Origin of the sequence: Acidovorax sp. Root219, from assembly GCF_001428665.1 — a bacterium.
In the GTDB taxonomy this organism is placed as follows: domain Bacteria; phylum Pseudomonadota; class Gammaproteobacteria; order Burkholderiales; family Burkholderiaceae_C; genus Acidovorax.
In genome coordinates, this window is the sequence record NZ_LMIJ01000001.1 from 401,935 (window position 1) to 456,467 (window position 54,533).

54 protein-coding genes (1 of these 54 running past the window's edge) are annotated in these 54,533 nt (G+C 67.9%); 15 read left to right on the forward strand and 39 right to left on the reverse strand.

The features are described 5' to 3' along the window. Nucleotides 1-62: 62 nt before the first annotated feature. Nucleotides 63-1,508 carry a sensor histidine kinase gene (locus tag ASE28_RS01935; RefSeq protein ID WP_057264169.1) on the forward strand — a complete coding sequence of 482 codons (1,446 nt, stop codon included), beginning with the start codon at nucleotides 63-65 and terminating at the stop codon, nucleotides 1,506-1,508. After that, a complete protein-coding gene (locus tag ASE28_RS01940) occupies nucleotides 1,505-2,545 on the forward strand; it encodes a tripartite tricarboxylate transporter substrate-binding protein (RefSeq protein ID WP_082607842.1) in 1,041 nt (346 codons plus the stop codon). Before ASE28_RS01935 ends, ASE28_RS01940 begins: the two co-directional genes overlap by 4 nt. 93 nt (nucleotides 2,546-2,638) lie before the next feature. On the opposite strand, the gene ASE28_RS01945 is transcribed toward ASE28_RS01940, so the two are convergent. The 3 genes from ASE28_RS01945 to ASE28_RS01955 form a co-directional block, all read right to left on the reverse strand. After that, nucleotides 2,639-3,619 carry an FHA domain-containing protein gene (locus ASE28_RS01945; RefSeq protein ID WP_057264171.1) on the reverse strand — a complete coding sequence of 327 codons (981 nt, stop codon included), beginning with the start codon at nucleotides 3,617-3,619 and terminating at the stop codon, nucleotides 2,639-2,641. Further along, a complete protein-coding gene (locus tag ASE28_RS01950) occupies nucleotides 3,616-5,121 on the reverse strand; it encodes a serine protease (RefSeq protein ID WP_057264173.1) in 1,506 nt (501 codons plus the stop codon). The genes ASE28_RS01945 and ASE28_RS01950 overlap by 4 nt, the downstream gene beginning before the upstream one ends. A 267-nt stretch (nucleotides 5,122-5,388) precedes the next feature. Beyond that, nucleotides 5,389-5,703, reverse strand: a complete 315-nt coding sequence (locus ASE28_RS01955; RefSeq protein WP_057264175.1) for a hypothetical protein — start codon at nucleotides 5,701-5,703, stop codon at nucleotides 5,389-5,391. A gap of 328 nt (nucleotides 5,704-6,031) precedes the next feature. On the opposite strand from ASE28_RS01955, the gene ASE28_RS01960 reads away from it, so the two are divergent. Together ASE28_RS01960 and ASE28_RS01965 are read left to right on the forward strand one after the other, a co-directional pair. Further along, entirely contained in the window at nucleotides 6,032-6,565 is a 534-nt protein-coding gene (locus ASE28_RS01960) for a hypothetical protein (RefSeq protein WP_157421815.1), read from the forward strand. A gap of 116 nt (nucleotides 6,566-6,681) precedes the next feature. After that, entirely contained in the window at nucleotides 6,682-7,401 is a 720-nt protein-coding gene (locus ASE28_RS01965) for a DUF899 family protein (RefSeq protein WP_057264179.1), read from the forward strand. Nucleotides 7,402-7,423: 22 nt separating this feature from the next. Here the strand turns inward: ASE28_RS01965 and ASE28_RS01970 are convergent, their stop codons facing one another. From ASE28_RS01970 to ASE28_RS02030, 13 genes are all read right to left on the reverse strand, one after another. After that, a complete protein-coding gene (locus tag ASE28_RS01970; protein ID WP_057264181.1) occupies nucleotides 7,424-8,596 on the reverse strand; it encodes an AAA family ATPase in 1,173 nt (390 codons plus the stop codon). Between the two features lie 83 nt (nucleotides 8,597-8,679). Continuing rightward, nucleotides 8,680-10,191 (reverse strand): M14 family metallopeptidase, encoded by a 1,512-nt coding sequence (locus tag ASE28_RS01975; protein ID WP_057264183.1) that lies wholly within the window; start codon nucleotides 10,189-10,191, stop codon nucleotides 8,680-8,682. Nucleotides 10,192-10,251: 60 nt separating this feature from the next. After that, entirely contained in the window at nucleotides 10,252-10,464 is a 213-nt protein-coding gene (locus ASE28_RS01980; RefSeq protein WP_057200989.1) for a DUF2788 domain-containing protein, read from the reverse strand. Then, the gene (locus tag ASE28_RS01985; RefSeq protein WP_057264364.1) at nucleotides 10,461-11,300 is read right to left on the reverse strand and encodes a DUF2189 domain-containing protein; all 840 of its coding nucleotides are present in this window, start codon (nucleotides 11,298-11,300) and stop codon (nucleotides 10,461-10,463) included. The genes ASE28_RS01980 and ASE28_RS01985 overlap by 4 nt, the downstream gene beginning before the upstream one ends. Nucleotides 11,301-11,384: 84 nt before the next feature. Continuing rightward, entirely contained in the window at nucleotides 11,385-12,134 is a 750-nt protein-coding gene (locus tag ASE28_RS01990) for an HAD family hydrolase (RefSeq protein WP_057264185.1), read from the reverse strand. A gap of 110 nt (nucleotides 12,135-12,244) precedes the next feature. Continuing rightward, complete coding sequence (locus ASE28_RS01995; RefSeq protein WP_057264187.1) at nucleotides 12,245-13,348, reverse strand: LacI family DNA-binding transcriptional regulator; 1,104 nt, start codon at nucleotides 13,346-13,348, stop codon at nucleotides 12,245-12,247. After that, entirely contained in the window at nucleotides 13,345-14,331 is a 987-nt protein-coding gene (locus tag ASE28_RS02000; RefSeq protein WP_057264189.1) for a D-glycerate dehydrogenase, read from the reverse strand. The genes ASE28_RS01995 and ASE28_RS02000 overlap by 4 nt, the downstream gene beginning before the upstream one ends. Then, nucleotides 14,328-15,287 (reverse strand): sugar kinase, encoded by a 960-nt coding sequence (locus ASE28_RS02005; protein ID WP_057264191.1) that lies wholly within the window; start codon nucleotides 15,285-15,287, stop codon nucleotides 14,328-14,330. The genes ASE28_RS02000 and ASE28_RS02005 overlap by 4 nt, the downstream gene beginning before the upstream one ends. After that, nucleotides 15,284-16,027 (reverse strand): sugar phosphate isomerase/epimerase, encoded by a 744-nt coding sequence (locus tag ASE28_RS02010; RefSeq protein ID WP_057264193.1) that lies wholly within the window; start codon nucleotides 16,025-16,027, stop codon nucleotides 15,284-15,286. The genes ASE28_RS02005 and ASE28_RS02010 overlap by 4 nt, the downstream gene beginning before the upstream one ends. Nucleotides 16,028-16,096: 69 nt before the next feature. Beyond that, nucleotides 16,097-16,876, reverse strand: a complete 780-nt coding sequence (locus tag ASE28_RS02015; protein ID WP_057200995.1) for an amino acid ABC transporter ATP-binding protein — start codon at nucleotides 16,874-16,876, stop codon at nucleotides 16,097-16,099. A gap of 25 nt (nucleotides 16,877-16,901) precedes the next feature. Beyond that, nucleotides 16,902-17,708, reverse strand: a complete 807-nt coding sequence (locus ASE28_RS02020) for a transporter substrate-binding domain-containing protein (RefSeq protein ID WP_057264195.1) — start codon at nucleotides 17,706-17,708, stop codon at nucleotides 16,902-16,904. Nucleotides 17,709-17,760: 52 nt separating this feature from the next. Next, nucleotides 17,761-18,414 (reverse strand): amino acid ABC transporter permease, encoded by a 654-nt coding sequence (locus tag ASE28_RS02025; RefSeq protein ID WP_057264197.1) that lies wholly within the window; start codon nucleotides 18,412-18,414, stop codon nucleotides 17,761-17,763. Nucleotides 18,415-18,423: 9 nt separating this feature from the next. After that, the gene (locus tag ASE28_RS02030; RefSeq protein ID WP_057201000.1) at nucleotides 18,424-19,095 is read right to left on the reverse strand and encodes an amino acid ABC transporter permease; all 672 of its coding nucleotides are present in this window, start codon (nucleotides 19,093-19,095) and stop codon (nucleotides 18,424-18,426) included. A 126-nt stretch (nucleotides 19,096-19,221) separates the two neighbouring features. On the opposite strand from ASE28_RS02030, the gene hemH reads away from it, so the two are divergent. From hemH to ASE28_RS02045, 3 genes are all read left to right on the forward strand, one after another. After that, nucleotides 19,222-20,331, forward strand: coding sequence for a ferrochelatase (hemH, locus tag ASE28_RS02035; protein WP_157421816.1), 1,110 nt, complete (start codon nucleotides 19,222-19,224; stop codon nucleotides 20,329-20,331). A gap of 74 nt (nucleotides 20,332-20,405) precedes the next feature. Then, nucleotides 20,406-22,916 carry an ATP-binding protein gene (locus tag ASE28_RS02040; protein ID WP_057264201.1) on the forward strand — a complete coding sequence of 837 codons (2,511 nt, stop codon included), beginning with the start codon at nucleotides 20,406-20,408 and terminating at the stop codon, nucleotides 22,914-22,916. Nucleotides 22,917-23,123: 207 nt separating this feature from the next. Continuing rightward, nucleotides 23,124-24,278: an ABC transporter substrate-binding protein gene (locus tag ASE28_RS02045; RefSeq protein ID WP_057264202.1), complete on the forward strand. Its 1,155-nt coding sequence runs from the start codon at nucleotides 23,124-23,126 to the stop codon at nucleotides 24,276-24,278. 16 nt (nucleotides 24,279-24,294) lie between these two features. Here the strand turns inward: ASE28_RS02045 and ASE28_RS02050 are convergent, their stop codons facing one another. Then, complete coding sequence (locus tag ASE28_RS02050; protein ID WP_057264205.1) at nucleotides 24,295-24,954, reverse strand: glutathione S-transferase family protein; 660 nt, start codon at nucleotides 24,952-24,954, stop codon at nucleotides 24,295-24,297. A 164-nt stretch (nucleotides 24,955-25,118) separates the two neighbouring features. Between ASE28_RS02050 and ASE28_RS02055 the strand changes: the two genes are divergently transcribed. Continuing rightward, complete coding sequence (locus ASE28_RS02055) at nucleotides 25,119-25,364, forward strand: hypothetical protein (protein WP_057201007.1); 246 nt, start codon at nucleotides 25,119-25,121, stop codon at nucleotides 25,362-25,364. An 87-nt stretch (nucleotides 25,365-25,451) separates the two neighbouring features. Here the strand turns inward: ASE28_RS02055 and ASE28_RS02060 are convergent, their stop codons facing one another. The 13 genes from ASE28_RS02060 to ASE28_RS02120 form a co-directional block, all read right to left on the reverse strand. Then, the gene (locus ASE28_RS02060) at nucleotides 25,452-25,805 is read right to left on the reverse strand and encodes a hypothetical protein (RefSeq protein ID WP_157421817.1); all 354 of its coding nucleotides are present in this window, start codon (nucleotides 25,803-25,805) and stop codon (nucleotides 25,452-25,454) included. Between the two features lie 25 nt (nucleotides 25,806-25,830). Then, on the reverse strand, nucleotides 25,831-26,541 hold the full coding sequence (locus tag ASE28_RS02065; protein ID WP_057264208.1) for an SDR family NAD(P)-dependent oxidoreductase: 711 nt from the start codon (nucleotides 26,539-26,541) through the stop codon (nucleotides 25,831-25,833). A 51-nt stretch (nucleotides 26,542-26,592) separates the two neighbouring features. Further along, nucleotides 26,593-27,567, reverse strand: coding sequence for an alpha/beta fold hydrolase (locus ASE28_RS02070; protein WP_057201012.1), 975 nt, complete (start codon nucleotides 27,565-27,567; stop codon nucleotides 26,593-26,595). A 175-nt stretch (nucleotides 27,568-27,742) separates the two neighbouring features. After that, nucleotides 27,743-28,906 carry an ABC transporter substrate-binding protein gene (locus ASE28_RS02075; RefSeq protein WP_057264210.1) on the reverse strand — a complete coding sequence of 388 codons (1,164 nt, stop codon included), beginning with the start codon at nucleotides 28,904-28,906 and terminating at the stop codon, nucleotides 27,743-27,745. A 69-nt stretch (nucleotides 28,907-28,975) separates the two neighbouring features. Further along, the gene (locus ASE28_RS02080; protein WP_057264212.1) at nucleotides 28,976-31,126 is read right to left on the reverse strand and encodes a D-(-)-3-hydroxybutyrate oligomer hydrolase; all 2,151 of its coding nucleotides are present in this window, start codon (nucleotides 31,124-31,126) and stop codon (nucleotides 28,976-28,978) included. Between the two features lie 76 nt (nucleotides 31,127-31,202). Beyond that, the gene (locus ASE28_RS02085; protein WP_057264214.1) at nucleotides 31,203-32,276 is read right to left on the reverse strand and encodes a branched-chain amino acid ABC transporter permease; all 1,074 of its coding nucleotides are present in this window, start codon (nucleotides 32,274-32,276) and stop codon (nucleotides 31,203-31,205) included. A gap of 16 nt (nucleotides 32,277-32,292) precedes the next feature. Continuing rightward, nucleotides 32,293-33,273, reverse strand: a complete 981-nt coding sequence (locus ASE28_RS02090; RefSeq protein ID WP_057201018.1) for a branched-chain amino acid ABC transporter permease — start codon at nucleotides 33,271-33,273, stop codon at nucleotides 32,293-32,295. Nucleotides 33,274-33,320: 47 nt separating this feature from the next. Then, entirely contained in the window at nucleotides 33,321-34,052 is a 732-nt protein-coding gene (locus ASE28_RS02095; RefSeq protein ID WP_057264217.1) for an ABC transporter ATP-binding protein, read from the reverse strand. After that, entirely contained in the window at nucleotides 34,049-34,822 is a 774-nt protein-coding gene (locus ASE28_RS02100; protein ID WP_057264220.1) for an ABC transporter ATP-binding protein, read from the reverse strand. Before ASE28_RS02100 ends, ASE28_RS02095 begins: the two co-directional genes overlap by 4 nt. A gap of 92 nt (nucleotides 34,823-34,914) precedes the next feature. Further along, nucleotides 34,915-36,408 (reverse strand): PHB depolymerase family esterase, encoded by a 1,494-nt coding sequence (locus tag ASE28_RS02105; protein WP_057264223.1) that lies wholly within the window; start codon nucleotides 36,406-36,408, stop codon nucleotides 34,915-34,917. Nucleotides 36,409-36,567: 159 nt separating this feature from the next. Continuing rightward, nucleotides 36,568-37,764: a substrate-binding domain-containing protein gene (locus ASE28_RS02110; RefSeq protein WP_057201079.1), complete on the reverse strand. Its 1,197-nt coding sequence runs from the start codon at nucleotides 37,762-37,764 to the stop codon at nucleotides 36,568-36,570. A gap of 153 nt (nucleotides 37,765-37,917) precedes the next feature. After that, nucleotides 37,918-39,429 carry a sigma-54-dependent Fis family transcriptional regulator gene (locus tag ASE28_RS02115; protein ID WP_057264366.1) on the reverse strand — a complete coding sequence of 504 codons (1,512 nt, stop codon included), beginning with the start codon at nucleotides 39,427-39,429 and terminating at the stop codon, nucleotides 37,918-37,920. Nucleotides 39,430-39,490: 61 nt separating this feature from the next. Beyond that, nucleotides 39,491-40,114 (reverse strand): DUF2325 domain-containing protein, encoded by a 624-nt coding sequence (locus ASE28_RS02120; RefSeq protein ID WP_057264225.1) that lies wholly within the window; start codon nucleotides 40,112-40,114, stop codon nucleotides 39,491-39,493. 581 nt (nucleotides 40,115-40,695) lie between these two features. Here ASE28_RS02120 and ASE28_RS02125 point away from each other — a divergent pair. Beyond that, complete coding sequence (locus ASE28_RS02125) at nucleotides 40,696-41,001, forward strand: hypothetical protein (RefSeq protein WP_157421818.1); 306 nt, start codon at nucleotides 40,696-40,698, stop codon at nucleotides 40,999-41,001. A gap of 104 nt (nucleotides 41,002-41,105) precedes the next feature. On the opposite strand, the gene ASE28_RS02130 is transcribed toward ASE28_RS02125, so the two are convergent. Beyond that, complete coding sequence (locus tag ASE28_RS02130; protein ID WP_057264229.1) at nucleotides 41,106-41,885, reverse strand: class I SAM-dependent methyltransferase; 780 nt, start codon at nucleotides 41,883-41,885, stop codon at nucleotides 41,106-41,108. Nucleotides 41,886-41,985: 100 nt separating this feature from the next. Here ASE28_RS02130 and ASE28_RS02135 point away from each other — a divergent pair, with 100 nt between their 5' ends. Next, the gene (locus ASE28_RS02135; RefSeq protein ID WP_057264231.1) at nucleotides 41,986-42,873 is read left to right on the forward strand and encodes a LysR family transcriptional regulator; all 888 of its coding nucleotides are present in this window, start codon (nucleotides 41,986-41,988) and stop codon (nucleotides 42,871-42,873) included. Nucleotides 42,874-42,961: 88 nt separating this feature from the next. Here ASE28_RS02135 and ASE28_RS02140 read toward each other — a convergent pair whose 3' ends face one another. From ASE28_RS02140 to ASE28_RS02150, 3 genes are all read right to left on the reverse strand, one after another. Continuing rightward, the gene (locus tag ASE28_RS02140) at nucleotides 42,962-44,479 is read right to left on the reverse strand and encodes a tripartite tricarboxylate transporter permease (RefSeq protein WP_057201033.1); all 1,518 of its coding nucleotides are present in this window, start codon (nucleotides 44,477-44,479) and stop codon (nucleotides 42,962-42,964) included. Nucleotides 44,480-44,491: 12 nt separating this feature from the next. Further along, nucleotides 44,492-45,007 carry a tripartite tricarboxylate transporter TctB family protein gene (locus tag ASE28_RS02145; RefSeq protein ID WP_057201035.1) on the reverse strand — a complete coding sequence of 172 codons (516 nt, stop codon included), beginning with the start codon at nucleotides 45,005-45,007 and terminating at the stop codon, nucleotides 44,492-44,494. A gap of 128 nt (nucleotides 45,008-45,135) precedes the next feature. Beyond that, nucleotides 45,136-46,095 (reverse strand): tripartite tricarboxylate transporter substrate binding protein, encoded by a 960-nt coding sequence (locus ASE28_RS02150; protein WP_057201037.1) that lies wholly within the window; start codon nucleotides 46,093-46,095, stop codon nucleotides 45,136-45,138. Between the two features lie 169 nt (nucleotides 46,096-46,264). Between ASE28_RS02150 and ASE28_RS02155 the strand changes: the two genes are divergently transcribed. Genes ASE28_RS02155 through ASE28_RS02165 form a run of 3 tightly spaced genes read left to right on the forward strand, consistent with a single transcriptional unit; the run spans nucleotide 46,265 to nucleotide 48,857 of the window. Beyond that, a complete protein-coding gene (locus ASE28_RS02155) occupies nucleotides 46,265-46,963 on the forward strand; it encodes a response regulator transcription factor (protein ID WP_179679136.1) in 699 nt (232 codons plus the stop codon). Next, nucleotides 46,960-48,435, forward strand: a complete 1,476-nt coding sequence (locus tag ASE28_RS02160) for a sensor histidine kinase (RefSeq protein WP_057264234.1) — start codon at nucleotides 46,960-46,962, stop codon at nucleotides 48,433-48,435. The genes ASE28_RS02155 and ASE28_RS02160 overlap by 4 nt, the downstream gene beginning before the upstream one ends. Next, complete coding sequence (locus ASE28_RS02165) at nucleotides 48,432-48,857, forward strand: RNA-binding S4 domain-containing protein (RefSeq protein ID WP_057201040.1); 426 nt, start codon at nucleotides 48,432-48,434, stop codon at nucleotides 48,855-48,857. Before ASE28_RS02160 ends, ASE28_RS02165 begins: the two co-directional genes overlap by 4 nt. 20 nt (nucleotides 48,858-48,877) lie before the next feature. On the opposite strand, the gene ASE28_RS02170 is transcribed toward ASE28_RS02165, so the two are convergent. Further along, nucleotides 48,878-49,687: a hypothetical protein gene (locus ASE28_RS02170; protein WP_157412401.1), complete on the reverse strand. Its 810-nt coding sequence runs from the start codon at nucleotides 49,685-49,687 to the stop codon at nucleotides 48,878-48,880. Nucleotides 49,688-49,817: 130 nt separating this feature from the next. Here ASE28_RS02170 and ASE28_RS02175 point away from each other — a divergent pair, with 130 nt between their 5' ends. Beyond that, nucleotides 49,818-50,642, forward strand: coding sequence for a hypothetical protein (locus ASE28_RS02175; protein ID WP_057264238.1), 825 nt, complete (start codon nucleotides 49,818-49,820; stop codon nucleotides 50,640-50,642). Between the two features lie 8 nt (nucleotides 50,643-50,650). Here the strand turns inward: ASE28_RS02175 and ASE28_RS02180 are convergent, their stop codons facing one another. Further along, nucleotides 50,651-52,030 carry a heavy metal sensor histidine kinase gene (locus ASE28_RS02180; RefSeq protein ID WP_057264240.1) on the reverse strand — a complete coding sequence of 460 codons (1,380 nt, stop codon included), beginning with the start codon at nucleotides 52,028-52,030 and terminating at the stop codon, nucleotides 50,651-50,653. Further along, nucleotides 52,027-52,716, reverse strand: a complete 690-nt coding sequence (locus tag ASE28_RS02185; RefSeq protein ID WP_057264242.1) for a heavy metal response regulator transcription factor — start codon at nucleotides 52,714-52,716, stop codon at nucleotides 52,027-52,029. The genes ASE28_RS02180 and ASE28_RS02185 overlap by 4 nt, the downstream gene beginning before the upstream one ends. A gap of 127 nt (nucleotides 52,717-52,843) precedes the next feature. Here ASE28_RS02185 and ASE28_RS02190 point away from each other — a divergent pair, with 127 nt between their 5' ends. Next, nucleotides 52,844-53,182 carry a hypothetical protein gene (locus tag ASE28_RS02190; RefSeq protein WP_057264243.1) on the forward strand — a complete coding sequence of 113 codons (339 nt, stop codon included), beginning with the start codon at nucleotides 52,844-52,846 and terminating at the stop codon, nucleotides 53,180-53,182. 28 nt (nucleotides 53,183-53,210) lie between these two features. Here the strand turns inward: ASE28_RS02190 and ASE28_RS02195 are convergent, their stop codons facing one another. Continuing rightward, nucleotides 53,211-53,831: an SGNH/GDSL hydrolase family protein gene (locus tag ASE28_RS02195; RefSeq protein ID WP_235516018.1), complete on the reverse strand. Its 621-nt coding sequence runs from the start codon at nucleotides 53,829-53,831 to the stop codon at nucleotides 53,211-53,213. A gap of 195 nt (nucleotides 53,832-54,026) precedes the next feature. Continuing rightward, nucleotides 54,027-54,533: the end of a methyl-accepting chemotaxis protein gene (locus ASE28_RS33410; RefSeq protein WP_057264247.1), read on the reverse strand. Its footprint extends 1,089 nt past the window's final position; 507 of the gene's 1,596 nt are visible here — the last part of the coding sequence; its start codon lies off the right edge, out of view; it ends in the stop codon at nucleotides 54,027-54,029.

Below are 54,533 nucleotides of genomic sequence, written 5' to 3' on the forward strand. Positions count from 1 at the left end.
AAAAAGAAGCACAGAGCGACCACTCGCAGAGCCATCCTTCCATCCGTCAGCAGACAACTGAGATGGCTCAAACAACACCGTCCAGCACAGCCCCCAGCAGTCCCTGGGCCAGGCTGCGCCGCACCAGCCTCTGGCGCCTCCTGGCCCTCCTCCTCCTCCCCGTCCTGACCCTCGTCACCTGCGTGGAACTGTGGATGACAAGACACGACGCCCTCGAAGCCGCCAACGCCGCCTACGACCGCTCCCTGCTAGGCGCGCTCAAATCAATAGACGCCAACATCTCCACCGCCTCCGGCGGCCTGTCCGCCGAACTCCCCTACACCATGCTCGAATTCTTCGAGCTCACCGCCAGCGGCCACGTGTACTTCCGCGTGGCATCCTCCGACGGCCTGGTGGAGCTGGGCAACGCCGACCTGCCCCTGCCCCCCGGCACGCTGGAGCCCGGCGTGCCCCGCTTCTACGACGCCACCTACTTCGGCGAATCCGTGCGCCTGGCGGCCTACCGGCGCATGGTGGACGCCACAGATGGCGCCATACCGGCCACCGCAGACGGCCCGGGCAGCGTGCTCGTGCAGGTGGCCGAGAGCACGCAGTCGCGCCAGGAATTCACGCGCCGCTTCGTGCAGCGCGCGGCCCTGCGCGATGGCCTGGTACTGGCCCTCATGCTGCTGGGCGCCGCAGCCACGCTGGCGGTTGCGCTGCGCCCGCTGTCGCGCCTGGCGCGTGGCGTGCAGGAGCGCAGCCCCGACGACATGACCCCGATTGCCGACACCGACCTGCCCGCCGACATCCGCCCCCTGGTCGCGGCGGTGAACGAACAGATGGCGCGCACCCAGGCGCTGGTGGCGCAGCAGCGGCAGTTCCTCGACGATGCCTCGCACCAGTTGCGCACGCACCTGACCACGCTGCAGATGCAGATCGACTACGCGCGCCGCGAGCCCGACCCCGCGCAGGTGCAGGACGCGCTGGCCGCCATCGGCGGCGAGATCGCGCGCGCCACGCGCAGCACGCAGCAGCTGCTGGCCCTGGGCCGCAGCGACACAGCGGCAGTCGAGTTTGCGCCCTTCGACCTGGCCGCACTGCTGCGAACCGTGGCGCTGGAGCTGCTGCCCCAGGCGCGCGCCAAGCAGATCGACTTCGGCATCCACACACACACCCCGGAGTTCATGGCCGTGGCCGACAGCGGCCTGCTGCGCGAGGCCCTCACCAACCTGGCCGCGAATGCCATCGCCTACACACCCGCGCACGGCACCATCACCCTGTCGGCTGCGGGCGACGCCCTGGGTTGGAGCGTGAACGTGGAGGACAACGGCCCCGGCATGGCGCCCGAGGAGCGTGCTGCGCTGGGCCAGCGCTACCGGCGCGGGTCGCAGGCGGCGGCCGGGGGCTCTGGCCTGGGCCTGGCGATTGCGCGCTCCATCGCCGAGCGGCACCGCGGCGCGCTGCGGCTGGAGGCACGGGTGGACAGCCCCGGCCTGCTGGCCATACTCTGGTGGCCCAAGCCATGAACAACACGCCCCACTACAACGCCCTCGCTGCACGCCGCCGGATGCTGCGCACACTGGCCACGCTGCTGGGTGGCGGCCTCGCAGCCTCTGCTGCATGCGCAGCACCACCGGCCGATGCCAGCACCGAGCCCGGCGAATGCGTGGCCCCCTCCAAGCCCGGTGGTGGCTTCGGGCTGACCTGCGGGCTGGCGGCCGATGCGATCCAGGCCGTGCGGCCGGGCCGCACACCGCTGCCGACGCGCTTCCTGCCGGGCGGCATCGGCGCCGTGGCCTTCGACCAGGTGGCCACGGGGCGCCTGGGCGGGCCGGGCACGCTGGTGGCCTTCTCCAGCGGTTCGCTGCTCAACATCGCGCAGGGCCGCTTCGGCCCACACCCCGTCAGCGCGCTGCGCTTCATCGCCACGCTGGGCACCGACTACGGTGTGATCGCCGTGCACCGCGATGCGCCCTACCAGGGTCTGGCGCAGGTGGTGGCGGCCTTGAAGCGCGACTCGGCCCGCGTGGTTTTCGGTGCCGGGGGCACCATCGGCAGCCAGGACTGGATCAAGGCCGCGCAGCTGGTGCGCGCTGCGGGGCAGGACCACAAGAAGATGCGCTTCGTCGCCTTCGAAGGCGGTGGCGAGGCGCTCAAGGCCCTGAAGGGCGGACACCTCGACATCTTCACCGGCGACGCGGCCGAAGCCATGCAGGCCGTTGCCCAGGGCCTGCCGCTGCGCTTTCTGGCCGTGCTGGCACCCGAGCGACTGCAAGGCACCCTGGCCGGCCTGCCCACCGCACGCGAGCAGGGCGTGGACCTGGTCTGGCCCACCGTGCGCGGCCTGTACATGGCCGCCACCGCCCCCGAGGCCGCCGTGCACGCCTGGACCAGCGCCTTCGAGGCCGCCATGGCCGCACCCGGCTACGCCGCGCTGTGCAGCCGCTACGGCCTGTACCCCTTTGCCCTCACCGGCGCAGCGCTCGACGGCTTCGTGCAGCGCAGCCTGCAGGACTACCGGCGCATGGCGCAGGACCTGGGGCTGCGCACCTGGCCGCGCTGATCCGTTGTTCCGTTGACAGGGCGGGCGGCGTCTTGTCGTACTGCCTGCGACGCCGCCTGGCCAGAACCGCTTCGCTGAATTCTTTCCCCGCTCCTATTCGTCTTCCGCCTGACCGTCATCACGCAGCCGGCGATCCAGCTTGCCACGCAGCGACTCGGTGTCTTTCAGAAGCTGGTCTACGGGCACGGCCGGCGCCACGCGCAGGCCTGGTGGGAACAGGCTGCTCATGTACAGCCGATTCGACAGGCGCATGTTGTTCAGCCACTGCGCACCCAGCCACGACGGCAATCCCAATGCCACCAGCGCAGCCAGCGTCCAGGCCAAACCGACGCGGCGGCGCGGCAGCACTGTGGACAGGTGGGCATACAACGCCCCCGCCACCACCAGCGCCACCAGCACATTGGCAAACCGCGAAAAGGATTCCAACGAGAAAGTGAACGCCACAAAGTTCGCCACCAGGTGCACCGCATCCACCGCCAAGGCGGCAGTGCAGGCGATGCGCACATGGCGCCAGAACCGAAGCTGGCCGCCGAACACTTTGCTGGCCACCGCCCATGCGCCCGACCATACGCCCAGGCTGGCCAGCAGGCCAAGCACCATGCCAGGAACAGACTTCAGATACTGCGACGCGTCGCGGGCCTCCAGCCACGCGGACCCCAATGCCGCCGCCAGCACCAGCACCATGAGCGCTGCCGTGGTGGCCACCGTGCTCCACGGAAACTGGGGCAGCGCCTGTTCGTCGGCGATGGGGGCATCGGCCAGGCGCAGCGCGACGTGGGTGTGGCCCAGGTCGATGGGCGTGCCGCCCGGCCAGTCGAAGCGCTCGCCCTGGGCGTAGTGCTTGCGCTGCAGGCGCGCGCCATTGCGGGTGTGCAGGACCTCCACCTGTATCGCGCGCGAGGCATCTTCCAGGCGGTCGATGCGCAGGTGCGCGGGCGCGACGAACGGATCGTCCAGCACCAGGTCACAGTCCAGGCCCCTGCCCACCGTCACGGGCCAGCGGGTGATGGGGGCGCGTGCCAGCAGCGCGCCGTGGCGGTCAAAGGCTTCGATGAGGCCAAGGGTGGGCGTCATGGTGCGGCCTCCCAGCGAAACGCCTTGAGGTAGTGGCTGGCCAGCTTCATGCCGTTGTCAAAAGCGATGCCTTGCACATCCAGGCGGCCCAGGATGCCTTGCGTGGGCTGGTTGACCGAGGCTGTCAGCACGGTCATGTTGTACAGGCCGGGCAGCTTGCGGTAGGCCGACATGCAGACCACCGCCCGCAGCGGCAGGCTGCCGGAGTCCACAAAACGTTCGCTGCATTCAACGGCGGTCTGGTGGCGGTTGCCACGCGTCTGGAACCGCTCGTTGGCAAAGCTTTGCGAGAACACCCGGGCAAACCGCGCCGCGCTCAAGGTGGGGGCGTTGTAGGCCTCATAGGCCAGGCGCACGGTGCCGGTGCTGTAGTCGCCGGCCACGACATCGCTGTCAGCCTGGCACTGCGTGCGTTCCAGGTTCAAACCCGGAAAGTTCGGGTCGCGCCCCGATCCCCAGCACCGTGCCAGCGCGTCATCGGGCACCGGCACCCGGTAGTTGCCGTGGCGTTGCTCACGAAACGGCGCTTTCAGAAACCGCTCGGTCAGCACCTGCTGGTGCCCTGTCAGTTGCCTTGTCATCTCCGCGTACGCGGGCTGCGTGATGGGCACTGCGCCGGCCGCGCGCTGCACCAGCACCTGCGCAAACTCGGCGGGGATCAAGAAGCTGACCTGCTCGCCATCGAGCCGCTTGGCCACGTTGACGCCCAGCACCCGCCCCGAATCGTCCACCGAGGGGCCACCGCTCATGCCGGGGTTGAGCGTGCCGCCAAAGAAAATCCGCGGATAGAAGCTGCGCCGCACCAGCCCGTTGTAGGTGCCCTCCGTGACTGCAAAGCCGATATCCAGCGGGTTGCCCAGCGAGTAGATGCGCTCGCCCTGTGCCAAGGCCTCTGCGGCGGGCCGAAAGCTCAGCACCGGCGCCGCTGCGGTGCGGGCCTTGGCGCGCAGCACCGCCAGGTCGCGCTGCACGTCGAACGCCAGCAGCTCGACCTCGCCCTCCAGCCCCTCCATCGTGACGTACACGCCGCGGTAACGCTCGGGCTCCAGCGCCAGCTGGCTGGCCACATGGAAGTTGGTGACGATCAGGCCGTCCGCCGAGACAAAGAACCCCGAGCCGATCGACGCCTGGGTGTCGGCATTACGCAGCAGCGTGCGGATCTGCACCAGTTTGTCGCGCGACAGCTCATAGATGCGCCGGGCATCGCGAGACAGGGGTGCAGCGGGCACAGCTGCGGCACCGGCAGCCGCCGCTGCCCCCGATGCACCCACGCTGCTGTCCACCGGCTCGACGCCCGCTGCAGCGGGCGGCATCGCTTTGGATGCCGGCGCCGCAGGCAATGCCGCGCCTGTGGCGCGAATGGCGGGCGCGCCGGCGGTCGCAGTCACGGCCGTGGGGGCAGTCGCGGGGTGGGGTGCATTCTGGGCGTGGGCCACAGTACAGGCCAGCACAAGAAGGGGTGCTGCGGCACGCCGCAGCGAGCAGGTCAAAAGGAAAGGCATCGTGGCATTCTATTGACGCTCTGCACCGCACCCACGCTGTACGGGCAGTTCAGGGTTGCGGCCCATCCAGGCGGACCATCGCTGGGGCTTTTTTGACCGCCCCTATTAGTGTTCTGCCCCGCAAATAGATGCCATACATAAAACCGATGGATTTCGCGCCAGGGCAAGGCGCAAACCGCAGCGATAGCCGTAGCTATCGCGAGGATTTCAACGCGGCCCTGGCGTGAAAGACGCGGTTTTATTGGCATTTATTTGCGGGACAGGACACTAAGTGCTCCCCAGCGCGCCCAGCAACCTGGCGCTCACCTCGGCGGCATCGGGCGTGCCGAACTGCATGTTGTGCTGGTCCGTCAGCGGGCCATGGCCCGGCTCCATGCGTCCGTCACCGTCGTAGCCCATGGCCTTGAACTTCCAGGTCCCACCCACCTTTTTGAGCGAGCCCACATGTGCGCCAGTGGCCGTGTGCACGGCCACCACGGCGGCGTTGATGGGCAACAACTGCAAGGGGCCCGCCACGGGGCCGGGCGGCACGTGGAAGAAGGTGGGTTTGAAGGCAGGCGGCTGGGGTGGACTCAAGGGCATGGGGGTGTTTGTATCTCAAAACGCATACCTCCCACCTGCAACCCGGGATGCCTGCAGGACTACCGGCGCGTGGCGCAGGGCCTGGGGCTGCGCGCCTGACCGCGATAGCCGATTGCCAGTTCTGGCTGTTGGTTGACAGAACGGTCGCTGCAATCCCCCATTTGTGTGAACTACTGCGCACTTACCAAATAGTAAAAGTCTGCAACCGCGCGCCAAAGCGCCGATGGGTGTGGATACTGGCGTCTCCACAAAAACCGGCTCAACGACGAAGGGAGGCCAGGGCCCACAACAGGCCCCGGCTGGATCGCTCGTGATGTGCCCGACCACCATGACATCCTGGATCGCCACCCTGTGCCTGGCTGCGGCTTCGGCACTCACCGCCACGGCTGCCAGCGCAGCCACGTTCACCATTCCCGATGCGGGCGTGTCCTTCAACGCGCCGGACGGCTTTACACAGCTGACGGCGGAAGAGATAGGCAACAAGTACCCTTCCAACCGCGGCCCGGCCTTCGTGGTGGGCAACGCGCGGCGCACCACCACGATTGCCTTCGACCTCAAGCCCCAGGGCCTGCCCAAGGACAAGCTGCCGCACGTCAAGGCCACATTCGAAACCCTCTTCGACCGCATCATCCCCGGCATCGACTGGAAGGAAAAGAAGCTCCTGGACATGCAGGGCCAGCAGTGGATCTACTTCGAGATGACCTCGCGCGCCATCGACACCGACATCTACAACATCATGATGGTCACCCCCCACCGGGGCAAGATGCTGGTCTTCAACTTCAACTCCACCAAGAGCGAGTTCCCTTTGGTGGAGAAGGAGCTGAGGAAGAGCGTGCAGACGATTGCGGTGGCGGGGGAATAGCCAACGTCCGATCCTGAAGGCGTGCCGAGCAGGCGGGCGTTTCTCCTACCCACGGCGACGAGATATCCCGGCATAGTCGATCCTCCATCGGTCCACCGCTACCCAGGAGAGCGACAATGACGACGACGAGCAATGCGGAAAAGGCCTTGAAGCCAGCAGCGCAGCTGGCTGAAAAAGCAAGGACCCCCTTCCCTGGCGCATCCGCCGAATACGAAACCGCCCGCCAGGCCCTGCTGGCCGAAGAAATCGAATTTCGCCGCCACATGACGCGCCTCGTCGCGCAACGCCAGGCACTGCCGCCGGGGCCGGTGATCGCCAAGGACTACCGCTTCAAGGACGAGCAGGGCTTCGATGCCAGCCTGATCGACCTGTTCGGCGACAAGGACACGCTTGTGACGTATTTCTGGATGTACGGCCCCCAGCGCGAGCGCCCCTGCCCCATGTGCACCAACTGGCTCGGTTCGGTCGAAGGCAACGCGGCCGACATCAAGCAGCGCGTGGCCCTGAAGATCCTGGGCCGCTCGCCCGTGGAACGACAGTACGCCTTTGCCCAGGAGCGCGGCTGGCGCGACCTGAACTTCGTGCAGACAGTAGGAGACGACTATGCGAAGGACCTGGGCATCCTGATGGACGATGGCAGCGAGTACCCGGCGCTCGTGGTCTTCCAACGCGACGGCGACCAGGTACGCCTGTTCTGGGCCAGCGAAATGACCAAGGAAATGGCCGACCCGGGCCAGGACCCGCGCGATGCGCCGGACATTGCGGCGCTGTGGTCGGTGCTGGATTTGACGCCTGGGGGGCGGCCCAAGGACTGGTATCCGAAGCTGAAATATTGAGCAGGGTGTTCTGCTCAGGCGCTCAGTTTTTCGCGATCCCGGCAGGCGACGCAGTCAGCGCCCTGCGCTCGCGCCACGCCTGCTGCACGAACGGATCCGTCACCGCATAGGTGCCATGGCCCTTGCGCACGATGAGGTTGGCGTCGCGCAGTTCTTCCGACACGCGCTGCACCTGGTCGGCCGTGACCTCACGGCCCACGGTGGACGCATAGTCGGCCAGGGCGTCGGCAGTGAAGAGGCCGGTCGCGTCCCCCTCCACGCGCGCCACGCGGTCGAAGATCGCGCCGGCGAGCACACCCAGGTCTTCGAGCTTGCGCAGCTCCACATCGGCGGCCGCGCCCTTGAGGGTGGAGGCGATCACTGGCAGCAGGCGGTCGGCCTCGGCAGGGTCTTCGCGCTGCAGCTGGCGCAGGGCGCGGATCAGTTCTTCGGGCCGGCGGCCCAGCAGGTTGAAGGCTGCCGTGGCCACGGGCAGGCTGGGCAGCACGGGGGCGCCCTCCTCGGCAATGCCCTGCAGCACATAAGCCACGTAGTCGCCATCGAGCGTGGGGTATTCCACCGAGGTGGCACCGGCAAAGGCGTGCTTGCCCTGCAGCGTCATGCCCACCACCTGGGCGCGGTGCGAGCCCGTGCCGATGAAGAGGAAATGCCCGGGTGTATCAGGCCGTGGGTTGATCGCATCGCGTGCGGCCTTGATGGCCAGCAGCATCTGCGCGCCATCGTCGCCGGCCAGCGCCTGCTGCACTTCGTCGACGATCAGGACCAGGTCGGTGCGGGCCAGCTCGATCACCTCCGTGAGCGCCTGCGCCAGCGTGACCCCGCCCTTGGCCCCCACCTCGTTGAGCTGAAAGCCGAACTTGAAGCCCGCCGCCCCCACGTCCACCCCCTTGAGGCGCGCCAGGCGGCCCAGCACGCCCGAAGCCGGTGTCTGCAGGTCGGCCAGCGCACGCCGTATGGCCGCGTGCACCAGGGTGGCCGGGTCGGCCTTGGTGTCGGCCCACAGGTCGACATAGATCACGATGGCGCCTTTGGCCTCCAGCGCGGGGATCAGGTCCTGGCGCAGAAAGGTCGTCTTGCCGGTGCGCCGCAGGCCCGACAGGAACAGGCCCGAGCGCAGCCCCTGGTCGAGGAGGCCGGGCTCCAGCAACTGCTTGGCCATCTGTTCGGCCAGTGCGGGGCGGTGAAAAAGGTCCATTTAGTTTATTTTAGTCAAAACCAATAATTAGTACAAATCGCTAAAATCAACAAAATCGGCCGATTGCTTCTCCGCAGTGCGCCTCAGACCGCCGTGAGCACCCGCCACACGGTCATTTCTTCGCCCGCCACCGGCTCGGCCACGATGCCATTGGCCACCACGCCATCGTCGCTCTCGGCCTCGCAGGCCACCACCGCGATGGCGCCGTAGCGCTGGCCGGTGGGCACCACGCACCAGCCTTCGGGCAGGGCACGTTGGGTGCGCTGGTGGCTGGCCTGCCAATGGGTGCTGGCCTGGGCTTCGAGGATGGCGGGGCCGGGCTCGGCCACTGGGTGCTGCATCACGGGCACCTCCACTTCCAGCACGGTGCCGGCCGCCACGGGCGTGGTCCGCAGGCCATGGCCCTGCAGCCAGTCGGCTACGGCCTGGGGCATGGCGTAGGCCCAGGGGCGCTGCACGGTGGCCGTGGGCACGAAGTGGGCGTAGTGCGGCACCTGCACGCTGATGGGGGCGCCCGTCAGTGTGTAGGGCTCGCGCGTGAGCACTTCCACGGTGGTATCCGGCACGGCTTCGAGCGCGTAACGGATGGCGATCTGCTCGGGTGGCTCCGCGCAGGCAGCGAGCAGGTCGACGATCTCCTGGCCGTGGGCGGCGGCATAGACCAGGGCCTCGCGCAGCACTGCATAGGTCACCTCCACGCGCTCCTGGTAGCTGATGTACGAGTACGCCTCCAGCAGCACATCGAGCCGGTTGGTCAGGCCGCGGTAGTTGCAGCCAAAGCGCGGGTGGTGGGTGTAGGTGATCCAGCCCTGGCCCTGGCCGCCCTCGTCGCGCACGAAGTTGCCGTACCAGAAGGTGTCCAGGCCCTCAGTGCGCTTCACTGCGGCCTGCACGGCGGGCATCATGCGATCGCGCATGTAGGCCACGGGTTCGGCGCGGCCCGTGTGTTCGGTGTGCGGGATGTCGTAGGTCAGCGCAAAGCGGTGGATGGAGCCATTGGTGGCATGGCAGTCCAGCGTGAGGTGCGGGTTCCAGGGCTGGCACACGCGCTGCTGCAAGAGGCGCATCTCGGGCGCCTGCTGGCGCATGTAGTCGCGGTTGAGGTTCACGCCTGCGGCGTTGGTGCGCGTGCCCACCAGGGCCGGGCCGTCCTGCCCGCGCAGGTGGGCGATGTCCAGCGGCCGGTGGTCGGCGCTCATGCGGTCGTTGCCATCGGGGTTGAACAGCGGCACCACCACCAGGACGCAGCGCGCGAGAAGTTCGTCGCCATGGTCGCCGCGCAGCAGGTTGCGCACCAGCATGAGCACGCCCTCCTTGCCCTCCACCTCGCCGGCATGGATGCCGCAGATGATCAGCACCACGGGCAGGCCGCTGGCCTGCGCGGCCTCGGGCGTGTGGTGGCCCTGGGCCGACAGCACCAGCAGCGGCAGTTGCCGCCCTTCGGGCGAGGCACCGAAATCGCTGACGTGCAGGCGCGGATCGCCCAGCGCCGCCAGGCCCTGCACATAGGCCATCACGTCGGCGTGGGTGGATGTCTCGGTATAGGCGCTGGTTTCGGCGCGGGTGAGCAGTGGGGTGGTCGTGGATGAAGACATGGCCCGGATGTTAGAGCCAGTTGTGCCAAGCGCACCATCACCACTTTGTCGCAAACGGTCTCACCGCTCCAGCCACCACTGGATCAAGACCTTGGCGATGAAACCGATGAAGCCCACGCCCAGCCCCAGGAACAGCACGAAGGTGCCGAAGCGCCCCGCCTTGGACTCCCATGCCAGCTGACCGATGATGAACAGCATGTAGGCGATGAAGGCGCCTATGCCATAGGTGAGGAAGAAGCCCGAGATCTGCGCCTCGGTGAAGCCGAAGATCATGGCCGCTCCATCGTGTCGGCAGCATCGCGCTCCGGGAGGCCCGAGGCATCGACCAGGTCGCGGTAGGCATGCCAGCTCGCATGGCCCAGCATGGGCATCACCGCGATCAGCCCGAGCAACAGCGATGCCAGGCCCAGCAGGGTGAAGCCCAGGATCAGCGCCGCCCACAGGGCCATGGGCAAGGGGTTGGCCAGCACCGCCTGCCAACTGGTCAGCACGGCCTGGCGCAGCGTGGCACGGCGGTCGAGCAGCAGCGGCATGGCCACCACGCTGGAGGCGAAGATGGGCGCCGCCAGCAGGCTGCCCAGCGCCAGCCACAGCGCGAACAGGCGGCTGTCGGGCGCGAGCACCACGTGGTGCATGAAATCGAGCGGCGTGAGTATGGGCACGGGTGCCAGCAGCGTGATCAGCGCCGCCGAGGTGATGACCCAGCCGGTGGCCGCCAGCGCCAGCAGCAGGCCGAACTGCACCAGGCACCAGTAGCCGTGGCCACCCCATCTGGCGGGGTGGCTGCGCTGCCAGTCGCGCCAGGTGCGGCGCACCAGGGCCAGGTTGGCGGGCTCGCCACGCTCCAGCGCCCGGCTCAGCGCATACAGGCTGGTGGCCAGCACCGGCGCCACCACCAGAAAGCCCGACAGCGCACCGGCCAGCAGCCAGAAGCGGTGGTGCGCAACCGCCAGCAGCACGCCACCGAACAGCGCCACCGCCAGGCCGTGCGCAAAGCTGAGCCAGCCGGTGCGTACCATGTCGCGCCAGGCCAGTGCCAGCCAGGCCAGCGGCTGCATCAGGCCGATGGAGCGCACGGGCGGCAGGAACGGACGGGGCTTTGGGCGCATGGTGGCCCGAGTCTCGCGCGCAGCCGCAAGCCGCGTCTTGATCTGCGACAAGAAAATGCCGCACCGAGCGACGGCAGGCGCGCTTCAGCGCTGGGGTGGCTCCGCCGGAACTACGGGGATTGCAGCCAACAGCTCGCGGATGGCCGTGAGATTACCCACCGTGGCATGCGGCGGCTCGCCATGCTTGTCATGGGCCCAGGGGTTATTCGGCGTGTTGAGCCAGATGGCCTGCATGCCGACAGCAAGAGCCCCCTGCACGTCCAGCGCGGCATCGTCGCCCACGTGCAGCACCTCGTGCGGCTGCACCTGCGCGGCACTGGCGGCGGCGTGAAAGATGCGCGCATCGGGCTTGGCGATGCCGAAGGCGGTGGCGCTGATGCTGGCCTTGAAATAGTGGCCGATGCCGATGCGGTGCACGTCGGCATTGCCGTTGGACAAAGCCACCACCGGGTAGCGCGCGGCCAGAAAGGCCAGCGTGTCGTGCGCGTCGGCGAACAGCTCCACGCGCTGGCGCTCGGCAAAGAACAGGTCGAACGCGGGCTCGGCCAGGGTGGGCTCATCGCCCGCCTGGGTGAGCGCCAGGCGGATGGACTCGCGGCGCAGCGCGCTCAGGTCGTGCAGCAGGTCGGGCCTGAGCGTGACCATCTGGTTGCGGATGGCACGCAGCGCCTGCGTGTCAGAAAACAGCGCGGCCGTGGCGGGTGCGTGGTCGGCGAGCCACTGCAGCAGCACGGCTTCTGCGCGCTCGATGGTGGGCCAGATGGGCCACAGCGTGTCGTCCAGATCGATGCTGATGGCGCGGATGCGGGAAATATCCAAGGAGAGAGCAGGCATGGCAAACCACCCAAAAGATTCACGGCCCGGAAGCCCGGGCTGCGGCCAATCGGCCGCCGCGAAGGATAACGCAGCATCCGGCAGGCCGGGCCGCGCAGCACGCCAAACCCTTACCGATCGCCAGCCCCGCGCACTGCGGCCACGGACGATCCCCGCACCACCAGCTTGCCAGGCAGCAGGCGCTCCCGCGCAGGCGCCTGCAGGCCCTGCATGCGCTCGATGAGGCACTGCGCCGCACACCGGCCGATGGCATGGGTGGGCTGCGCCACCGTGGTCAATCCCGGCCCGATCAAGGGTGCCCATTCGGGGTCGTCGAAGCCGGCAAAGCCGATATCGCGGCCAAAGGCCCAGCCCAGCCGCACCATGGCGGCCGCCACCCGCAAGGTGACCACGGAATTGCCCGCCACGACAGCGCCACGCGCCCTGCCCCCAGCTCTTTGCCGAAGCGCCCGCAGGGCGGCATCCAGCACCTCGTCCGACGCATCGACCAGCTCCAGCACCGCACCCTGCACACCAGCCCCGCGCGCGCTGACGCATTGCGAAAACGCGGCCGCCCGCTCCAGGCGCGAACTCACGCCCGCCAGGGGCTGGGTGACGTACAGCAGCTCGCTCCAGCCCCCATCGATCAGGTGCGTGCAGGCGGCGCGCATGGCGCCGGGGTTGTCCAGCGACACGAAGTCGGCCTCCAGGCCGGTATGCCGGCGGTCCACCAGCACGGCGGGTCGGCCATGCAAAGAGCTGAGCTCGGCATGGCCCTCGTCCTGCCCCTGGGTGTTGAGGATGAAGCCGTCCACCTGGTAGCTGGCCAATGCATCGATGGCGCTGCGCTCGCGCTGGCGGTCATTGCCCAGGTTGAACAGCATCACCAGGTAGCCGGCCTCCTGGCAGGCCTCCTCGGCCCCGCGCAGCACCGCCACCGAGAAGGGGTTGGTGATGTCGGCCACCACCAGACCGATCAGCCGCGAGCGCCCATGGCTCAGGGCCTGGGCCATGGGGCTGGGCACATAGCCGAGCTGGGCGATAGCGGCCTCGACCCGGGCGGCGATATCGGGGCTGAGCAGGCGCTCGCGGTGGTTGAAGAAACGCGACACGGTGGCCTTGGACACGCCGGCCGCAGCCGCCACGTCGGCAATGGTGGGCCGGTCACGGCCAGCCGTATCGACAGGGGCGGCGGCAGGTGCCTTGGCGGAGGGTGCGCGCGGCTTGCTGTTCATGCGCCGATTGTCCCGTACAGCGCGGTGGGCTTTTCGCCGGCCAGCGCCTGCAGCAGGTTCGTCGTCGCCAGCCGGGCCATCGCATGGCGCGTGCCATGCGTGGCCGACCCGATGTGCGGCAGCGGCGTCACGCGCGGGTGCGTGCGCAGCGGCGAGGCCAGCGGCAAGGGTTCGGTGGCAAACACATCGAGCCCCGCGGCGCGCAGCGTGCCATGGTCGAGCGCGGCCAGCAGGTCGTCTTCGACCACCGTGGCGCCGCGCCCGCCGTTGATGAAGATGGCGCCCGGCTTCATGGCCGCAAAGGCCCGCGCATCGACCAGGCCGCGCGTGCTGTCCGACAGCGGCAGCAGGGCCACCACGATGTCCGCGCGCGCCAGCAGGCCATCGAGCGGCACATGCTCGGCCCGGCCCAGCAGCGCGGGCGCCTGCCCCGCCAGGTCCACAGCGCGGCGCGCGTGGTACAGCACCGGCATGCCAAACCCCAGTGCGGCCCGGCGCGCCACGGCCTGGCCGATGCGGCCAAAGCCCAGCAGGCCCAGCGTCTTGCCATGCACGTCGTCGCCGAACAGGTCTTCGCCGATGTTGCGGTCCCAGCGGCCCTCGCGCACCATCTGCGACAGCTCCACCACCCGGCGGCAGGTGGCCATGAGCAACGCAAACACCGCGTCGGCCACAGTCTCGTCGAGCACACCCGGCGTGTGGCACAGCACGATGCCGCGCGATTGCAGGGCCTGCAGCGGGTAGTTGTCTACCCCCACCGAGATGCTGGAGATGGCCTGCAGCTGCGGCGCACGCGCCAGCAGCTCGGCGCTGATGGGAAAGCTGGCGCCGATGAGGCCATGGGCCTCGGCCAGCGCGGCATCGAACGCGGCGCGCTGCTCCGGCTGGCGCGGGTCGGCCACGGTCACCTCATGCACCGCCTGCAGGCGGGCCAGTTGGTCCGGCGGCAGGTCACGAAACACCAGCACCTGTTTGCGGCTCATAGGCCGGCCTGCTCCAGCTGCGCCCGCGTGGGCAGCCCCTCGGTATCGCCCAGCACCTGTACGGCCCGGGCGCCAATCCAGGCACCGCGGCGCACCGCATCGGGCACGCTGCGGCCTTGCAGCAGCGCGCTGATGACGCCCACGGCAAAGCCGTCGCCCGCACCCACGGTGTCCACCACCTCGGCCACGGGGAAGCCCGCGACATGTCCAATGCCAGCCACATCGCTATCGAAATAGGCACCCTGCGCGCCCAGCTTGACGACCACCAGCCTGGCGCCCCGCGCGCGGTAAAAGCGCGCCACGCCCTCGGGGGTGGTCTCGCCCGTGAGGAACACGCCCTCCTCCATGCCCGGCAGCACCCAGTCGGCAAAGCGCGAGAGCTCGTTGATCTGGTGCCGCATCACCTCGGGCGAGGACCACAGTGTGGGCCGCAGGTTGGGGTCGAACGAGATCGTGCGGCCCGCAGCGCGCATCACCTGCAGCGTGCGCTGTGCCGCCTGCAGGCTGGATTCAGAGATCGCCGCGAACACGCCCGTGGCATGCAGGTGGCGCGCACTGCGCAGCCAGGGTTCGTCCACATCGGCCGGGCCCATCTGGCTGGCGGCCGAGCCTTTGCGGTGGTATTCGACCTTCGGGTCGCGGCCATCGGTCACGCGCTCCTTGAACTGGAAACCCGTGCGCTGCGTGGCGTCGGAGGTCACGTGCGAGCAGTCGATGCCCTCGGCCTGCATGGTGGCCAGCAGCGAGCGGCCCATGGAGTCGGTGCCCAGGCGGCTGGCCCAGCCCACCTTCAGGCCCAGGCGCGCCAGGCCGATGGCCACATTCGTCTCGGCACCCGCCGTGCGCTTGTGGAAGCCCGTGGCATGCTCCAGCGGCCCGGGTTCGTTGGCCACCAGCAGCAGCATGGCCTCGCCGAACAAGGCCACGTCGAAGGTGGTGTCTGTTGCTGCACTCATGCCTGCCTCCGTGCATCGCGGATCACGGCCAGTTGCGCGCGCGTCACCGCCACCAGGTCGTCGCCGACCAGCGGGTACTCGATAGCGTGCGGCACGTCCGCAGGCAGCGCCCGCAGGATGGCACGCCAGGGCGCGATGGAATCGGCCAGGGGCACCGCCACCCATTTGCCGGGCAGGCGCTGCACGCCCTTGCAGTGTACGTAGCGCACGCGGTGGGCCAGGGCCTGTGCGGCCTGCAGCGGGCACTCGCCCTGCCAGTGCCAGTTGCCCATGTCGAAGGTCATGCCCAGGTCCAGCCCTGCGCGCTCCTGCGCCACGAAGAAGGCCTCCATGGCCGCCAGCGTGCCGGCCGTGGCGGTTTGGTCGTTCTCGATCACGAGTTCGGCCGGCGCCTGTGCGAGCAGGTCCTTGAGGCGCACCAGCGAGCCGTGCGAGCCCGTGCCAAAGCCGCCGATGGCCATCTTCAGGCGCGGCGCGCCCAGGGTGCGCGCGGCCGCCATGCCACGGGCCAGCGCGGCTTCGTCCAGCGCACCGTCCATCGCCCACAGCCCTTCGGGGCTGGAGTACACCGCTGCCTTGCCCGCCAGCGCTGGCAGCTCGGCCGCGGCGTCGCGCAGCATTTCGCCGCGCACCTCCACGCCGTCGGCGCCGGCCTCGCGGGCCAGTTCAGTACACCACAGCTGCCCGTGGCGCCCCACTTCGGCAGCGCCGAAGGAAGAAAGGGAAATAAGTACCTTCATTGGCTGCATTTCATTTTTCATGCCCGCGCGCCCAGGGCGCTGCGGCGCAGTGCGTTCACCCACCACAGCTCAATGCGCGTGATGGGAAGAGAGTATCTGGCCCAGGAACTGGCGGGTCTTCTCGTGCCGGGGCTGGCCAAAGAACTCGGCCGGCGGCGCCTGCTCAAGAATCTTGCCATCGGCCATGAAGATCACCCGGTCGGCCACGCTGCGGGCAAAGCCCATCTCGTGGGTCACGCACAGCATGGTCATCCCGTCCTCGGCCAGGCCGATCATGGTGTCGAGCACTTCCTTGACCATTTCGGGGTCCAGGGCAGACGTGGGCTCGTCGAACAGCATCACCTTGGGGGCCATGCACAGCGCGCGCGCAATCGCCACACGCTGCTGCTGCCCGCCCGACAACTGGCTCGGGTGCTTGTGCGCCTGCTCGGGGATGCGCACGCGCGTGAGGTACTTCATCGCCACCTCCTCGGCCTCGGCCCGGCCCATGCCGCGCGACCGCATCGGCGCCAGGGTGCAGTTCTCCAGAATGGTCAGGTGCGGGAACAGGTTGAACTGCTGGAACACCATGCCCACCTCGGCACGCACGGCATCCACGTTCTTGCCGCCGGCCGTCAGATCGATGCCGTCCACCTCGATGCGGCCCTTCTGCACGGCCTCCAGCCGGTTGATGCAGCGGATCAGGGTGGACTTTCCCGAACCCGACGGGCCGCAGATCACGATGCGCTCGCCGGCGCGCACCGACAGGTCGATGTCGGTGAGCACCTGAAAGCTGTCGAACCATTTGTTGACCCCCTCCATGCGGATGATCGGCTGCGTGCCGGGGGTGGTCGTGACTGCGTCCGTCATGGCGAAAATCTCCCTGTCCTTGTTCTTATTGCAATTTGGGCAGATCGGTTTCGAGCCACTTGCGATACAGCTTGTTGAGCTCGCCATTGGCCGTGTTGCGCGCCACGAACTCGTCCATGGCCTTGTGCAGCTCGTCCTGGCCAGGCCGCATGGCAATGCCCATGGCCTGCTGCAGAAGGTTGAACTTGTTCTCGAAGGTGTTGGCGGGCACGCGCTTGGCGATCTGGGCCGCCACGGTGACCGAGCAGCCGATGGCGTCCACCTGGCCCGAGATCAGCGCCTGCATGGCCGATGCGTCGTCGTCGAAGCGGCGGATCTCGGTGCCCTCGGGTGCAGCCTTGGTCACGGCCACGTCCTGCGTGCTAGCGCGGGCCACGCCCACGCGCACGCCCTTGAGGTCGGCCGCGCTCTTGATGGTGCTGCCCGTCTTGCCGTACAGCACGATGGTGGCGGCCGCATAGGGCTGCGAGAACTGCACTTGCTTGGCGCGCTCGGGCGTGATGGCCAGCGAGGCCACCAGCACATCGACCTTGTTGGTCAGCAAAAAGGGAATGCGGTTGGGGCCGGTGACGGGCACGAGGTTGACCTTGACGCCCAGGTCCTTGGCCAGCAGCTTGGCCACGTCGGCGTCATAGCCATCGGGTTGGTTCTGCGCGTTGGTCGTGCCATAGGGCGGAAAATCCACCAGCATGCCGATGGTGATCTCGCCCTTCTTCTTGATGTCGGCCGTGCTCTGCGCGGATGCCAGCGGCGCGAAGGCGGTGAGCGCGGCGCTCAGGCCCAGGGCGGCCAGGGCAGCGGTGGTGGTGCGGCGATAGTGCGAAAAGGTCATCTCATGTCTCCTGTGTGGTTGGTATGGAATGCACGCTTGGGAAAAGAAGAATTCACCGCGCCAGCACCCGGGCGCGCTTGCGCTCCATGCGGGCGGCCAGCAGCGACAGCGGCCAGCAGATAACGAAGTACAGCGCCGCCACGGTGGTGAACACGTGCAAGGGCTGGAAGGTCGCGTTGTTGATGATCTGGCCCGCCCGCGTGATCTCGGTGAAACCGATGATGGCGGCCAGCGAGGTGCCCTTGATGATCTGCACCACATAGCCCACGGTCGGCGGCAGCGCGATCTTGAAGGCCTGGGGCAGCACCACGAAGCGCATGCGCGAGAGGTAGTTCAGGTTCAGCGCCTGCGCTGCCTCCCACTGCCCGCGCGGAATGGCCTCGATGCAGCCGCGCCAGATCTCGCCCAGAAAGGCCGCGCTGTTGAGCACCAGCGCAATGCCTGCGGCCAGCCAGGGGTTGATATCGAGCCCCAGCACCGGGGCGCCGAAGAAGATCAGGAACAGCTGCAACAACAGCGGCGTGCCCTGGAACACCTGGATGAACAGGGTGGCGGCCCAGCGCGCAGCGGTGTTTTCGGAGGTGCGCGCCAGCGCCACCAACAGCCCCAGCAGCGAGCCGCCCACGAAGGCCATGGCCGACAGCGCCAGCGTCCACTGGGCGGCCTGCACGATGAACCAGAACTCGGAAACTCCAAAAGTGCGCATGGCCGGTCCTCAGCGACGGTCGGGGTAGTTGAGCGTGCGCTGATAGATCAGCTTGAACAGCCCGGAGAACGACACGGCCAGCAGCAGATAGATGGCCGCCACGACGATGTAGATCTCGAAACTGCGGAAGGTCTGCGACTGCAGGTTGGCCGCCACCGAGGTCAGGTCGTCGGCCGAGATCACCGAGACCACGGCCGAACTGAGCATCAGCAGGATGAACTGGCTGGTGAGCGCCGGGTAGATCGCCTTGAGCGCCGGCTTGAGCACGACGAAGCGGAAGATCTCCCAGGGCTTGAGGTTCAGCGCCCGCCCGGCCTCGATCTGCCCCTTGGGGATGGATTCGATGCCTGCCCGCACGATCTCTGCCGCGTAGGCCCCCAGGTTCACCACCATCGCGGTCAATGCCGCCGTATAGGGCGACCAGCGCAGGCCGATGGACGGCAGGGCAAAGAAAAAGAAGAACAGCTGCACGATGAACGGCGTGTTGCGGATCAGCTCGATATAGGCATTCACCACGAATCGCACCCAGGCAGGCCCGGATGTCTTGCCCCAGGCACAGGCGATGGCCACCACCAGCCCCAGCACCGTCGCGGTAAGCGACAGCTGCACGGTGATCCATGTGCCCTTGAGCAGCAGGGGCCAGGCGGCAAAAACGGATTCGAACTGGAATTGGTAGTTCACGGCAAACGCCTGTCAGGTGGCATGGAAGGAGTCTATGAAACCGGTTTCATTCGCGCATGAGGGATTTCCCGGAGCCGCCTTCTCCCTCCAGGAGATGGCTGGTGAATGCCTGGGCCACAATGCCGCATGCGTTTTCAACCCGAACCCCCTTTCACCCACGGCCAACCCGAACGCACCGCCATCCTGCTGTGCAACCTGGGCACGCCCGACGAGGCCACGGCGCCGGCCGTGCGCCGCTACCTGGCGCAGTTCCTGGCGGACCACCGCGTGGTGGAGATCCCCAAGCTGGCATGGCTGCCCATCCTGCACGGCATCATCCTGCGCACCCGCCCCGCCAAGTCGGCCGCCAAGTACGCCAGTGTGTGGACTCCCGAGGGCTCGCCCCTGGCGGTGTGGACAGCGAAGCAGGCCACGCTGCTGCGCGGCTGGCTGGGCGAGGCCGGCCACCAGGTGCTGGTGCGCCATGCCATGCGCTACGGCAACCCGTCCATCGCCAGCCAGCTCGATGCCCTCAAGGCCGAGGGCGCCACGCGCATCCTCATCCTGCCGCTGTACCCGCAGTACTCCGGCACCACCACGGCCAGCGTGTTCGACGCGGTGTATGCCTGGGCCGCGCGCACACGCCATGTGCCCGAGCTGCGCTTCGTCAACCGCTACCACGACCATCCCGGCTACATCGACGCGCTGGCGCGCAGCATCGAGGCGCACTGGAAGGTGAATGGCCAGCCCGACAAGCTGGTGATGAGCTTTCACGGCGTGCCCGAGCGCACCCTTACGCTGGGCGACCCCTACCACTGCGAGAGCCTGAAAACCGGCCGCATGCTGGCCGAGCGCCTGGGCCTGCGCCGCGAACGCTACGTGCTCACCTTCCAGTCGCGCTTTGGCAAGGCCAAGTGGCTGGAGCCCTACACCCAGCCCACCATCGAGGCCCTGGGCAAGACCGGTACGCGGCGCGTGGACGTGGTCTGCCCCGGCTTCACCAGCGACTGCCTGGAGACCCTGGAAGAGATCAACATGGAGGTGCGCGAGGCCTTTTTGCATGCAGGCGGGCAGGAGTTCCACTACATCCCTTGCCTTAACGACAGCAGCCACTGGATCACCGCCCTGAGCCGCGTGGCGCAGCAGCACCTGGCGGGCTGGCCCACGCAGGTGGAGGATGCCGCCACGCAGGCCGATGCGCGCGAGCGCGCACTGGCGGGCGGCGCGCCCAAAGGCCCCACCCCCGCAGGTCGCTGACCGGTACGGGCCCCGCCCGCCCAATCTTTCCCACCTCCCCATTTCCCCCGCACCGCTCCCCTGAATTGTTTTCCATGCCCGCATCCGCCCGCGCCCTTTCTGCACACCAACTGCGGCTGACCGTCGACCCCACCACGCTCGGCTTTGCCAGCACGGCCGAGCTCACGGGCTTGCCCCTGCCCTGGATCGGCCAGGAGCGCGCCGAGGCCGCCGCGCGCTTCGGCCTGGCCATGCAGCAGCCCGACTACCACCTCTTCGTGCTGGGCGACGTGGGCAGCGGCCGCGCATCGCTGCTGCACCAGGCCATGCTGGCCGAGGCCGCGCGGCGCCCCGTGCCGCCCGACCTGTGCTACCTGCACGACTTCGATGCACCGGAGCGCCCGCGCGCACTGCGCCTGCCTGCGGGCCAGGGCCGCCTGCTGCGCCAGGCCCTGGCCGACATGGGCACGCGGCTGGAGGCCGAAGTGCCCCAGCACCTGGCAGGCCCCGCCTTCCTGGCCGATGCGGCGCGCATCGAGCAGCGCTGGCAGGTGCAGGAGCGCGAGGCGCTGGCCGCGCTCGACGCGTTTGCGCTCGCGCGCCAGTTGCGCCTGGTGCGCGACAACGGGCAGATGCTGGTCACCCCCCTGGGCCCGAGGGGCCAGCCCCTGTCCGACGCGGAGGCGCGCGTGCAGCCGCCCGAGCGCCGCGCCGCCATCGAACGCGACGAGGACGCGCTGCGCAGCGAGATCGAGCGCTTTGCCCAGGCCATGCGCCCGCTGGAGCGCGAACGCGACGCAGCCCTGGACGCCCTGCGCAGCACAGTGATCACGCCGCTGGTGCAGCAGGCGCTGCAGGCCGCGCGCGTCATCGCCGGCCAGCAGGCGCCGCACGCCGGGCGCCTTGCGCAGTGGCTGGACCAGGTAGAGCGCGCCTTGCTCGGCAGCATCGACCTGCTGGAGCCCTACTACGGCGACAACGAGGCCGATGCCGAAGCCGACCGCCGCGACGACCTGGATGCGCTGCTGGCCCGCTGCCGCGTGAACCTGGCGGTGGACAACGGCGGGCGCACCGGCGCCCCCGTGATCGTCGAGGACAACCCGCAACTGCGCAGCCTGATGGGCAGCATCGACCACGGAGCCAATGCCGACGATGCCGACCCCGGGCAGGCCGACGTATCGGCCATCCACGCCGGCAGCCTGCTGCGCGCGCATGGCGGCTTCATCCTGCTGCACCTGCACGATCTGGCCGCCGAAGAGGGCCTGTGGCCACGCGTGCGCCGCTTTTTGCGCAGCCGCCGGCTGCAGATCACTGGCGAGGCGAGTGCCGACGGCCCAGGCCCCGGCGGTGGCGCAGGCGCGCCGGCAGGCTTGCAGCCCGAGCCGGTGGATGTGGACGTGAAAATCGTCCTCATCGGCTCGGTGGACGAGTTCTACGCCCTGCAGGACAGCGACCCCGAAGCCGCACGGCGCTTTCGCGTGAAGGTCGACTTTGCCGACCGTTTCATCGCCACCCCGGCATCGCACCGCGCCACCGCCATCTTCGTGGCGCACTGCTGCGCGCAGCGCGGCCTGCCGCACTTCGGCCCCGAGGCCGTGGCCTTGCTGATCGAGCAAAGCCACCGCGAGGCCGACGACCAGGGCCGCCAGAGCGCCCGCTTCGCCCAGGCCGAGGCGCTGGTGATCGAGAGCGCTGCCCAGTGCCGCATGCGCAGCCCTGCCGATGCCACGGCCCTGGTGCAGGCCGCCGACGTGCAGGCCGCCCTGGCCGCCCAGCGGCTGCGCCACAACCAGACCGAGGAAGAACTGCACCAGACCCTGGTCGAGGGCGAGTGCCTCATCACCCTGCACGGTGCGGCCGTGGGCCAGGTCAACGCCCTGTCGCAGATCGACCTGGGCGACTACCGTTTCGGCTTTCCCGTGCGCATCACAGCGCGCAGCTTCGCCGGGCAGGAGGGGCTGCTCAACATCGACCGCGAAGTGCACATGTCCGGCCCCATCCACGACAAGGGCGTGCTCATCCTGCACGGCTACCTCACGGCCCTGTTCAGCCATGTGGCGCCGCTAGCGCTCAATGCCTCCATCGTGTTCGAGCAGGAGTACAGCGGCGTGGAAGGCGACTCCGCCTCCTGCGCCGAGTTGTACGCGCTGCTGTCCAGCCTGTCGGGCCTGCCGCTGCGCCAGGGCATTGCGGTGACGGGTGCGCTCAATCAGCATGGCGAGGTGCTGCCCGTGGGCGGCATCAACGAAAAGATCGAAGGCTGGTTCCAGGCCTGCGCCGCGGCCGGGCTCGATGGCACGCAGGGCGTGCTCATCCCCGCGCGCAACCAGCGCCACCTGATGCTGTCGCGCCCCATCCTCGATGCGGTGGAGCGCGGCCTGTTCCACGTCTACACCGTGCAGCATGTGAGCGAGGGCATTGCCCTGCTGACGGGCGAGGCATCGGGCATGGCGCCAGGTGCCGTGCTGGCGGCCGATGCCGCCGATGATGTGACCCAGACCGTGCTCAGCCGCGCTGAGCAGACCCTGCGCGCCTACCGGCGTGCGTGCCAGAGTGCCGGGCATACGCGGGTGGGGCGCGCGGGGCGCAGACCACGGCGCGACTGAAGCCAGACCCTGCCAGGTACACCCGTGTCCACCGTGTGACAAGGGGCCAATCGGAGTCACCAACGTGACGCTCCAGCCGCCTCCTGCAGTGTTTTCCCCGACCCATTGTGGTGCATGCGCGCTCGATACTGGCTGCGCCGCCGGTCCATTGCGCGCACCCTGCGTGCAGCGATGGAAGGGCGCAGCACTACAACAGGAGACACGCCGATGCACCCCTTCTCCACGCCCCTCGCGCCTCCCCTCACGCGCCGCCGGGTGCTGTCGTCAGCAGCGGCCACCGCTGTCGCCCTGCCCGGCTGGGCACTGGCACAGCAGACCGAGCCCTGGCGCATAGGCCAGACGGCCGCGCTCACGGGGCCGCTGGCCTTCCCGTTCGTGGAGATGAACAAGGGCATCGCAGCGGCCTTCCAGGAGGTCAACGAGCGCGGTGGCATCGACGGGCGGCGCCTGCAGTTCACCAGCGCCGACGATGGCGGCGACCCGGCCAAGGCCGGAGCCAACGCGAAGAAGCTGCTGGAGGAGGACAAGGTCTTCGCCCTGCTGTCCTGCGGCGGCACCACCAGCGTGATGGGCGCGCTGCCCGTGGCCATGGCGGCCAAGGTGCCGGTGATCGCGCCGGCCACAGGGTCGGACGCGCTGCGGCCGTTCAACCCCCTGGTGTTCCATGCGCGCGCAAGCTATTCGCAGGAGCTCCACAAGATCGTGCAGCAACTGGGCTCCACGGGCTTCACCAAGTGCGCAGTGGCCTACATCGACAACCCTTTTGGCAAGGCCACGCTGGCGGCCTTCGATGCGGCGGCCAAGGCGCACAACAACAAGGACTGGAAGGCCTTCCTGTTGTCCGAGACCGAGGAAGGCGTGGCACGCACGGTGGACGAGATCACCGCCTGGCAGCCCACGGCCCTGATCTCGCTGGCCGTGGGCGCAGTGGGCATACCGTTCTACAAGGCGCTGCGCCTGCGCGTGAAGGCGCCTGCGTTCTCGATCTCGTTCCTGGGTTCGCGGCCGCTGCTGGCGGCGCTGGGCGAGTCCGCGCGCGGCATCACCGTGGCGCAGGTGGCACCCAACCCCGACAACGTGGCCAAGCCCATCGTCAAGGCCTACCGCGATGCGCTCAAGGCCAGCGCCGCCAGTGCCGAGCCGGGCTATTCGTCTCTGGAGGGCTACCTGAGCGCGCGCCTGATGATCGAGGCCCTGCGCCGCGCGGGCCGCACTGCATCGCGCGAGAAGCTCATCGAGGCGCTGCACACCATGCGCCCCTACGACATGGGCGGATTCGAGCTGCGCTATGGGCCCCAGGACCACAGCGGCACGGACTTCGTGGAGCTGTCTTACTTCAACGGCGAGCGGTTTCGCCGGTAACCAGGGCAGTGATGAATCAGCCGGCGGATTGGCTGGCGGTGAACACAGCCAGCTGGTCCGCAAATGCGCGCTGGTAGGCCGGCCGCGCCTCACCGCGGGCGATGTAGGCCAATAGACTGGGCTGTTCCTGCAGCAGTGGCGACGCATCGCCCAGACGGCGCAGCACGGTCACCATCAGCAGGTCGCCGGCACTGAATGCATTGCCGTCGAGCCAGTCGGCCTCGCCCAGCCTCTGCGCAAGCTCGGCCAGCCGGGTACGCACGCGGTCTTCGAGCATGGGCTGGCGCTGCGCATACCAGGGCTTGTCGTGCTCAAGGATCCGCGCGGCGCCCCACTCGACGATGGGCGGCTCCAGCGTATTGAGCGCCGCGAACATCCACATGATGGCGCGCGAGCGCGCGTGGGCTTCGGCCGGCAGCAGGCCCGCATGGGTCTCGGCGATGTGCAGCACGATGGCGCCGGTCTCGAACAGCGCCAGGCCGTCTTGCTCATAGGTGGGTATCTGCCCGAACGGATGGAGCGCCCGGTGCGCGGGCGCCTTCATCGCTGCAAAGGACACGAGGCGCACACCGTAGGGTTGCCCCACTTCCTCCAGCGCCCAGCGCACGCGCATGTCGCGCGCCAGACCCCGGCCGCGGTCGGGCGAACGTTCGAAGGCGGTGATGGTGGGTTGCATCGGAGCGCTCCTGCAGAGGGACCAGGACCATTGTTCCACCCACGCGCTGGCCCAGCCGTGTTGTCCACGTAGGACATCCGCTCGTGTTGCGCCGGGAACCGCTGGATTGGGTGTTGGCGTGGGTAGGATGGGGCATCGTTCAATCAGTTACACCCCATCACACCATGCCTGCGATCGGTCTCCCCTGGCCACCCAATCTCCAAATCGACGGATCGACCTATCTGGTCCGACCGCTGGCGCTGGCTGCGCCCTCGAATGTGCCGGAGCGGGTTTTCATCTTCGAGGAGGACGGCTCACCCGTGCTCACCGTGCGCCGTGCCTGGGCGAGCTACCCCGAAGCACTCTACACCGCAGAGCAGAAGCTCCGGGAGCATTTGGCGCCAACGCCGATCAATGTGTTTGGCGGCTGAGGAGCGCGCCGTTCGCGAAGGCAGCAGGGAGAACTTGATCCACGGACCCCACGGCAGTGCAGCCTTTTAGGCGCTGCAATGCCAAGCTTATTCCTCTACCGACTCGCGCATGATCCCACGGGCCACACAGCACTGGTGCAGTTCGCTGGTGGCCAGCATGCCCTGCTGCAGCGGGTAGGTGACGCGGGCCACTAGCCACTCGTCATCCGGCTCAGACAGTATTTCCCCCGACCGTCCGGCGCCCAGCGCCGTCCAGAACTGCAGTACCCCGATGGCATCCGTGTTGGCATGGGCGAATCTTCCGTGGGCCACCTTGCGAGCGCGGGTGAATTTGAAGGTTTCGGATTGGGTACGCATCGGCTTTGCAGAACAGAGAAACAGCGAGGACAAAAAGCTTTCGCATGGTGTACTGCCTGTACCGAACTCTGTGTAGGCGAACACCGCAAATATCCCTTGCGGGGTGGCCTTACCAGGGCAATGGCTGCCCGCTGTATGCGTAGAAACCACCCGTGCATTCGGGCGTGAGCCCATCGATCACACGCAGCATGTCGGCCGCCGCGTCCGCCGCCGGCCGGCCGATCTCGGCGCCGCGAAACGGGGCCGACAGGTCCGAGTCCACGGTGCCCGGGTGCAGTGCCACCAGCACGGCCTGTGGGTTGCCGCGCTGCACTTCGATGGCCGCGGTCTTGAGGAACATGTTCAGCGCCGCTTTCGAGGCCCGGTAGCTGTACCAGCCGCCCAGGCGGTTGTCGCCAATGCTGCCCACCTTGGCCGACAACACCGCCAGCACGCTGCGGTCCTTGGCCAGCAGCGGCGCAAAGTGCGCCATGACCAGCGCCGGGCCCATGGCGTTGGTGCGCAGGCAGGCCTGCATCTGCGCATAGTTGAGCTGACCCAGGCGCTTTTCGGGCATGCCTTCGGGGCCGTGCAGCATGCCGGTGGCGACGATGACGAGGTGAAACGGGCCCCGCGGCGCCAGCGCTGCCGCCGCCTCGGACACAGTGGCTTCGTGCTCGAAATCGATGGGTGGCACCGTGCTTCTTCCCAGCCCGACCACCAGCGCACAGCGCGGGTCGGCCTGCAGGTGCTGCACGAAGGCACTGCCGATACCGCCCGAGGCACCCAGGACAAGGGCGCGAAAGCCTTGCGGGAACGAACGCAGGTGGTCTGTCAGCATGTCAAAGGGAGGCCCATACCCCCAATCATGCACCAGGGCCAAGCCATCGTTCTAAGGCCATTGCAGCCGGGTGGGTGCCCGATACTGCGAGCGCGGCAGCGCGCTGGCCGCAGGCCCACCCGCCGTGCGCACCAGCGCAGCCTCTGCAGCCCCGGGCTCCTGCACACCATGCACGAAGAACCGTTCCACCAGCGCATAGTGCTCGGGCACGTTGAGGGCCGGGGCATGGCCGCAACCGGGCACCTCGATCACGCGGGCCTGGCCACGGGCGCCCGGGCCGCGCGTGAGCATTTCGATGGTGGTCTCGCGCAGCACCAGGTCCGAGTCTTCGCCGCGCAGACACAGCACGGGGATGTCCAGCGCGTCGTAGTGGTCCCAGATCAGGTAGTCGTTGGCGTGGTGCGTGAACTGCTGCACCATGGCCGGGTCGTAGTGTGGGGTCACCCGGCCGTCGGGCAGGCGGCGGGTGCTGGTCTCGGTCAGGCGGCGCCACTGCGCATCGCTGAGCCAGCCATAGGGCTGGTAGACCTGGCGGAAGAAGGCCTCGAGCTCTGCCACGGTATCGAACGCGGGCGGCTGGCCCGCATAGGCCTTGATGCGCCCGAGCGCATCGTCGGCCAGGCGCGGCGCGTTGTCGTTGAGCAGCAGGCTGCGGATGCGGCCCTTGAGCCCCGGCTCGAACAGGCCCGACGCGCACACCGTGCCGATGGCGCCGCCCATGGAGGTGCCCACCCAGTGCGCCTGTTCTATGCCCAGCGCATCGAACAGCCCAGCGGCGATGCGCGCATAAAAGCGCAGCTGGTATTCCTCTGCTGGCTCGCGCGCCCACTGGCTCAGGCCCCGGCCGATGGTGTCGGGGCAGATCACGCGAAAGCGTGGCGCCAGATGGGCGGCCAGCTCGTCCATGTCGCGGCCGGTGCGGGCCAGGCCGTGCCAGGCCACCACCACCGGAGCATCGGGCGCGCCCCATTCGGTGTAGTGGATTTCATAGCCGGCGCAGGTGGCATAGCGCGATAACGGAGTCATGGTGGACAACCTTGTGAGTCAGTGGATGGATTGTGGGTTGCCGGAGGGCGAGCTGCGGTGTTCAAGCGGCTCACAAAGCTCAGCGAAGCGGTCCTGGCCAGGCGTTGCATCGCAGACAGTACTGAAAGTACGGCAAGACGCAACAACGACGCCAGGAGAGTTTTGTGAGTCGCGCTCATTTCATGAGGCGCCCGTTGGCGCCGATGACGGTGACCTCGACATACCGCGAGCCGATGCGGTTGGTGGGCGAATAACCCAGGCTGATGCCGCCCAGGTCGTAGTTCTGCAGCGATTCAAGCGCCTTGACCACCTTGGCGCGCGTGGGCGCGGGGCCGGCGCGGCGCAGGGCCTCGACCAGCACCTTGGCACCCAGGAACTGCTCGAAGCTGGTGTAGTTGACCTCGGCCTCGGGCGCGTACTTCTTGAGCAAGGTCTGGTATTCGCGCACCACGGGCAACTGCGGACGAAAGGGATACGGCACCACCTGGCTGATGCCCAGGCCGTGCGCGTTCTTCAGGCCGGCGAGCTTCACGAGTTCGGTCGGGTCCACCACCGAGATGTTGTACAGCTGCGCGCCACCGCCCTGCTCGCGGTAGCGCTGGATGAAGGCGGCCGCGGGCTTGTTGATGGCGATCATGATCACGGCATGCACGTCGGCCGCCTTGATGGCCTTCACGGCATCGTCCACCTTGTCGGTGTTGCGCTCGTAGCCGGCCGAGACGACGAGCTTCAGGTTGCGCCGCGCCAGCGCCGCCTCAACCCCCGCGAGGCCTGCCTTGCCGAAGCCATCGTCCTGGTACATCACGGCCACGCGGTTCATGCCCAGCGTGGTGAGCTGCTGCACCATGTGCTCGGCCTCATCGCCATAGCCTGCGCGCACGTGGAAGATCCAGGGGTTGAACGGGCTGCGCAGCGACTCGCCACCCGTGTAGGGCGCCACCAGCGCGGCACCGCCCTGCTCCAGCACACCGTCGGTCAACAGCTGCGTGACGTTGGCCGTGCCGGCAAAGCCGTAGAGCGCCACCACTTCGGGCCGGGCCAGCATCTCGCGCGTCAGGCGCACGGTGTCGGGCACCTTGTAGCCGTCGTCCACCACCCATTGGCGGATGGTGGCGCCATGCACGCCGCCCTGGGCGTTGATGGCGTCGAAATAGATCCTGCCACCCAGCACCATCTGCGTGCCCGTGCTGGCCAGCACGCCCGACAGCGGCGCCACCTGACCGACCACGAGTTCGGCGCCGCGCAGCTGCGCCGCCGCCGGCAGCGCCAACAGCCCCATCACCCCCAGCATCGTGAGTACCGCGCCCATGCGGCGGCCCCATGTGATCCATGTGTTCATGTCCGTCCTTTGTGCCACCGGGTGCGGCAATGCGCCCGGCAGCTTTTTTGTTGTGGTGGGTCGTCGTTCTTATTCGGGGATGGCGATGGCTCCGGCCGTCACGGCGATGGCGTTGCCCGCGCTGGGCACCTCGGCCAACGGCGGCACGTTGGCGGCGGTGATGGCCGGGGCGCTGCCTGGTGTGCCGCCACGCGGCACGGTGCGCACCACCTGGCTGGCGGGCAGCGCCTTGCCAGTGGCCAGATGGTCGTACACGGCGTCGAGCGCGCGATTCAGGTACACATGCAGCGGCACGTAACGGGTGTCGTAGCCGGGCAGCACCGTGGGCAGGCCGATGAAGCTGTCGAAGTGCTGGGCATTGGCCACCTCCACATAGCTCAGTTTGCTGGCCGCACCCTCCACGCGCTTGTTCAGCGCGGTGTAGGGGCGCGAGGTATGGCTCACAGGCAGCAGCGCATCGGCGCGGCCATGCACAATGATGGCCGGCTTGCCGCGCAGGTTGCCATTGCGGCGCGTTTCATCGACACCGGCCTGCAGCTTGCGGGCTGCAGCATCGGTGCCGGTGACCAGGTTGCGCAGGCACACGGCGCCCTCGGTGTTCCAGTCGAACGCGCCGCTGTCGGCCAGGGACAGGAAGTCGCGCGCAGGCCCCTGCTTGGCGCGGTTGTTGATGAGCTGCACGCCGCCCGCCGGGGGCACGCCGTTGCCGGTGGCGAACATGCCGGCCAGCGCAGCCGGTGGCGCCAGCGGGGTGACCGCACCGGCCGCCGTGGCCCCCGCGTAGCTGAAGCCGCACAGGTGGTCCTGCACGCTGGCGCGCGAGAGCGAGTTGGCAAAGGTCACGGCCACGGCGGGCGCCACCTCGAAGGCTGCGAGCGAGGCATGCAGGTCATTCGACTCGGGCTCCCAGCCGTAGGCGCGCAGCTTCTGCAGCGATTCCTCGGCCTGGGCCGCCGTGGTGTCGGCCGTGAGCAGGCCCCGCGCACGCAGGGCCGCGCAGCGACCCGGTGCGATGGGCAGGGCCGCACCGGCAAAGCCTGCGGCGAAGGCCGCCGCATACGGGCTGGTGCTGACCGAGGGCGCCAGCGAGGCACAGGCCTGGTACAGGTTGGCCTGGGTGGTGTAGTCGATCAGCGGGCGGCCCGTGACGGCGATGGCGGTGCCGCCGCGCTGCACCGTGACACCCGGGTTGGCAGGCAGCTCCACCGCAGGCTCAGACACGGCCACGCCGCTGATCAGGCCCTGGGTGTCGAGCTCGGCCGCCGCAATCGCTGCCCCGCCGCCATTGGAAATGCTCGACGCGATGACGATGGTGTTGCCCGGTGTGAGCGACTTGATGCGCTGGCCCGACACGGTGAGCGCGCCGTAGCGCTCATTGAGCACGTAATAGCCGAATTCCACCGCCTGCAAGGTGGTCGTGCCCCAGTCCTTCTCGGCGTTCTGGCCCGAGTGGGCGTGCTTGAAGGCAAAGCGGTTGGGCGTGGCGGTGTTGAAGGTGGCCAGTTGCGCGGGCGTGAGGTTGGCATTGAAGGCGGCGCTCTTGCCGGCCGCAGCGGCCGTGGTGCGCGTGCCGTCGATCAGCGGCACGGTGTCGTTCTGCAGGTCGTGCGGAGCCGCGCCCGTGCCCTTGTCGGAATAGGCCACGGCGCAGCCGCGCTTGAGGCCCCACTCCCCGGTGGAGATGCCGCCGTACACACCGCGCGAGCCCGATGCGGTGGCCGTGATCATGCACGGCCGTGCAGGGTTGAAGCTGTCGGGCACCTGCACCATCAGGGTCACGTTCTGGCGCCCGCTGCCATCGTCGGCATAGGCGATGTACTCGGTACCGGGCACCTTGCCCTCGCCGGTGGTCACGCGACCCTGGGCATCGACGTTGGGACCATACAGCGTGCCGTAGCCACCGGCGGCCGTCATGTCGAGCATGGCGCGGTAGTTGTTGTAGATGGCGGCGCGGCGCAATTCGGCGCCGGTGGGCTTGAGCGCATCGGCATAGGCGGGTGGCGTGGCCGAAGCCAGGCCACTCGCACCCAGGCCGGCGGTCAGCAGGTCGTTGCTGCTGCCGTCGTAGCGGGACTCGGTAATGCTGCCAAGGTAGGCGGGCCGCGTGTTCACCCCGCCCGTGCTGTCACTGCCCCCACCGCCGCCGCAGGCTGCGAGCACTGCGGCGGACACGGCCACCATCGTGGTTCTTTGCGTCGTCTTTTTCTTCAGGCAATTCATTGCGCTTGTCTCCGAGTTGTGTTTTTCTGAACTTCTGGAACGCAGCTTCACCCCGGCCAGGTTGCGAGCCTGGCCCTTACGCCGCCTTGCGCGCTGCTGCCGCGCGCAGGCGCCCCACCACACCGGTGGGGAAGTAATACACCGACAAGACGAAGAGCACACCCAGCCACAACAGCCAGCGGTCGGGCGAGAGCAGCGCCGACAGCCAGGGCAGGCCCGAGGCGGCCTCGCTTGCGAGGCGCAGCAGGTCCTGCAGATAGCTTTGCGCAATGAGGAAGAGCACGGCGCCGATGGCCGAGCCGTAGATGGTGCCCATGCCGCCGATGACGACGATGAGCAGGCAGTCCATCATGATTTCGAAGCTGAGCGAGGTGTCCGGCCCGTTGTAGCGCAGCCAGAGCGCGAGCATGGCGCCCGCGCAGCAGGCGAACAGGGCCGACAGCACGCTGGACGTGGTGCGGTACACCACCACGCGGTAGCCAATGGCCTCGGCGCGGAACTCGTTCTCGCGGATCGCCTGCAGCACGCGGCCGAACGGCGAGTTCACGATGCGCAGCAACGCCAGCACCAGCACCACGGCAATCACAAACAGCAGGTAGTAGCACAGCAGCCGCCCGTCGAGCGTGACGCCCAGGAAGGGCTCGTCGAAGGGCTCGAAGCTCGGCGACAGGATTTCGGGCACCTTGAAGGTCAGTCCATCCTCACCGCCCGTGATGTCCGACAGCTGCGAGGCCAGCGTCTGGAACGCCGCCGCCACGGCCAGCGTGATCATGGCGAAGAAGATGGCGCGCACACGCAGTGAAAAGAGCCCCACCGCCAGCGACAGCAGCAGCGAGAGCACCAGGGCGCCACCCAGGCCCACGGCCAGCGCCGACCAGGTGGGCCCCATGCGCGTGGTGGCCACCGCGATGCCATAGGCCCCGATGCCGAAGAACATGGTGTGCGCAAAGCTCACGATGCCGGTGTAGCCCAAGAGCAGATCGAAGCTGGCGACCAGCACCACGAAGATCAGCACCTTGGCCGCGACAGAGAGGGCCTTGACGCCAGGGAACAGGAAGGGCGCGAACGCCAGCCCGAGGAAGATGGCGACGAGGATCACCGCCAGCACCTTGCTGCGCGGGTAGTCGCCGGAGAGAAGTCGGTTCAGCATGTCTTGGGGCTCCTCTTCAGCGGTTCGCGACCGGATAGACGCCCTGTGGACGCCACAGCAGGATGGCCACCATCAACGCGATGTTGGAGAACAGCGCCACCTTGGGCACCAAAAAGCCGGTGTAGTTGGCCATGAGCCCCACCAGCAGCGCGCCGATGAGCGCACCGCCCGTGGACCCCAGGCCGCCGATGATGATCACGATGAAGATCAGCACGTTGACCTGGGCGCCCATCTGCGGCACCACGTTCTGCTGGTACAGGCCCCACATCACCCCGCCCAGGCCGGCCAGGGCCGAGCCCACGACGAACACGCCGATGAACAGGCGCCGGATGCGGTAACCCAGCGACTCGACCATCTCGCGGTCCTGTACGCCGGCACGGATGAGCAGGCCGACCTTGGTGCGCGACAGCGTCCAGGCCAGCACGGCAAAGACCAAGAGGCCCACGGCCACCGCCACCAGGCGGTATTTTTCGATGGCCGCATCGCCGATGAGCAGCGCGCCGCGCATGCCCTGGGGCAGCGGCAGCGGGATCTGCTGCGGGCCCCAGATGACCTTGATCAGCTCTTCGCCGATGATCATGCCGCCCATGGTGATGAGGATCTGCTTCAAATGCTGGCCATACACGGGCCGCACGATGAAACGCTCGAATGCCAGGCCCACGGCCCCCGCCACAGCCATGGCCACCAGCATGGCGGGCAGCACCGCCACCATGTTGCGCCACAGCTGGTCGGAGCCGGTCCAGTCGCCCATGGCACCCAGCACGCTGGTGGCCACGAAGGCACCGAGCGCGATGAACACGCCGTGGCCGAAGTTGAGCACGTCCATCAGGCCGAACACCAGCGTCAGGCCCGAGGCAATGATGAAGATGATCATGCCCATGGCCAGCCCCGCCACGGTGAGCGTGAGCCAGGTGCTGGGCGAGCCGATGAAGGGCAGCACCAGCAACGCCAGCGCGGGCACCAGGGCCAGTGGCTTCCAGTCGAAGTCGCGCAGCATGGCCTTGCCAGCCGCGGTGGAAGTGGGTGTCGTTGTCGTCGCGGTGCTCATAGTGCCAACCCCAGCAGCGATCGCTGCAATGCCTCGTCTGCGGCCAGTGCGGCCATGCTGCCCGCATGCACCACCTGGCCGTTGTCCATCACGGCCACGGTGTCACCCAGCCGCTTGGCGAAATTGATGTTCTGCTCGACCAGCAAAATCGTCACGCCGCTCTTCTTGAGCTGATCGAACGCCTCGATCATGTTGTTGATGATCGCGGGCGCCAGGCCCTTGCTGGGCTCGTCCACGATGAGCAGGTCGCGCGGCTCGACGATGGCGCGGCTCACGGCCACCATCTGCTTTTGCCCGCCCGAGAGCTTGCCCGCAGGGTGGTTCCAGAACTTCTCCACCGCAGGGAAGAGCTTGAAGATCCATTCCAGTCGGGAGCTGTCCATCTGCGCGGCGTTCTTGGCATTGCGCGCGGCCAGCAGCATGTTCTCCTTGACCGTGAGGTCGGCGAAGATGCCCATGTTCTCGGGCACATAGGCGATGTTCATGCCCGCGATCTGCGGGGTGTTCAGCGCCGTGATGTCGCGGCCACCGAAGTGGATGCTGCCCTGCGACGCATGCCACAGGCCCATGATGGTGCGCAGCGTGGTGGTCTTGCCGGCGCCGTTGCGGCCCAGCAGCATGGTGAGCTGCCCCTTGGGTACGGCCAGATCCACGCCGTGCAGGATGTGGTATGCCCCGATGTGGGTGTGCACGCCCTTGAGTTCGAGCAGGTTGTTGGTGGTGGTCATGCAGTGGCCTCCTTGGTGACGCCCAGGTAGGCTTCCTGCACCACGGGCGAGGCGATCACCTCGGCCGGTGCGCCGTCGGCCACCAGGGTGCCGTTGGTCAGCACGATGATGCGGTCGGCCAGCTCGCGCACCACGTCCATCTTGTGCTCCACCAGCAGGATGATCTTGGTCTTGTCCTTCTTGAGTTCGCGGATCAGGTTCAGGATCACGGGGGCCTCGTCATGGCTCATGCCAGCCGTGGGTTCATCGAACATGTAGACCTGCGGCTCCAGCGCCATCAGCAGCGCCACTTCGAGCTTGCGCTGGTCGCCGTGCGGCAGGCTGGCCACGGGGGTGTCCTGCCGGTCCAGCATGGCCACGGCCTGCAGGATGGCGCGGGCGCGGTCCGTCAGGTCGCGGTGGTCGCTCCAGATGCTCCACAGGTTCAGGCCCCGGCGGTGCTTGCCCTCTTGCGTAGCCTGCACGGCCAGGCGCACGTTCTCCAGCACGCTGAGGTTGGGAAACAGGTTGGTGAGCTGAAAGGCCCGCCCCAGGCCCGCATGCGTGCGCGCCGAGACCGACTGGCCCGTGAGGTCTTGCCCGCCCAGGGTCACGCTGCCCGCGCTGGCGCGCAGCTGCCCCGAGATGAGGTTGAAGTACGTGGTCTTGCCCGCACCGTTGGGGCCCACGATGGCGGTCAGCGTGCCGGGCTCGAAGGAGCAGGTCACGGCGTTGACCGCCACATGGCCGCCGAAGCGGATGGTCAAGTCCTTGGTGGCCAAGGTGCTCATGGGAGGTGCTTCACTTTCACAGTCGTCGTCTTTCAGGGATGCCGGGCGCCCTGCCCTTTGCGGTGCCAGGGCGCGCGGCGTTCAGCGCATTGTCAAGGGCAGGTGCCGATGACGTAGTAGTTGGGGCTGGTAAGCTTCAGGGTATTGGTCACGAAGATGTTCCACAGCCCCATACTCTGGTTGGATCCCAGCGCAAAGGTGTAGCCGCCGGCCACGTAGGCGCGGCCTGCCATGGTGTGGGCGTAGTTGCTGGCCGTCGTGCAGGTGGCGCCGCCACCAGACGCAGCCAGCGTGGTGCCGCTGGCTGCGGCCGATGCGGCGCCTTCGGCGCCATTGGCGTCGGCGGCGCGCACCGTCCAGCTGTAGCTGGTGGAGGCGGCCAGGCCGGTGTCGGTGTAGCTCGTGGTGTTCACCGGCAGCGCGTTGACCTTGTTGGCGTTGCGGTACACGTTGTAGCTGGACGCACCCGAGACCGCACCCCAGCCCACCACCATGGAGCTGGCCGTGGCGCCCGAGGTGTTCACGCCCGTGGGGGCGGGCAGCGCGGGGTTGGTGGGCGGGTTGGTCGTGCCGCCGCCGCTTGCGACCTGGTCCACCATGGCCTTGATGGCGGCCATCTGTGGGCCGGACTTCTTGGCGTAGTTGGCGTTGTCATAGCCCCACCAGTCAAAGCAGCTGTTGGTCGCCGCCAGGCTGGTCTGCGGGTAGAGCATCACGATGTTGTTGGTGTCGGCCCAGCGGTTGTAGCCGGTGTTGCGCACGTACTGCTGCTGCACGTCGCTCACGTTCTGCTTGCAGCCGTGCAGCACCACATGCAGCCGGCAGGTCGCCGTGCCGCCGGCCTGGCAGGCCTGCGGGATGTAGGCCCAGCCCGTGGTGGCCATGCCGTGGTTGGTGATGAACTGGTTCTGGTTGAACTCGACGTAGTTGCCTGCCGGCAGCGTGGCGTTGTTGCGCGCGTTGAGCGTGCCGTACAGGTGCTGCAGCATGGCGCCGGCCAGGTCGAAGTTGCAGTCGCTGATGTAGGGCGCGCCCTTGGTCGAGCAGCCGTTGCCATAGTCGTCGGTGACCATCGCGTGCTCGGCCGCGATGTCCTTCTTGTAGACCACGTTGGCGGCCGGCACGAAGCTGTTGTAGTAGGTGCGCAGCGCGTCCATGGATCCGGTCTTGACCACGCTGTCGAGCGTGCCCGAGAACAGGTGGACCTTGGACGCCTGCAGGTTGACCACGGGGTCGATCAGGCCCTGGCTGGCCCAGGTGTTGGTGGTGTTCACCAGCGTGCTGGTGGGGATGCTGGCCGGGGTGACCATGCAGCGCCCGGTGGCGTTGACGATGGAGCCCTCGGCACAGTAGAACGGCCCGCCCGCGACCACGCCCGCGCCCTTGGCGAAGGTGGCCGAGTAGGCCACGTGCAGCTGCACGGCCATGAAGCCGCCAGCCGACAGGCCCGACACCGTGGTCTGTGTCTTGTCGATCTTGAGCTGCGGCAAGTTGACCGCCGCGAATGCACTGCCCATGCCCATTGCCGCGATGGCAGCGGCGGTTGCGGCGGTTGCGGCCGACCTGAGAATGAAGTTGAAAGCCATTTGTCTTGTCTCCAAATAATTTTGAGAAAAACCGAGCCAGCCCCCGTGTAATCCGGGGGTTCATGCATCAATTCACTGGAAAAAAAGGGGCGGCCGCCCCCGCGGGATGGATCCCCGCTGGGCTGAACGGACGTCAGCCAGCAGGGCCACGCAAACCGTTTATCGCTTGTTGCGAATCGGCACTTGCATCTCTTCAGGCTTGATCTCGCGCACCAGCTCGGGCACGCCCCAGGCAAAAGCCGGGTCCACCTTGATCTTGAAGTGGTACATGCTCTGCATGGCCTGGTGGTCTTCCTTGCGGAAGGTCATCTTGCCCTTGGGGGTCTCGAAGCTCATGCCCTCCATGGTCTTGATGAGCTTGTTGGTGTTGGTGTCGCCGTTCGTCGCCTTGAGGGCCGTGACCAGGGCCATGGCCGAGCTGAAGCCGCCGGCGGTGAAGAAGTCCGGCGGGGTCTTGAACTCCTTGTAGTGCGCGGCCACCAGGGCCTCGTTCACCGGGTTCTTGGGGATGCCGAAGTAGTAGTAGGTGGCGCCTTCCATGCCCGGGAAGTTCTTGTACGCAGCCATGGCCGGCAGAATGTTGCCGCCCGTGGCGATCTCGATGCCATAGCGCTTGAGGTCCATGTCTGCGATCTTGAAGGGGTTGCCCGCGCCGGCCCAGATGATGAAGATGACCTTGCGGCCGGGCACGTCCTTGAGCTTGTCGATCAGGCGCTGGGCACCGGCGGTGAAGTCGGTGGTGGTCGTGGGCAGGTACTCCTCGTGGGCCAGCTTGGCGTTCTTGAGCGCGTCCTTGAAGGCCTTCACGCCATCGCGGCCAAAGGCATAGTCCTGTGCCAGCGTGGCCACGGTCACGCCGGCCTTGTCGATGGCCACGGCGTTGGAGATGGCGTCCTGGCTGCTGTTGCGGCCGGTGCGAAAGATGTACTTGTTCCACTTGTCGCCGGTGATGGCGTCCGCCACGGCGGGCTCCACCAGCAGGATCTTCTTGTACTCTTCGGCCACGGGCAGCAGGGCCAGAGCGACGCCCGAGGACGTGGGGCCCACGGCGATGTCGGCCTTGTCGTCCGAGTAGGCCGAGGCCAGCAGGCTCTTGCCCAGGTCGGGCTTGCCCTGGTCGTCCTTCTCGATCACGACGAGCTTCTTGCCATTGACGGTCATGCTGCCGCCGGTGGCGTAGTTCAGGCCCATCAGCAGGCCGGTCTGGGTCTGCTTGCCATAGGCTTCGAGCGGGCCGGTCTTGCTGTAGATGTGGGCGATGCGGATCTCGCCGGACTGGGCGAACGCGGGTGCGGAAAGCGTGGCGGCTGCGGTAACGGCGGCGGTGGCGAGTGCGACCAGGGTGCGACGGTGCATGGCGATGTCTCCTTTGTAGTGATGCCTGAACATTGCACAGTTCATGCCAGCGCACAAGCTGTTGATTTGCAAGAAACTTTTGCTGACACCTGCACGGCAATGTCTAAATTTTATACAGTTGATTTGTCTAAATTTCAGGCATTTGCCTGAAATTTATTCAGGGTTTTCCAGACGTCCATAGAGCGTGGCGCGCGAGATGCCGAGCTGCCGCGCCGTGGCCAGCTTGTTGCCGCCGTGGGCTTTCATCGCTGCCTGGATGGCGCGCTGCTCCAGCTCGGCCACCTGCTCGGCCAGGGGGCGAAGATAGCGCGATGCGTCCTCGGCCTCGGCCACCACCACGGTGGTGGTGTCCTGCACCGGGGCGGCGGGCTCCACGCCGGCCTCGCGCAGGATGCGCTCGAGCTGCGCGGCGTCGATGGACTGGCCTTCGCTGCGCATCACGGCCTGCTCGATCACGTTGCGCAGCTCGCGGATGTTGCCGCGCCAGGGCTGGCCGGCCAGCAGGGCCATGGCATCGGGCAGCAGCTCGGGCGGCGGCGTGCCATTGCGCAGCGCCAGGTCGTCGCCCAGCGACTCGACCAGCGCCGGGATGTCGCTGCGCCGCGCACGCAGCGGCGGCACGCGCACGGGCAGCACATGCAGGCGGTAGAACAGGTCTTCGCGAAAGCGCCCTTCGCGCACCTGGGCCGCCAGGTCACGCGAGGTGGCCGCCAGGATGCGCACGTTGAAGGGCACCAACTTGTTGGAGCCCAGGGGCTCGATCTCGCCTTCCTGCAGCGCGCGCAGCAGCTTGGCCTGCAGGCTTTGCGGCATGTCGCCGATTTCATCGAGGAACAGCGTGCCGCCATCGGCCAGCTTGAACTTGCCGTCGCGGCCCTTGGCCGATGCGCCGGTGTAGGCACCGGGCGCCACGCCAAAGAACTCGGCCTCCAGCAGCGTGTCGGGCACGGCGGCGATGTTCACGCTCACAAAGGGGCCGCTGGCGCGGCTCGATGCGGCGTGGATGGCATGGGCCAGCAGTTCCTTGCCCGTGCCCGTCTCGCCCAGCAGCAGCACGGGGCTGCTGGACTGAGCGGCGCGGCGCGCCTGGCGCTTGACCTCGGCGGCGGCGGGGCTCGAGCCGATGAAGCTGGCAAAGGTGTATTTGGCGCGCCGCTCGCCATCGCCCGCCACCGCCAGGGTGCGCCGGCGCTGGCTGGCAAGCTCGCGCCGCGCGTCGTCCAGATCACGCTGCAGCAATGCGAACTTGCTGATCAGCGGTTGCAGCGTGGTCTCGGGGTGATCGAACAGCACGATGCCGATAGCACCGATCACCCCGCCCTCGTCGTCGCGCAGCGGGATGCGGCTGACCACGAAGGTGCCCGCCTTGTTGGTCAGCAGGTCGATCAGCACCGGATTGCCCGTCTCCAGCACGCGGCGCATGCCGGTGTTGGGGATCACCTCCTCCACCATGCGGCCCACGAACTGGTCCACCGACGAGAAACCCAGGTCGGGCAGGAAGCGCTGGTAGCCCTCGTTGACCCAGACGATGCGCCCGCTCAGGTCCACCAGGAACATGCCCTGGCTGACGCTGGAGAACAGGTGGAACATGGACCGCGCCGCGAGTTCGAGAATGCCCTGGGCATCCAGCGGCAGTGCGGGGGCGTCGTCGATGAGCAGGGGCATATGCGGATGGTAGCGCGGCGCCACCACCACACCATCGGCAGCCGCGCCCCTGCGCGCACTGTCATTCGGGCGTGGTAGCGGTCTCCACGGCCTGCACGCCACTCACCGCCCGCAGGCCGCGCGCCATGCGCAGCACCACCACGGGCTGTGCCTTGTCGACCGCACCGGCGCCCAGCGGCTGGTCCATCAGGATGCAGGGCTTGCCGGTGCGCCGGCAGTGGTCCTGCACGCGCCAGTATTCGTCGTGGCTGATGCAGCCCGTCTGGCAGATCACGAGGTCGGCCGCAGCCAGGCTGAAGTCCAGCGCCGGATTGTCGGTTCCGTCCACGGCCGCAGCCGGGGCCGGCGCAATGCATTGCTCTTCAGGGGCCGCAGCCACCGCCCGCAGGCGCCAGCGCAGGCACTCGCGCGAGAGGCTGGCAATGCGCTCGGCCAGCGTTGCAATGTGCCGCGCCATGTCCCGGCGGCGCCTGAGCCCCGGCTGCGCGGCCTGCAGCTGCGCCAGGTCGTCGTGCGCCAGGGCCAGCCGCGTCTCGCGCACCACCACCGCCGCCCGCAGCCGCACCACCTCGGCCCGCAACTGCTCCAATTCAGCGGCCTGTTCGGCCAGGGCGGCACTGCAGCGCGTCTGCGCCTCACCCAGCTGGCGGGACAGCACCATGAACTCTTCGGACAGGGAATGCATGCACCATCCTTCTTAATAAGAATGATTCGCATTTTATGGTATGATTCAGCCGTCTGAGCAAGCCACCTGGTGGGGGACACCGGGGTAGCAGACCCCGGTATCTGGCTTGCGAAGTTTGCTGGGCGGGCCAGGCCAAGGTGTACCCAGGACCATCCAGGTACGCCAAGGCCTGCCCGCCGCCCCTGCAAACCAGGGGTGTGCGCTGCAGCAGCGGCGTCTGCACAATGCCCCGGGTCAATGCACCACGCAGAGGTGTCTGGGACGTGGCTGTCATCCTTGACCGGACTCACGGCGCCGCTGTGTCGAAGAAGCAAAAAGCATGTGCGCGCATGCCAGGCCCCCGACCTTATCGCCCACGCACGGCCATGCCGCGATGGACAATGGGCGCCCAGCGAACTGCTCCTCCTCTCCCGCTTTTGGGGGATACCGCAGCCCATCGTCTTGCGCTCCAATCCTGTCGACGCCTCGGTTCATGCAATGCCATGGACCGATCCGCACCCTGATTGCCCCCAGCCTCTGGCGACGGTGCTGGCATGCGGGATGCCACCCTCCTTCGACGAAGCAACTGTTACGCCCGAACCGTGATCACCGCCTTGTTTGAATTCACCCGTGCCAGCGCGCAGGGAGCCCCCACAGGCGTGACGGCATCCACCGACGCCCATGCCGTGCTCCTCAATTGGTCGATGGCACCCGAGCGTTCATTCCATCCGGTTCTGGACCTTCCCGACCTGTTGGTGGCCTCTCTCACCTGGGACGAGCGCAACGATGCCGCATCCAGAAACGACCTCGACTCGTGGTGCCACAGGTTGGGCATCTCGGTGTCCTCCGCACTGCGTATGGCACTCAATGACGAGCAAGATCCCGTGGACCTTCTGTCTCCCAATTAGGCGCTGAACAGAACACCATCAACAGGACCCAGGGGCAGACGGGCAGGCGAGACCCTGCTGCCGCCGGCGGGGCGCTGCTCACCCCCTTGGCACTTGCATGGGGTTCACGGGTTGCTGCGGTTGATGAAGTTGTCGGGGCCACGGTCGCCCAGCTTGGGCAACAGCCTGCTCGGAGCGTAGGGAAACTCGGGCGGCTTGCGGGCCACGATGAAGAGCCGGATGTCCTTGCCCCGGGTGCCGTGCCGTTCGGCGGCAACGATGTCCATGCCCTGCCGGGCAATGGCCGCATGCAGCGCCGCACCTTCGAAGCTCAGCACGTGCGGCGCCTTGCCGATGGCGCGCATCAGCGGCAGCGCAAGCCAGGGGATGAGCGGGTTCATCTCGGCGATGCAGGGCGTCTTCGAGATCAACAGCCCGCCGGGCCGCAGGGCCTGCATCGCCAGCTGCAGCGTGTGGTCGAGATCGCCCACCAGGTGCAGCACGCTGAAGGCCAGCACCACGTCGTAGTTGCCCTGCCCGAGCCCCGGCGCATCTGCGTCGGCCACCGCGAAGCTCAGCTGCGGCACCGGCTGGGCCGCCAGCTTGCCCTGGGCGATGGCGATCATGCCGGTCGAGACGTCGGTCGCCAGCAGGCGCCGGGTGAAGGGCGCCAGGCGCAGCGCGGTAGTCCCCGTGCCACAGCCGATCTCCAGCACATCCTGCTCGGCCGACAGCAGGGCCTGCACGCGCTGCAGCGTGGCCTCATAGCCTGGCATGTCGGCAATCGGATCGGCCGCGTACTTGGGGGCGATGCGGTCCCAGAAACGGGCCTTGCGGGCAGTCGACGCGTTCGCTTGCGGGGGTGGTAGTGCGCCGGCAGGCTCAGCGGTGGTGGTGATGGGCATAAAGTGCGGCAACGGTCTTGCAATGGACAGCACTGGATGCTATCCATGCACTTCACCCTGGGGAATTGCCGCAAATTGCAGTGAACATATACATTTATGCATGGATAAATTGGACTGGAACCAGCTAAGGGCGTTTCTGGAAACCGCCGAAACCGGCTCGCTCTCGGCCGCTGCCCGCAAGCTGGGCCTGACCCAGCCTACCCTGAGCCGCCAGGTCGCCGCCATCGAGCAACGCATGGGCGTGACCCTGTTCGAGCGCGTGGGCAAGGCCATGGCGCTGACCCCCACGGGGCTGGACCTGCTGGAGCACGCCCGTGCCATGGGCGCGGCGGCCCAGGCCCTGGGCGTGGCGGCCAGCGGGCGCTCGCAGGCGGTGGGCGGCGTGGTGTCGGTGTCGGCCAGCGATGCCGTGGCCTCGTACCTGCTGCCTCCGCTGGTGCGGCGCCTGCGCGAACAGGAGCCAGGCATCAGCATCGAGGTGATCCCGTCCAATGCATTCAGCGATCTGCTGCGCCGCGAGGCCGACATCGCCATCCGCCATGCCAAGCCCGAGCAGCCGGAGCTGATCGCCCGCCTGATCCGCGAGGCATCGGCCTGCTTCTATGCGTCCGAAGACTGGGTCAGGACCCACGGCCACCCGCGCAGCGCCGAAGAGGCAGCCGCCCTGCCCTTCGTGGGCTCGGACCGCTCAGGCCAGTACCTGGGCTACCTGCGCCAGCACGGCTTGCCCCTGACCGAGGCCAACTTCAGCTGCTACGCCGACCACACGGTGGCCCACTGGGCACTGGTGCGCCAGGGCATGGGCATCGGTGCCATGATGGACGAGATCGCCCAGGCCACGCCGGGCATCGTGCGCGTGCTCGATGACGTGCCGCCCGTGATCTTCCCGATCTGGCTGGTCACCCACCGCGAGCTGCGCACGGCACGGCGCATTCGGGTGGTTTTCGAGGCGCTGGCGCAGGGGCTGCAAGAGGGATGCACGCCCTGAGCCGTTCCACGCCCTCGCACGCCGATGAAAAAAGGGCGGCACCGCAGAAACTGCCGTGCCGCCCCAACTACCCAAAACAGGTTAGCCCTCAGCCCGCAGCTGTGCCCCCCTCGGCCGCCGCCTTGCGCGCTGCCCAGCGGCGCGCCACGCGCGGCAGGATCAGCACGGCCAGCACGATGACCATCAGGGTCAGCGAGCCTGGGCGCTCCAGGAAGATGGTCCATTTGCCTTCGCCGATGGCGACCGCATTGCGCATCTGCGCTTCGGCCAGAGGGCCCAGAATCATGCCCACCACCACAGGGGCAGCGGGGAAGTCGAAGCGGCGCATGACCACGCCCAGCAGGCCGATGGCGTACAGCAGCACCAGATCGAACGCACTCTGGCGCATACCGTACACGCCCAGCGTGGCAAACACCAGGATGCCTGCGTACAGGTACGACTTGGGGATCTTGAGCAGCTTGACCCACAGGCCCACCAGCGGCAGGTTCAGGATCAGCAGCATCACGTTGCCGATGTACATCGACGCGATAAGCGCCCAGACCAGCGCGCCGTTGCTGCTGAACAGCTGCGGGCCAGGCTGGATGCCGTAGTTCTGGAACGCGCCCAGCAGGATGGCCGTGGTGTTGGACGTGGGGATGCCCAGCGTCAGCAGCGGGATCAGCGTGGCCGTGATGGCCGCATTGTTCGCAGCCTCGGGGCCGGCCACGCCTTCGATGGCGCCGATGGTGCCAAACTCTTCCTTGTGCTTGCTCAGCTTCTTCTCGGCCGCATAGCTCAGGAAGGTCGGTATCTCGCTGCCGCCCGCCGGCACGGTGCCGAACGGAAAGCCGATGGCAGTGGCACGCAGCCAGGCGGGCCACGAGCGGCGCCACTCTTCCTTGGTCATGTGGGTGCTGGTCAGCGTGTTCTGCGTCTCGGCGGTCTTGCCCTCGTACATCACGTTGTACAAGGCCTCGCCCACGGCGAACAGGCCCACGGCGATCAGCACCACCTCGATGCCGTCCATCAGCTCGGGCACACCTGCGGTGTAGCGCGCCTGTGCGGTCAACTGGTCGATGCCGATCAGGCCCAGGGCCAGGCCGACGAACAGCGCCACCATGCCGCGCAGCGTGCTCTTGCCCAGCACCGCACTCACCGTGGTGAAGGCCAGCACCATGAGCATGAAGTACTCGGGTGGGCCCAGGCGCACGGCGTACTCGGCCACCACCGGCGCAAAGAAGGTCACCAGCACCGTGGCAATGGTGCCCGCCACAAAGGAGCCGATGGCCGCTGTGGCCAGCGCCGCACCGGCGCGGCCGTTCTTGGCCATCTTGTTGCCCTCCATGGCCGTGACCATGGACCCGGCCTCACCGGGCGTGTTGAGCAGGATGGAGGTGGTCGAGCCACCGTACATGGCACCGTAGTAGATGCCGGCAAAGAAGATCATCGACGCGGTGGCTTCCACCTTGACGGTGATGGGCAGCAGCATGGCCACAGCCACGGCCGGCCCAATGCCAGGCAGCACGCCCACGGCCGTGCCGATGATGCAGCCGACGAAGGCCCACATCAGGTTGATGGGGGTGGCCGCAGTGGCGAAGCCCTGCAGCAGGAGGTTCCAGGTATCCATGGTGTGCAGGCTTTACAGCCACCCCGTGTTCGTGAGGCCGGGCAGATTGATCGCCAGCAGTTGGGTAAACATCCAGAACACCGGCGCCGCCACGGCCACACCGATGAGCAGGTCCTTGATCCAGGCCTTGGGGCTCAGGTCGAGCTTGTCTTCAGCGCTCTTGAAGCCGCGCACCGCCAGCACGAAGCACAGCGCACAGCTCAGGATGAAGCCCAGCGTGGTGATCAGCATGGCATTGAGCAGCAGGCCCGCAGACACCCAGATGAAGCCCTTCCAGTGGGCGCTTTCGTCGCCCGAGCCTTCCTCCAGGTCGCGAAAGCCCCCGGTGCGCGCATGCACCACGCACAGCACGCCGCAAATCACCAGCACCACGGCCACGACCCAGGGAAAGAAGTTGGGGCCCACGCCGCCATAGCCCGCCTCAGAGCTGATGGAGGTGGCGCCATAGGCCAGCAGACAGCCCAGCAGCAGCGTGCCGGCGCCGATAACGGTCTGAAGGACTGCCGAGCGAGAGGAATGTTGTGTCATGTTTTTATCCCGCGAAAAGGGCGGCGCGCCCAGCACTGTTGCCAGCACCACATGCGCGCCGCCCGGAGGGTGCGAAGAGGATGGAAGGAGCCCCGGGCGCCAGGCCCGGGCAAAACCTCAATCCCCGGTCAGATCATCCCGGACTTGGCCATCGTGGCGCGCAGGCTGGCGAACTCGGCGTCCACGAAGTTGGAGAAGTCGTCGCCGGCCAGCCATGCGGGCGTCCAGCCGTTCTTCTCCATCGCATCCTGCCAGGACTTGTGCTTGTAGGTCTTGGACAGCGCGTCCACCAGCTCCTTGCGCTGCTCGGCGGTGATGCCAGCCGCGCCGTAAACGCCGCGCCAGTTGCCGATTTCCACATTGATGCCCTGCTCCTTGAGCGTGGGCACGTTCACGCCCTTCAGGCGCGTCGCCGACGTCACGCCCACGGCGCGCATCTTGCCGGCGGTGATGTACTCGGCAAACTCGCTGTAGCCGCTTCCGCCCACAGTGACGTTGCCGCCCAGGATGGCGGCGGTGGCCTCACCGCCCCCACGGAAAGCCACGTAGTTGATCTTGGATGGATCCACACCCACTTCGCGGGCAATCATGGCAGCCGCGATGTGCTCGGTGGATCCACGCGAACCACCGCCCCACTTCACGCTGCCGGGGTCCTTCTTGAGCTGGTCGACCACATCCTTCATGGTCTTGAAGGGCGAGCTGGCGGGCAGCACGAACACGTTGTACTCGCTGCTCAGGCGCGCCAGCGGCGTCACCTTGTCCAGGCCCACCGGCGGCTTGCCGGTGATGATGCCGCCCAGCATCACCGCGCCCATGGTCATCAGCGCATTCGGGTCGCCCTTGCTGGCGTTGGCGAACTGCGCCAGACCAATGGCACCGGCGGCGCCGCCCTTGTTGTCATAGTTGACCGAGCTGGCCACACCTGCGTCCTGCATGGCCTTGCCCAGGGCACGGCCTGTGGTGTCCCAGCCACCGCCGGGGTTGGCGGGGATCATCATCTTGATGGCTGCAGCGGCCTGGGCGGTCAGCGGCAAGGCGCCGGCTGCCGCCATGGCGGCCAGGGACTTGAGGAAGGTATCGCGACGCATTGGTGTCTCCTTGTGTGATGGGCGAACCTGTCGATGATGCGCGCCCTGCCTGTCAAACGGCTGTCCACGATCCTAGGGAAAACACTAGGTAACCAGAGGTTGCATGCCGCCGGCGCCTGAGTGGAAAACCTGAAAGCCAGGAACCGTGCACAGCCGTTGCCACAGTGATATGGTCCCGCGCATGAAATTGCTTCTTGTCGAAGACGACCCCACCATGCAGGCCACGCTGCACCGGGCCCTGAGCCGCCGCGGCATGGAGGTGACGCCCGTGGGCGATGGCCGCGCCGCACTGGCGCAGTGGGCCGCGCAGCCGCCCGACGCGGTGGTGCTGGACCTGACCCTGCCTGGCCTGGACGGCCTGCAGGTGCTGCAGCAGGCGCGCACGCGCGGGCTGCGCACGCCGGTGATCATCCTCACCGCGCGCGGCACGGTGGGCGACCGCATCATGGGCCTCAATTCGGGCGCCGACGACTACCTGCCCAAACCTTTCGATCTCGACGAGCTCGAAGCCCGCCTGCGCGCCCTGGTGCGCCGCAGCGCCGACCCAGTGGCCAGCAACGCCCTGCCCCCCAGCGTGCAGCAGATCGGCGCCATCCGCTACGACACCAACAGCGGCGCCATCTACCTGGGCGGCGAGGTGATGGAGTTCACCCCGCGCGAGCTGGCGCTGATGCATGCGCTGCTGGCACAGCCCGGCCACGCGGTGACCAAGGAGCGGCTCTACGAGCTGGTGTTCCCGGGCCAGCTCGACGTGCAGTACGAGGCCATCGAAGTGGTGGTCTACCGGCTGCGCAAGAAGCTCACCGGCACAGGCCTGACGCTGATGACCCTGCGCGGCCTGGGCTACCTGCTGCGGACGGATGCATGAAGCAGCAGCACCTGGTTGCCCCCCGCACACCCCCCACGCTGCGGCCCCACTCGCTGCGTCGGCGCCTGCTGCTGGGCATCCTGGTGCCAGTGGCGGTGTTCATCACCTACAACACCTACAGCCTGTACCACCAGACCCTGGACTCGCTGCACACGGCCTACGACCGCACCCTGCTGGCATCGGCAAAGAGCATCAGCGAGCAACTGGACGTGACGGGTTACGAGGAAGCCGCTCACCTGCGCGCCACGGTGCCCTACTCGGCGCTGGAGGCTTTCGAGGCCGACAACCAGAGCCGCATGTACTACCGCGTCTCCAGCCTGCAGGGCGAGCTGATCTCGGGCTTTGACGAGCTGCCGCCGTGGAGCGGCACCATCCCGGCACGCCCGCCGTATGCCGCGCTGGTGGACTTCTACGATGACACCTTCCGCGGCATGCCGGTGCGCGTGGCCGTGCTGCTGCAGCCGGTGGCCAGCTCCAAAGGGCGTGCCATGGCCGTGATCCAGGTGGCCGAGACGCTGGAGGTGCGCGAGACCCTGGCCCTGCAGATCCTGCGCAACACCCTGCTGCGCCAGGCATTCCTGATCGCCGTGATCGGCCTCACCGTGGTGGTGGTGGTGCAGCGCGCCACCCAACCCGTGCGCCAGCTCAGCCAGGAACTGCAGGCCCGCCAGGAGGGCGACCTGAGCCCCATCACCGCGCCTGCAGCGCCGCGCGAACTGCAGCCCCTGATCGAGGCCACCAACGAATTCCTGCAGCGCCTGCGCCACCTGCTGCGCCACCAGAAACGCTTCGTGCGCGATGCCTCGCACCAGTTGCGCACACCGCTGGCGGTGCTCAAGACGCAGGTGCAGTCGGCCCTGCGCGGTGACATGCCGGCCGAGCAGGCGCTGCACGAGATCCGCGACACCGTGGACCGCGCCACGCAGCTGGCCAACCAGATGCTGGCGCTGGCCAAGGTGGAGCAGTTGCGCCAGCAGAGCGCGCCACCCGTCACGCGCTTCGACGAGATCCTGCGCGGCGTGGCGCTCGACATCTCGCCCCTGATCGCCCAGCGCGACCTCGACTTCGGCATCCACACCGACGCCGCCCCCATAGAGGCGCACGAGTGGATGCTGCGCGAGCTGACCCGCAACCTGCTGCACAACGCCGTGCGCCACGCCCCGCCGGGCAGCGAGCTATCGGTGGAGCTGCGCACCGATGGGCGCCATGCAGCGCTGACGGTAAGCGACCAGGGCCCGGGCATCGACGATGAGCTGGCGCTGCGCCTGTTTCAGCCATTCTCGGCCGGCGACGTGCGCACCGGCAGCGGCCTGGGCCTGGCCATCTGCCAGGAGATCGTGCTCGCGCTCTCGGGCACCATCTCCTTGACCAACCGCACCCAGGCCGGCCGCGTGCTGGGGCTGGACGCGGTGGTAAGGCTACCCCTGGCCCACAACATGGGCATGCCGGACGCGGCACAATCACCCGCATGACCCCCACCGAGACGATGCGCCTGGACAAGTGGCTCTGGTGCGCCCGCTTTTACAAGACCCGCGGCCTGGCCACCGAAGAGATCGGCAAGGGCCGCGTCACCGTCAACGGCCAGGCCGCCAAGCCCGCGCGCGATGTGCGCCCCGGCGATACCGTGGCCCTGCGCCAGGGCCCCGTGGCCCGCACGGTGACCGTGCGCGCCCTGAGCGGCGCGCGCGGCCCCGCGCCCGTGGCCCAGCTGCTGTACGAGGAAACCGCCGAGAGCATCGCCGCGCGCGAGGCCGCGGCCGAACAGCGCCGTCTGGCCCCCGAACCCGCCGCCGCGCAGCAGGAAGGCCGCCCCACCAAGCGTGACCGGCGCAACATCGAGCGCGTGAGCGCGCCGGACTGGGGCAGCCGCTGGAGCGCGTCGATTGACGAGTGAGCCCCGAACGAAGGCCCCGCCTACAGATACTTGCTGCGGACCATTTCGATGGTCTGCGAACACAGCGAGGGGTCGCCGTCGGACAGGGAAGGCAGTTCCACGCAGGTGGACAGCGGCATGCGGAAGGGGTCGCTCCGGTTCTGGTCCACCGCGACCATGCTGCCGTCTTCCGTGCGCACGTGGTAGCGCGTGCGAAACGATGGGGTGGGCGGCCGGTCCATCGCCGAGCCCGCCACCGCACCCAGCACGCCCGCGAGCACCTGCATGCCGGCCGAGTAGTTGTTGCCCGGGCGAAACGCCCGGTCGACATACGCGGCCTGGCCCAAGACACCGCCGAGCACCGCCCCGCCCGTGGTGCCGGGCGTGGACTCATCCACTGTCTGGGCGTCCGCAATCCAGCCGTACCGGCCCGCGTGCAGCAGCTCCACCCTCCACTTCGACGAAATGGCCAGGCGCTCATCGTCCGCCAGGCCTGCCCAGATGGCGGGCTTGATGCGGGCGATCCGCCGCATGGATTCTGGTACGGGCCCACGGTAGACGGGATCGAAGGGCTCGGCCGACACGGGAAGGGTGGGCGCATAGCTGAGCGCCCGCTCCGCCTGCCGCACGGATTGGTTGAGTGCCAGGATCTCGTAGCCCAGCAGGTCCGCGTCGGCGGCGGTGGGGTCGGCCGTCAGGCGGGCCCGCAGCAGGGCACGGCGGACGCTGGCATCTTCCAGTTGCCTTTCCAGCACCTCCCATTGAATCGTGGGCGGCGCAGCCCAGGCCGCCGGGAACATCCCCAGCAGCGCCACGCACCCGCACAAGCCCACCCGCCCGAATCGCCGCATTTCTGCCTCGCTTTGCCCCACGCCAACCGCAGCGCGGTACTGCGCATCATACAAATCCTGCGCACTGCGGACGCTCAGTGTCGTGGCCCCTAGAATTGATCGTCCAGACAGCCCCGCCACCTTGCCGCCCATGCCCCACAACGTCCCTTGGCGCAGCGCCGTACCACTTGCCCTGGCAGTTGCCACGACCCTGGTGACCGCACAGCCGTCGGACCTGCTACTGGAGGCCTGCAACCGCCTGCCCGATGCAAAGAAGCGGTTGGCGTGCTTCAAGGAAGCCACCAGGAGGCCTGCGGATGCATTGACTACGGCCACGCCCACACCTTCGCCCGCATCCACGCCTGCCGCGGCACCCAACCCGGCGCCCGCACCCACCACAGCGCAGCTCCCGCCTCTGCCCCTGGCCGAAGCAGTGCGCCTGTGCACGCGGCTGATCACCGTGGCCCGGGGCCGCGAGGCCGAGGCAACGGAAAGCGCCGAAGCCTCGTCGGCCAGCGAAATGTCCGTGACTTGGCCCGCGCTGTCCGGCAAGAAGCCGGTGTACTGCAACCTGGGTCGTGCAGATCACCGGATCACGTCCATCACCAGCAACGGCAAGGTGGCCAGTGGCGCCCTGCTCGACAGCATGCACGCGCGCACCACGCAGCGCGAGGAAATCCAGGCAGGCAACTACGCCCGGTTCCTCGCTGGTGCCACGAAGGCCCTCACCTCCCGGATGCAAGACCCCGACGCCGCCCAGTTCCGCAACCTGTTCGTCAGCGATGGCCCACTGCACATGCTGTGCGGCGAGATCGATGCACGCAATGCGTTCGGCGCGTACGAGGGGTTCCGGCGCTTCTACGCATCGGGCGATCCGGAATTCCACGCCATCGAAAGCCGCAAGACGACCCGGGTGTTCGAAGCCACCTGGGCATCGGTGTGCGCGCGCAAGATGGCGGATATTGCCGCGCTCTGAGCCGGCAACTACCCGGCAGCCAATACCAGCCCGATGCGCGTGACGCCCCCGGCCGAGCTGGCCACCGCGCACCCGCCATGCATGCGGGCAATCGCATCCGTGATCGCCAGGCCCAGGCCGTGGTTCTTCTGGCCATGGCTGCGCGCAGTGTCACCCCGAAAGAAACGGTCGAACAGCCGCTCCAGCACCTGGGGATGCACATCGGGGCCGGTGTTTTCCACCACCAATTGCACGGCCCCTGTAGGCTGCTGGGCAATGCGCACCCGCACCGCACTGCCCGGTGCGGCGTAGCGCGTGGCATTGCCGATCAGGTTGGACAGGGCGCGGTGCAGCAGCGGCACGTCGAAGTCGCCTGCGGCATCGCCCACGACCTGCAGGGTGAGCCCCGCATCCTGCAGCGCAGCCTCGTGGTAGTCGGCCACCTGCGCGGCCACGGCGGCCAGGCTGGCCACCGGTGCGCGGCGCGCACGGGCGCCCCGATCAGCTTGCGAGAGGAACAGCATGTCGCTCACGATGCCGGTCAGGCGGTGCAGCTCTTCGAGGTTGGAAGACAGCACCTCGGCCACTTCGCCCCCGCCTTGCGGGCCACGGTCCCTGCCCTGCTTGCGCAGGGCCAGCTCGTTGCTGGCCAACAGAGTGGCCAGCGGCGTGCACAGCTCGTGGGCCACGTCGGCGTTGAAGCCCTCCATCTGTGCATAGGCCTTTTCCAGCCGGCCCAGGAGCGCGTTGAACTGCTCGACCAGCGGCTGCAGTTCGGCCGGTTGCCCTGCGCCGTCGAGCCGCTGGTGCAGCGTGGAGGCAGACAGCTGGCGCGTTTGCGCGGCCATCTGCCGCACAGGTGCCAGGCCCAGATGCACCAGCGTGAAGCCACCCAGCGAGACGACCACAGTGCCAGCCAGGGCCGCCAGCACCAGGGTGGCCGCCAGGCGGCCGAGCAGTAGATCGTCGGGCTGCACATCCATGCGCAGCTGCACCTGGAGCGTGGCTGCGGTCTGCGATGGCGCGGCGGCCGCACGGGCCACTTCGAAGCGCAGCTCGCGCCAGGCCGCAAGGGGCCTGGCATCGGGCGCCGGTGGGTACACCTGCTGCCCATCGGGCCCGGTGACCTGCAGGCGGAAGTTCTCATGCCCGGCGAGGAAGTCATCGAGCGCATGCCGGCCCTGGGGCATGGAGGCGGCATGCGCCTCTTCGCTGCCCAGCAGATGCCGCAGGATGCCTTCTTTCTGCCGCAGTGCATCGTCCTGCCGGGCCCCGAAACCTGCGGCCGTGACCAGGTAGACCACCAGGCAGACAGCGCCCAGCCCGGCAAAGCTCTGCACCGCCAGCCACCAAGACAGCCGGCTGCGCAGCGAGCGCGGCGACACCGGCGCCGGTGCGCCCTCCCTCATGGCGCGCGCTCCTCCAGCACATAGCCCATGCCGCGGATGGTGTGCAACAGGGGCGCAGGGAAGGGCACGTCCATCTTGCTGCGCAGCCTGCGCACCGCCACCTCGACCACGTTGGTCTCGCTGTCGAAATTCATGTCCCAGACCTGCGAGGCGATCTCGGTGCGCGACATCACTTCGCCCTGGCGGCGCAGAAACAGCGTGAGCAGCAGGAACTCCTGCGCCGTCAAGGCCAGTGCCTGGCCAGCGCGCGAGGCCTTGCGGCGCAGCAGGTCGAGCTCCAGGTCGGCCAGCCGCAGCAGTGCCGCAGACTGCCCCGCCGGCACGCCGGTCTGGCCACGCCGCACGATGGCATCGATGCGGGCCACGAGCTCCGAGAACGCGAAGGGCTTGACCAGGTAGTCGTCCGCCCCGGTCTGCAGGCCACGCACGCGGTCGTCCACGCCAACACGGGCGGTGAGCATGAGCACAGGGGTCTGGCGCGTCTTGCGCAGTGCGGCCAGCAGGCTCAGGCCGTCGATGCCGGGCAGCATCACGTCGAGCACAAGAACAGCGTAGTCGCCCTGCAGCGCCAGGTGCAGGCCATCGACGCCGTCGTGCGCCACATCGACCACGTGGCCCGCCTCGGTGAGCCCCTTGCGCAGGTACTGCGCGAGCTTGACCTCGTCCTCGATGAGCAGGATTTTCATGCCCGGATTGTCGAAGAACCGGGTCTGCACGCGGATTACAAATTCGTCATCTGCGCGTGGGGGTTTGGACGGTGGTGGCTTTCTACAGTGAGGTCCATTCACCCAACCAACCGAAAGGATACAGACCATGAACACCGCACGCAAAGCCCTCCTCCTGTCGCTGGCCGCCCTGACCATCGCGGCCCCCGTTCAAGCCTCGGCGGTGTACCACCCGGCCGGCGGAGAGATCGGCTACACCCGGCACCCCGACCACCAGCAGGCCAGCAACCGCCAGCGCAGCGAAGTGCTCGGCGAGATCGAGGCCGCCCGCAAGGACGGCACCCTGGCCCTGCTTTCGCGCGGCATGGCACTGCCAACGCCAAAGACGGCCCCTGCCAAGACCCGGGAGCAGGTGCAGGATGAATACCTCGGCATGACCGACGCCGAGAAGCGGCGCCTGCAGGAGATGCATGGCGCGGGCGGTTGAGCCACCGCAGCGCGCGGTTGATGAGACGTCACGTCCCCGCAATGATGTGTGCCACGTGCGTGAAGATCTGGATACTGTAGGCTTGGCTGGGGTGCACGATGTCGCCGGTGACGCCGTCCCAGTCGCTGATGGTCACGCCGTTACGGACGTCCACATAGGGGTAGTCCTGGTAGGCACAAGTCTGGCGCAGCAGCTCGGCCACGGCGGCGATGCCGGACACCCTGGCCAGGTAGCCCGAATCCCAGAAGCTCGTGCCCAGGGGCTCGTAGGCATATGAAGAGGCCACGTTCACGTCGATCACGCCCACGAAGCCGAAGGCCTTGCCGGCCAGCTTGCAGATAGACGCCACGCGCTTCACGTTGGCGGGCAGGACTTCGGGGTCCGCACTGTCGTTGCCGCCCAGGTTGATCAGCACGGCGCCCGCATCGGTTGCCGCCAGCAGGTCGGCCAGGGCGATACCGCCCGGTAGCCCGGCCAACGCACGCCCGGCAGGGTCATCCGAGAGCAGCAGCGCGAAGCTGGCGCCCGGCATGGAATGGTCGTAGCAGAAGTCATAGACCGCCTGGGCGGTGTTCAGGGTTTGGCGCGGCGGGACGGCCAGGCGCCCCGCGCCCTGAGCGCCGTAGAGGACCGAGTCTCCGATGAGCATGGCTTTGATCATTCAGGTTCCTGCAAAAACGCCGCGATGGGACAAGGGAGGCGTACAGGACCTGATTGAACTGCAAGGCGCGCAGAAAAGTTGTGAGAACCTGTTTTTTTGGGTGCCGGACTCCGGTGCCGGCCCGGACGCAAAAGCCGGGCGAGCCGGTCAGTGCAGCCCACCGCAGGCGCTCGCCTGCCGGGCTCAGTGCAACAGCAGTTGCGGTTGCCCGCTGCCGTCGATCTTGAAGACCGAGACCGACTTCACCAGGTCGTCGGCCTGCGTGCGCAGGCTCGATGCAGCGGCCGCCATCTCTTCCACCAGGGCCGCATTCTGCTGCGTGGCCTGGTCCATCAGCGTCACGGCCTCGCCCACCTGCGATACGCCCGAGCTTTGCTCCGAGCTGGCGGCACTGATCTCGCCCATCAGGCGGGTCACGCTGCCAATGCTGGCCACCACCTCGCCCATGGTGGCGCCGGCCTTGTCCACCAGGGCCGTGCCATGCTCAACGCGGCCCACGCTCTCGGTGATGAGCTGCTTGATCTCCTTGGCCGCCTGGGCGCTGCGCTGGGCCAGGGTGCGCACCTCGCCAGCCACCACCGCAAAGCCACGGCCCTGATCACCCGCGCGTGCGGCCTCCACGGCGGCATTCAAGGCCAGGATGTTGGTCTGGAAGGCGATGCCATCGATCACACTGATGATGTCGTTGAT

What these genes read in the sequence shown, in the direction of transcription:
- ASE28_RS02170 (WP_157412401.1), bottom strand. Translation starts at nt 49,687, where the DNA reads ATGCGGCGATTCGGGCGGGTGGGCTTGTGCGGGTGCGTGGCGCTGCTG.
- ASE28_RS02055 (WP_057201007.1), top strand. Translation starts at nt 25,119, where the DNA reads ATGCCTGCGATCGGTCTCCCCTGGCCACCCAATCTCCAAATCGACGGA.
- hemH (WP_157421816.1), top strand. Translation starts at nt 19,222, where the DNA reads ATGCGTTTTCAACCCGAACCCCCTTTCACCCACGGCCAACCCGAACGC.
- ASE28_RS02195 (WP_235516018.1), bottom strand. Translation starts at nt 53,831, where the DNA reads ATGCTCATCGGAGACTCGGTCCTCTACGGCGCTCAGGGCGCGGGGCGC.
- ASE28_RS02160 (WP_057264234.1), top strand. Translation starts at nt 46,960, where the DNA reads ATGAAGCAGCAGCACCTGGTTGCCCCCCGCACACCCCCCACGCTGCGG.
- ASE28_RS01945 (WP_057264171.1), bottom strand. Translation starts at nt 3,619, where the DNA reads ATGACGCCCACCCTTGGCCTCATCGAAGCCTTTGACCGCCACGGCGCG.
- ASE28_RS02090 (WP_057201018.1), bottom strand. Translation starts at nt 33,273, where the DNA reads ATGCTGCGCGACTTCGACTGGAAGCCACTGGCCCTGGTGCCCGCGCTG.
- ASE28_RS02190 (WP_057264243.1), top strand. Translation starts at nt 52,844, where the DNA reads ATGAACACCGCACGCAAAGCCCTCCTCCTGTCGCTGGCCGCCCTGACC.
- ASE28_RS02005 (WP_057264191.1), bottom strand. Translation starts at nt 15,287, where the DNA reads ATGAGTGCAGCAACAGACACCACCTTCGACGTGGCCTTGTTCGGCGAG.
- ASE28_RS02115 (WP_057264366.1), bottom strand. Translation starts at nt 39,429, where the DNA reads ATGCCCCTGCTCATCGACGACGCCCCCGCACTGCCGCTGGATGCCCAG.
- ASE28_RS01995 (WP_057264187.1), bottom strand. Translation starts at nt 13,348, where the DNA reads ATGAACAGCAAGCCGCGCGCACCCTCCGCCAAGGCACCTGCCGCCGCC.
- ASE28_RS02020 (WP_057264195.1), bottom strand. Translation starts at nt 17,708, where the DNA reads ATGACCTTTTCGCACTATCGCCGCACCACCACCGCTGCCCTGGCCGCC.
- ASE28_RS01965 (WP_057264179.1), top strand. Translation starts at nt 6,682, where the DNA reads ATGACGACGACGAGCAATGCGGAAAAGGCCTTGAAGCCAGCAGCGCAG.
- ASE28_RS02040 (WP_057264201.1), top strand. Translation starts at nt 20,406, where the DNA reads ATGCCCGCATCCGCCCGCGCCCTTTCTGCACACCAACTGCGGCTGACC.
- ASE28_RS02070 (WP_057201012.1), bottom strand. Translation starts at nt 27,567, where the DNA reads ATGACTCCGTTATCGCGCTATGCCACCTGCGCCGGCTATGAAATCCAC.
- ASE28_RS02000 (WP_057264189.1), bottom strand. Translation starts at nt 14,331, where the DNA reads ATGAGCCGCAAACAGGTGCTGGTGTTTCGTGACCTGCCGCCGGACCAA.
- ASE28_RS02155 (WP_179679136.1), top strand. Translation starts at nt 46,265, where the DNA reads ATGGTCCCGCGCATGAAATTGCTTCTTGTCGAAGACGACCCCACCATG.
- ASE28_RS02130 (WP_057264229.1), bottom strand. Translation starts at nt 41,885, where the DNA reads ATGCCCATCACCACCACCGCTGAGCCTGCCGGCGCACTACCACCCCCG.
- ASE28_RS02145 (WP_057201035.1), bottom strand. Translation starts at nt 45,007, where the DNA reads ATGACACAACATTCCTCTCGCTCGGCAGTCCTTCAGACCGTTATCGGC.
- ASE28_RS01990 (WP_057264185.1), bottom strand. Translation starts at nt 12,134, where the DNA reads ATGCCTGCTCTCTCCTTGGATATTTCCCGCATCCGCGCCATCAGCATC.
- ASE28_RS01980 (WP_057200989.1), bottom strand. Translation starts at nt 10,464, where the DNA reads ATGATCTTCGGCTTCACCGAGGCGCAGATCTCGGGCTTCTTCCTCACC.
- ASE28_RS02100 (WP_057264220.1), bottom strand. Translation starts at nt 34,822, where the DNA reads ATGAGCACCTTGGCCACCAAGGACTTGACCATCCGCTTCGGCGGCCAT.
- ASE28_RS02080 (WP_057264212.1), bottom strand. Translation starts at nt 31,126, where the DNA reads ATGAATTGCCTGAAGAAAAAGACGACGCAAAGAACCACGATGGTGGCC.
- ASE28_RS01955 (WP_057264175.1), bottom strand. Translation starts at nt 5,703, where the DNA reads ATGCCCTTGAGTCCACCCCAGCCGCCTGCCTTCAAACCCACCTTCTTC.
- ASE28_RS02085 (WP_057264214.1), bottom strand. Translation starts at nt 32,276, where the DNA reads ATGCTGAACCGACTTCTCTCCGGCGACTACCCGCGCAGCAAGGTGCTG.
- ASE28_RS02010 (WP_057264193.1), bottom strand. Translation starts at nt 16,027, where the DNA reads ATGAAGGTACTTATTTCCCTTTCTTCCTTCGGCGCTGCCGAAGTGGGG.
- ASE28_RS02065 (WP_057264208.1), bottom strand. Translation starts at nt 26,541, where the DNA reads ATGCTGACAGACCACCTGCGTTCGTTCCCGCAAGGCTTTCGCGCCCTT.
- ASE28_RS02140 (WP_057201033.1), bottom strand. Translation starts at nt 44,479, where the DNA reads ATGGATACCTGGAACCTCCTGCTGCAGGGCTTCGCCACTGCGGCCACC.
- ASE28_RS02185 (WP_057264242.1), bottom strand. Translation starts at nt 52,716, where the DNA reads ATGAAAATCCTGCTCATCGAGGACGAGGTCAAGCTCGCGCAGTACCTG.
- ASE28_RS02180 (WP_057264240.1), bottom strand. Translation starts at nt 52,030, where the DNA reads ATGAGGGAGGGCGCACCGGCGCCGGTGTCGCCGCGCTCGCTGCGCAGC.
- ASE28_RS01970 (WP_057264181.1), bottom strand. Translation starts at nt 8,596, where the DNA reads ATGGACCTTTTTCACCGCCCCGCACTGGCCGAACAGATGGCCAAGCAG.
- ASE28_RS02075 (WP_057264210.1), bottom strand. Translation starts at nt 28,906, where the DNA reads ATGAACACATGGATCACATGGGGCCGCCGCATGGGCGCGGTACTCACG.
- ASE28_RS02045 (WP_057264202.1), top strand. Translation starts at nt 23,124, where the DNA reads ATGCACCCCTTCTCCACGCCCCTCGCGCCTCCCCTCACGCGCCGCCGG.
- ASE28_RS01940 (WP_082607842.1), top strand. Translation starts at nt 1,505, where the DNA reads ATGAACAACACGCCCCACTACAACGCCCTCGCTGCACGCCGCCGGATG.
- ASE28_RS02050 (WP_057264205.1), bottom strand. Translation starts at nt 24,954, where the DNA reads ATGCAACCCACCATCACCGCCTTCGAACGTTCGCCCGACCGCGGCCGG.
- ASE28_RS02110 (WP_057201079.1), bottom strand. Translation starts at nt 37,764, where the DNA reads ATGCACCGTCGCACCCTGGTCGCACTCGCCACCGCCGCCGTTACCGCA.
- ASE28_RS02175 (WP_057264238.1), top strand. Translation starts at nt 49,818, where the DNA reads ATGCCCCACAACGTCCCTTGGCGCAGCGCCGTACCACTTGCCCTGGCA.
- ASE28_RS02105 (WP_057264223.1), bottom strand. Translation starts at nt 36,408, where the DNA reads ATGGCTTTCAACTTCATTCTCAGGTCGGCCGCAACCGCCGCAACCGCC.
- ASE28_RS02015 (WP_057200995.1), bottom strand. Translation starts at nt 16,876, where the DNA reads ATGACGGACGCAGTCACGACCACCCCCGGCACGCAGCCGATCATCCGC.
- ASE28_RS02165 (WP_057201040.1), top strand. Translation starts at nt 48,432, where the DNA reads ATGACCCCCACCGAGACGATGCGCCTGGACAAGTGGCTCTGGTGCGCC.
- ASE28_RS01935 (WP_057264169.1), top strand. Translation starts at nt 63, where the DNA reads ATGGCTCAAACAACACCGTCCAGCACAGCCCCCAGCAGTCCCTGGGCC.
- ASE28_RS02150 (WP_057201037.1), bottom strand. Translation starts at nt 46,095, where the DNA reads ATGCGTCGCGATACCTTCCTCAAGTCCCTGGCCGCCATGGCGGCAGCC.
- ASE28_RS01985 (WP_057264364.1), bottom strand. Translation starts at nt 11,300, where the DNA reads ATGCGCCCAAAGCCCCGTCCGTTCCTGCCGCCCGTGCGCTCCATCGGC.
- ASE28_RS01950 (WP_057264173.1), bottom strand. Translation starts at nt 5,121, where the DNA reads ATGCCTTTCCTTTTGACCTGCTCGCTGCGGCGTGCCGCAGCACCCCTT.
- ASE28_RS01960 (WP_157421815.1), top strand. Translation starts at nt 6,032, where the DNA reads ATGACATCCTGGATCGCCACCCTGTGCCTGGCTGCGGCTTCGGCACTC.
- ASE28_RS02025 (WP_057264197.1), bottom strand. Translation starts at nt 18,414, where the DNA reads ATGCGCACTTTTGGAGTTTCCGAGTTCTGGTTCATCGTGCAGGCCGCC.
- ASE28_RS02135 (WP_057264231.1), top strand. Translation starts at nt 41,986, where the DNA reads ATGGATAAATTGGACTGGAACCAGCTAAGGGCGTTTCTGGAAACCGCC.
- ASE28_RS02120 (WP_057264225.1), bottom strand. Translation starts at nt 40,114, where the DNA reads ATGCATTCCCTGTCCGAAGAGTTCATGGTGCTGTCCCGCCAGCTGGGT.
- ASE28_RS01975 (WP_057264183.1), bottom strand. Translation starts at nt 10,191, where the DNA reads ATGTCTTCATCCACGACCACCCCACTGCTCACCCGCGCCGAAACCAGC.
- ASE28_RS02095 (WP_057264217.1), bottom strand. Translation starts at nt 34,052, where the DNA reads ATGACCACCACCAACAACCTGCTCGAACTCAAGGGCGTGCACACCCAC.